Source organism: Pseudomonas sp. CC11G (assembly GCF_056174845.1).
This window is the reverse complement of the sequence record NZ_JBWBZC010000014.1, coordinates 114186-171510: the sequence shown is the minus strand read 5'-3', so window position 1 is coordinate 171510 and position 57325 is coordinate 114186. Positions and strand designations below refer to the sequence as shown.

The following is a 57325-nucleotide window of genomic DNA, read 5'->3' as shown; positions in this document are numbered from 1 at the left end:
GCAAGCAAAATGGCGAAGGTGGATGGTGTGCGCTCAGGCCATGCCTGTTCCCGCATCTGGCTCTCCTTATTCCCTTAATGGCAACGGCTGGCGCCGTGCGATGCATGGGGTTGAGAGGAAGCGTCGGGGTTGAAAGTTCAAGTTTCTGCTGTGGGGGCAGGGAGTTGCAGAACTGCCCGGGCGAGGCAATTGCGGTTACAAATGCGCCTGAACCGATCTGCCGAGGCTCAGTCAGCAGCTAAACACACCAATAAAAACCGCAGAGGATAGGGCCATGACCCATTGGGTAATCAGCTACAGCATTGACCAAGGAACCTCGACCCTCGACGTCGAGCAGGCCGACCAACCCACCCATGAGCAGGCCGTGGATTACGTACTGGCCTGGGCCAAACAGAACCTGGAAAAGGCGAGTTCGGCGACCCGCAGGAGCCCGCTAACGAGCCGCCCATGCAGTTGCTAAAACACTATGGCATCACCATCACGGGCATCATCGCCAAAGAGTAATCACCCCGCGCTATGCGTGCGGATCAACTCCAGCGCCTGGTCAACCGTCAGCGGTTGGCGCAGGCGCTCAGCGAGAAGGGCGGCAATGGATTCCTGCTGGCACGCCACCACGCCCTCGACCAACCCACTGCTGCACAGCAACGCGACAAAGTGCAGATTCACCAGGTCGCCTTCAATCAGCGTTTCATCCCAGTCGCTGGCATGCCCCAGATAGTCGAAGCGCTTGCCGAAATGCTGGGTCCAGAAGAACGGCACGCCTTCATAGGCCACCTCGGTGCCGAGCATATTTTGCGCCGCTACCCGTGCATGTTGCTGCGCTACGCGCCAGTGCTCGATACGCAGATGTTCATCGGACAGGGGAAACCGTGCGATATCGCCGGCTGCCCATAAGCCCGGAGCGGCGCGCATATGTTGGTCCACGGCCAGGGCGCCGTCTTCACACAGGCGTAGCCCGTGCAGCAAATCGGTCGCCGGGCTTACGCCGACGCCCAGCAGCACCAGGTCGGCGGCAATCCGCTCACCACACGCCAGACGAACCGCCTGCACTTGCTGGTCGTCCACCGCGTGGCCGCTTTCGAAACTGACCGCCTCTTCGCCGACGCGAAATACCACGCCGTTGCTTTCATGCAGCAGGCGAATCGCGCGGCCAATCTCCAGACCGAATTGCCTCGCGAACGGCACTTCATGGCGGGCGATCACCGTCACACTCAGGCCCCGCTTGCGTAACGAGCTGGCGGCTTCAAGACCAATGAAACTGTCGCCAATAATCACCGCCCGGTCGCCCGGCATCGTGGCTTGCAAGATATTCGCGGCATGCGCGCGTGAGCGCAGAACGTGCACGTTGTGCAACTGCGCACCGGGCACATCGAGGGTTTTCGGTTCGGCGCCAGTGGCCAGCAGCGCCGAGTCGTAGCGGTACTGGCGGCCATCGCTCAGCTCGATTTCGCGCCGCTTGGCGTCCACCCGTTTGACCTGGCCGTGAACCCGTTCAATGCGCTGCGCGTGGTAATACGCGTCGTCCTTTAGCTCGGGGATTTGCGCGGGCGGCATCTCGCCGGCGATGACGAATTTGCTCAGTACGGTACGGTCGTAGCCGGGCGCCTCTTCCCGGTCGATCAATAGCACGCGGCCGGCAAACCCATGCTCACGCAATGCCGAAGCCGCTGCCGTGCCTGCCGCGCCGGCACCGACGATGGCGAACAGGCGACTGTCTGTTTCGCTACCACCTGCCGAGTGGGGGGCTTGTGGTTGATCGTCCACATACACCTGGCCATCGCGAAGGGTAACCGGGTAACGCTGCAAATCCTCCAGTGCTGGCGGTTCGCATACGTGGCCGTCGTCGAGGCGAAAAGTTGCCTTGTGCCACGGACACACCAAGCGGCCGTTGCACAACGCCCCTTCGGCTAGCGGGGCGCCAGCGTGGGGGCATTCGCCTTGATAGGCGTGTACCGCATCGCCCACTCGCAGCAACACAAGGGTTCGTTCGCCAACGGTTGCCTGAGTCATTTGCCCTTCATGCAAATCTGCCAGGCAGGCCACGTAGTGCAGGGCCATTGCAGGTTCTCCCCTAACAGCGGTTTACGGTTTTTCGTAAGGTGGGTATTCGTCGCTCGGTGCACGCCGTTCGGGCCGTGGGTCCGGGGCATCGTCGGGAATGCGTGGCGCGTGTGGCGGGTCGATCTGCGGGTCAGACAAGTCGGGGGAATCGGGGTCGAAGCCGAACTCGGGGTCGATTTTCTTACTGCTTTTTTCAGTCGTCATGACGTTCTCCGGCGGGCTTATTCGCTGTGCTTAGCCTTCAGTTGCTTGGCCATTTCCAGATGGTGTTCCAGGGTAGGCAGCGTTTTTTTCGCAAAGGCTTTCAGCTCGGGGTTGTCCGAAGACTCCGCTTCTTTTTTGAACAGCTCGACGGTCTTTTCATGGGCCACAACCTGATTGTTGGCGTAAGCCTTGTCGAACGACTCATCACGCTCTTCCAGAATCAACTTCTTGGCCTTGGCGACGAGCGTGGCTTCGTCGGGCACCTCGAGGTTGAGTTTTTTCGCCAGGGCCGCGAGTTCGGCGTTGGCTTTGCTGTGGTCGGCCTGCATGTGGGTGGCGAAATCGCGCACGTCCGTGCTGGTACTTTTTTCCAGGGCCAGTTTGGCGCTTTCCACTTCGTTGATACCGCCTTGGGCGGCGTCATCGACAAAGGCATTGGAGTCGGCAGCAACGGCGCTGGCCAAGGCACTGAAACTCAGCACACACGCCAAGCCGAATTGTTTGAGCGGGGAGGTAGTCATGGGCAGTCTCCACTGTGGGGCGAACGGAATGTCGCTATGCAGTGGAGAGGAGCGGGGTGCGAAAGGTTTAGATAATTTGCCGAGTGGTAGGGCGGGCGCATCGGCCTGGTTTTTACCCCGTGCCCTCAGGCCCGTTTAAGGCCTTCGCTGGCGATTTCCTGGCGCGCGGCCTGCAGCAGCGTCGCGTCGACATTCAAACGATGAATCACGTTCAGCAACTGTTGCTTGAGCAGTTGATCATTGCTGGCTTCGGCGGCGCGCATCACGGCGATGGCGGCGGTTTCATTGTTGGCGGCGACCTGGTCGAGGGTCTTGCACAGGTGACGAGTGGTGCGACTCACAAGGGGTAACTCCTGAATTCGAGGCTGCACTGTAAAACGGGGATATTGCCGTTTCATGGCTGCGTTACTGACCTTCGGTTACAGGATTTGGTTGCAACAAAAGTGCGTCACTGCCGCGCCTGGCGGTTACTGCACCACGTCGTCCAGGCCGGCATAGCTCGACAACAACACTTCGCCCAGCAGCGGATGCGGTGCTTCCACGCGTTCTTTGAGTTTGTCGGCAAAGCTCATGGCCGAGCCCTGATCGGAGAACGCGATGGCCATGGAGCCGGTCTTGACCAGCCAGGTTTCGCGGCTGCCGCTCATCTCTTTTTGCACTGCAATTTCCATCGTCGTCTCCTGTAACGGGGCCTTGAGTGGGCCAAAAAAAATGCCAACGCGAGGTCGGCAAGTCATCGAGCACGCACACACATTGCGTGGTTGTAGGGTGGACGCGTTTTGTGACGACTTGATGATGGACGATCGCCGCCACCACATTGCCCTGCCGAACAAGCGAGCTACGCTGTAGCGGACCTCGAGGTATCTGCGCCGCTGGCGTCTGGAGTGAGGGCTGTAACCATCCAGTACATCCATGTCCGCTACAGGGAAAGTTATGCAATGAAACGAGTGAACGCCTTTACCAAAGCTGCTGCCATCGCGTCGTTATTCGCCGCCATTTCCGTTGTTCATGCTGAAGAAGTGCCGATTTCCGGCGAAGTGATCGCCGATGAACTGACCGCCACCGTGGTGTCGGTGGATGCCGCCAAGCACCAGGTGGTGCTCAAGGATGCCGATGGCAAGGAAGCTCAAATTCAGCTGACCGAACAGGCGAAAAACCTCGACAAACTCAAGGCTGGTGACACGGTGCATGCCGTGGTAACCCGTTCTGTGGTCGCAGTGCTTGATACCGATGTCGACAAAGCCACCTCGCTCAAAGAGAAAGCCGGCGTGGCCCGTCCAACCGAAGCCAACCCGAACCCGGGCGGCGCGGCATTTCGGCAGGTCAGCGTGCGGCTAAAAATCACTGCTATCGACCTGAAAAAACACGAAGTCACCTTGATCGGCCCGGCTGGCAACAGCAAGACGGTTGCCGTGGAAAAGCCTGATCTGCAAGAACGGATGAAAAACCTCAAAGTTGGCCAGACCGTGGCCATCACCTACACCGATACCCTCGATATCACCACTCAGCACTGAGTGACCGTGGGGTGTGCTCTGCGCAGGCATGGCACGCCCTCCACCTTCCCTAAACGCCAGCATGTGGAATTCCCCTACAGCTATAGGCGGGATTTCGCATTAAGCCGCTGCCTGTGTCCGTCATTTAATTCCGTCCTGTAACACGCACCAGCGATCCGTTGCTTACGGCTTTCGCCCCTGCGTTGTGGTTCTGCACCTCTACTGGACGCCTCTTATGATTATTCGAAGACTTAATCTCGCCGCGCGCTCGGCGCTGTGTTTTGGCCTGTTTTGTGTGGTGACGGCCGGGCTGGGTGGGGCGACGTTGCACATCGCTGCCAGCGGCCAGGCGCAGGGTGCCTACCAACACCTGTTCATCTGGGTTGTCGGCGCCAATGTTTTTGCGCTGCTGCTCTGCATTGCCATCGCCTGGGTATACACCCGCAGCGTCTTGCTGCCAGTGCGGCAGGCTCTGCAGATTGCCGAACGGATAGCCGCTAATGACCTGAGCCAAGCCGTCGTGGTCGAGGGCCAGGATGAGCTGGCGCGATTGCTCACCGCCCTGGCTGTGATGCAAGCCAACCTCTGTGAGGCGCTGGGCAAAATCAGTGACTCGTCCACGCAATTGGCCGCCACCTCGGAACAGATGCACCTTATTACCGAAGAAACCTCCAGAGGCATCGAAACCCAGGCTAACGAAGTGGAGATGGCTGCCACAGCGGTCACCGAAATGAGCGCCGCAATTGAGGAAGTGGCTCGCAATGCGGCCAGTGCGTTGAATGTGGCCGGCCACTCCAGTGACGCGGCCACCCATGGCTGTGAGCGGGTGGATGAGACCCTGGAGGCCATCGGTGAAATGGTGGGCCGGGTTCAGGAAACCTCCACCAGCGTGGAACAGTTGGCGACCGTAGCCACCGATGTCAGCACGCTACTCGCCGTGATTCGCTCGGTGGCTGAACAAACCAATCTGCTCGCGCTAAACGCGGCCATTGAGGCGGCCCGCGCTGGCGATGCCGGTCGTGGTTTTGCTGTGGTGGCCGACGAAGTCCGAGCCCTGGCCCGTCGCACCCAGGATGCCACGCAAGATATCGAACAGATGATGTCGGGTATTCAGGGGCGTACAGGCGCCGCCTTGCAGGCGATGGCGCAAACCCGCGAGCAGGCGCTGCATACCCAGCATCTTTCGCGGGTGGCGGGTCAGGCGCTGGGGCAGATCAGTGAGGCCATCGGGCAAATCAACGAGCGCAGCCTGCAGATTGCCACTGCCGCCGAACAGCAAGCGCAGGTGGCGCATGAGGTGGATCGGGGGTTAACCAATATTCGGGATCTGGCCATCCATTCCACAGTGGGCGCGCAGCAAACCACCATTGCCAGTGGCGAGCTGTCGTACCTGGCGGTCGACCTGAGCCATCTGGTCAAACGCTTCAAGTTCTAAGCCTTCCAGAAACAAAAAATCCGCCGTAGCCCGAGGGGGTACGGCGGATTTTTTGTTTACGCGTAGCGGTTACATACCGTTGGCGAAACCCGGGTTGGTCATGTCGATCAACTCACGCACCGGCTGCAGCGCCTGGGCGTACTTGGCCAGGATATCCAGGGTGTAGTCGATACGGGCGCGTAGGCGCTGGTCGTCTTCGCTGGCCGCTTCCGGGCCATTGAGCACGCCGTTGCAGTGACGCACCAGAATATGTTCCGGCAGGTAGTTCACGCGGCAGTTCTTGTAGCTGGAAGCGCGCATTTCGCTAATAACATACGGGCCGCCAACGGCTGCCGAAACGCCCACCAGCAGGCCTGGCTTATGCGCCAGTTCGGCCTTGCTGGTGAAGATAAAGAAGTTCTTGATGGCCGGGCACGCCATGCCGTTCCACTCCGGCACGATCACGATGACCGCATCGGCGGCTTTCAATTGTTCGGCGTATTGCGCCCAGGGGCCGGTGTCTTCGGCGGGCCAAAGGGGCAGGGGGCCGGCGCCCAGGTCGATCACGCTGCTGGTGGCGGCGCTGGTCAGGTTCAGGTCGATCAAACGTTGCTGAAGAAAATGGGCAACCTTGGCCGACTGGCTGTTGTTACGGCTGGAGCCGGCGACGATGGCGTAGTTGAGCATCTGCAAATCCTTGGCGGTGAAAAGAGGCGGAATAGACAGCGCGCAGGCTAGCGAGTGGCGGCGTGCGGGGCAAGCGCCGGACCGCCAGACAGTAGGATGGGTAGAGCGCAGCGAAACCCATCGTTACGCGGATAGATGGGTTTCGCTGCGCTCGCCTAGGCGGCCCCACCCATCCACGAGTGCGGCTTCAGGTCAAACCTTGAACTGATCCATCAACGCCTGCTGATGGTTAGCCAACCGATTCAGCGACTGACTCACCTGCGCCGACTCATCCGCCTGCGCTGAAATCGATTCCGTCACGTCACGAATCGAGGCCACGTTGCGGTTGATCTCTTCGGCCACCGAACTCTGTTCTTCCGCCGCACTGGCAATCTGCAGGTTCATATCGGTAATCACCCCTACGGCATTGCTGATCCGTTGCAACGCACTCACCGCCAACTCCACCTGCTGCACGCTGGCCTGCGCCTGGCGATGGCTGCTGCCCATGCTGCTGACCACTTCACGGGTGCCGTTCTGCAGGCCTTCAATTACCTGGCGGATTTCCTCCACCGAGTCTTGCGTGCGCTTGGCCAGGTTGCGCACTTCATCGGCTACCACGGCAAAGCCGCGGCCGGCTTCACCGGCACGTGCCGCTTCAATGGCGGCGTTCAGGGCCAGCAAGTTGGTTTGCTCGGCAATCGAGCGGATCACTTCCAGCACCGAACCAATCTGCTGGCTGGAACTGGCCAGGCCTTCCACTTCTTCCATGGCCACGTTCATTTCATTGGCCAGCAGTTCGATGGCGCTGGTGGTCTGGCCGATCACGCTCAAACCCTCCTGAGTGGCATCGTCGGCACTGCGCGCGGCGTCGGCAGCCGAGGCGGCGTTATGGGCGACGTCCTGGGCGGTGGCGCTCATTTCCTGGAAGGCGGTCGCCACCTGGTCGACTTCGCGGTACTGCTGCTGCATGCCGGAGCTGGTTTCGCGGGCAATGGCCGAAGACTGGTCGGCGGTGCCGCGAGCGTCCTGCACCGAGTTTTTTACGTCGGCAATAATCGGCTGCAGCTTGTCGAGGAAGCGGTTGAACCAGCCAGCCAGTTCGCCCAATTCGTCGCGCTTGGAATATTCCAGGCGGCGAGTCAGGTCGCCCTCGCCAGTGGCGATGTTCTGCAACATGGCGGCCACGCCGAGAATCGGCCGGGTTACGCCGCGCGCGGTGAGCCACATCAGCAGCAGGCCAAGCACCACGGCCGCCAAGCCGCCGATAAGGGAAAATACGCTGTCACTGGTACGGCGGCTGTCGAGTTCGGCTTCGAGTTTTTTCGCCGGTACGGTCAGGACTTTTTCCGGCACGTCGATCAGTACGCTCCACGGCTTGGATTCGGGAATCGGCAGCAGCGGTTCCAGCACTTGCAGCATGTCGCCTTCGTGCAGCACCTGCGGTTGGGCGCTGGCGGTCAGGCGCGCCAGGTCGTTGCCATGCTCACCAAACCCGGCACTCAGCGGCTTGCCCAGCACGGACGGATCGCGGCTATGGCCGGCGAACAGGCCCAGCGGGCTGATGATGCTGACGTGGCCCTGGCCGTCGTACAGCTCTTTATTGGCCTTGTTGCTGATCTCTTGCAGGCTCGACAGGCTGATGTCCACGCCGACCACACCGACCACCTTGCCATCCACTTCCACCGGGAAGGCAATGCTGGTCATCAGGGTTTCACTTTGTCGACTTCATCGATATACGGGTCGAGCACGCAGGTTTTCTTGCCGTTGAGCGGGCAGGTGAGCCAGGAGTTGTACGGGGTGCCGTTGCTCATCACGGTGGTGTCGTTGAGCAACTCTTCCTTCATGGCCTCGGGTTCCAGCTCGCCGCTGCTTGACTGCGACCAGTACAGGGCAAATCGGCCAATGTCGTTACTGCCCAGGGCGTCCTGGCCAACAAACTGTGCGTCCTGGCCGTCGAGGCCGTCGGGTAGAAACACCACATACAAGCCGAGCAGGTTCGGGTTGCCTTGTAACGCGCTGTGCATTTGTTCTGAAAGGTCAGTGCGCACGGCGGTAGGGTCAAGGCTGTGCGCCTTGGCCTGGCCCAGCAGCATTTTCACCTGACGGGTAAAGCCGTTGCCGTACTGGTAGGCATCCATGAAGTAGCGCTGAATGCGCAGCGACTGGGTTTCCCCACGGGCCGCCATACGTTTTTGCGCCGCTTCTTCGAGCATCGCGGTGCTGGAGGCCTTGACGACATCGGCAGTGCTTTGGGACTGGTACAGCGAGGTCCCGACCAGCAACGTAACGATGATCAACAGGCATAGGCCGGCAAGCAGCGTGATTTTCCACTGAATTGAAAGGCGACTGAGCATGGGTACTTCCTATGAAGACGTCGGAACGCAGGACTCATATCGGCACACATCGGCGCTTTCTTGATGCGCGATGGTTGTGCGTGGTGCACCGATACCTGCTTGCACATAAGGTTTTGCGGGCCTGGTCGTGGCCCACCGAATTGGCAGGCAAGAATTATGCACACGGGCGGTTGAAATATTGAACGGATATTTATTGGGCTTGCTGAGGATTTTTATTGGCAGCGAAAACGCCATTTCCCTCGGGGTAATTTAAAAAATCAGCTGAGTACGTCGCTATGGTCTGAACTGAGTTAACGATGTCGCCTACAGCCACAACAATAAGCGCCGATACAACAGGACTGCCGTTGCCTGACGGTGCGCTGTTTAAGGAGTGATCATGCGTTTAAAAACCAAAGTCATGCTGCTGGCCCTGGTGCCGGTGTTGCTGTTTGCCCTGGTGCTCAGCGGCGCAGCCACGCAAGTGTTGCTCAGCCTGGCCGACGGCGAGGTGAAGGAAACCCGTGAACGCTTGATTGACGAGCGGCAAAAGGAACTGCAGAACTACATGCAGATTGCCCTCGGCTCCGTGCAAAGCCTGTATGACGGCGCCGCCCAAGGCGATATGACCAGCCGCGCACAGGCCATCGTCATTCTCTCGAAAATCAAATACGGCAAAGATGGCTACTTCTTCGGCCATGACGCCAATATCGTTCGCCTGTTTCGTGGCGACAGCCCGGTAGACGTCGGCAAAGTGCTCGCCGACCGCAAAGACCCCAACGGCGTGTACGTAAACCGCGAGCTATACAACGTCGGCAAGAGCGGCACCGGCTACCTGCGTTACGCCTCGCCGCTGCCCACCAACGACAAGGTGTTGGTGCCTAAGCTCGCCTACAACGTCTACCTGCCCAAATGGGACATGTCGCTGGGCACCGCCATCAACCTCGACGGTATTGAAGAAGACGTGGCCAAGGTGCAGGAAGAGATCGCCTCGCGCATCAGCACCATCGTCACCAGCATCGTGGTGATTGCCTTGGTGCTACTGGTGATTTTCGGCATTGCCGGTCTGGCGCTGGGTAACGCGTTTCTGCGGCCGTTGCAGCAGATCAAACAGAACCTCGATGACATTGCCGCCGGTGAGGGCGACCTGACCCGCCGCCTGCCGGTCAACAGCAAGGATGAACTCGGCGAGCTGGCCGGCTCGTTCAACGCCTTCGTGGCCAAGATTCACGGTCTGGTGCGGCAAATTGTGGAAATGACCGGCCAACTCACCAGCCTGGTGAGCGAAGTGTCGGCGCAAACCCAGCGCGCCGATCAGGCGATGGCCAGCCAACGCCATGAAACTGATCAGGTGGCCACGGCCATCAATGAAATGTCGGCGGCGGCCCATCAAGTGGCGCAAAGCGCCCAGGGCGCGGCGTCGGCGGCGCAGAAAACCGATCAGGAAGGCCAGGCGGCGAAAAAGGTGGTGGACGGCAGCATTACCCGTATTCATGCGTTGGTCGGCGATATCCGCACCAGCGGCACCTCGCTCGATAGCCTGCAGCAAGACGTGCAGTCGATTGTCAGCGTGCTCGGCGTGATTCGCTCCATTGCCGAACAGACCAACCTTCTTGCCCTGAACGCCGCCATTGAAGCCGCGCGGGCCGGTGAAGCCGGGCGCGGGTTTGCGGTGGTGGCGGATGAAGTACGGGCCTTGGCCAGCCGCACCCAGCAAAGCACCCAGGAAATTCAGGGCATGATCGACCGCCTGCAAAAAGGCACCGAAGACGCCGTGACCGCCATGCGCCGCTCCAGCGAAGCCGGCGATGTCACCAGCCAGCAAGCCAACCAGGCCGGCGCCTCGCTGGATGCGATTGCCGAGCTGATCGCCACCATCAACGCCATGAACGCGCAAATCGCCAGTGCCGCCGAAGAGCAAACCGCCGTGGCCGAAGAGATCAACCGCAGCGTGCACCAGATTGCCGGCGCGGTAGACCGCGTGGCGGATGAAACCCAGCAGAGCGCGCAGTCGGCCAGGAGCCTGGCAGATCTAGGCAATCGCCTGGGTACGTTGGTGCGGCAGTTCCGGATTTAACCCTTTCCCGTGCAGTAAAAATGGCGCCCAAACCCTGACGGTTGGGCGCCGTTAAAACAAAACTGCAACTCTTTTTTCCCCTGGCCGGTCCCATTTTTGTGAGGCAAACACAAGGGGGCCTTTGCCATGTTCCGCGACTTTGAAACCTGCATCGCCTGGACCGACGCGATGAAAGAAGGGCATAGCTATGTGGGCCTGATCGAGTACCAGCCCAAGCGCATCGGCGCCGAGGTGCGGGTTCTGTGGGTGATCGTGCCGGGCTGCGTCTGTGAAAGCGAAGCTGAAACCGCCGCCGACAACATGCTGCGCGAGATCCGCGACATCAATCAGCTGGACCGCGTGACCTACAGCGATGGGGTGATGTTGTAGGGCGAATATCCGTGCAACGGATATCCGCCGTTGCCCATTCCATGCAAGGAGACTCGCCATGCCAAGAGCCATCTGGAAAGGCGCCATCAGTTTCGGCCTGGTGCATATCCCGGTCGCGCTGACGTCAGCAACCGCCAGTCAAGGCGTGGACTTCGACTGGCTGGATAAACGCAGCATGGACCCCGTGGGTTACAAGCGCATCAACAAGGTCACCGGCAAGGAGATCGAGAAGGAAAATATCGTCAAGGGTGTGGAGTATGAGAAGGGCCGCTACGTGGTGCTCAGCGAAGAAGAAATTCGCGAAGCGCACCCGGCCTCAACCCAGACCATCGATATTTTTTCGTTCGTCGACAGCGCACAAATTCCCCTGCAAAACATCGACACGCCGTATTACCTGAGCCCGGATAAACGGGGCGAGAAGGTATATGCCTTGCTGCGCGAAACCCTGGCCAGCACCCAGAAAGTGGCGCTTGCGCTGGTGGTGTTGCACACCCGTCAGCACCTGGCGGCCGTGATGCCCATCGACGACGCCATGGTGCTGGTGATGCTCCGTTGGCCCAGTGAAGTGCGCGGCCTGGACAGCCTTGAGCTACCGGCTGGGGTCAGTAACGCCAAGCTAGCCAAAGGCGAGTTGGACATGGCCAAGCGACTGGTCAAAGACATGAGCGGTGACTGGTCACCGGACGATTACCAGGACAGTTTTACCGACAAGATCATGCAGCTGGTTGAGCAGAAGGCTCAGCAAGGCAAGATTGCCGCGGTGGAGAAAGTACCGGGCGAAGAAGGGCGGCGCAGCGCCGATGTCATCGACCTGACCGAGCTGCTTAAACGCAGCCTCGGCGGCAAGCCGGCTACCGCCGCGAAAAAAACCAAAGCGGCGCCAGCCAAGGCCGCGCCGAGCAGGACCGCCAAACCGGCAGCCAAAAAAACCACCAAAACCAGCAATGCGAGTTAAGGCGCCGAGGGCTTGGCCATGAGTGAATACAACCGCAAACGCAACTTCAGCATCACCTCGGAACCGCCCGAAGACACGGCGCGCAAGTCGCGCAAAGTCCGGGCGCTTTGCGGTTTGTGATTCAGAAACACGACGCCAGCCACCTGCACTACGACTTTCGCCTGGAGCTCGATGGCACGCTGAAAAGCTGGGCAATCCCTAAAGGCCCGAGCCTGGATCCTGCCGACAAACGCCTGGCTGTACACGTGGAAGACCACCCGCTGGGTTATGCCACGTTCGAGGGCAGCATTCCCAAAGGCCAATATGGCGCCGGCGATGTGATCGTCTGGGACCAGGGCGTGTGGCAACCCCACGGCAACCCGCAAGAGACGTACAAGAGCGGCAAACTCAAATTCACCCTGGTCGGCGAAAAACTTAGCGGCGACTGGACTCTGGTGCGCACCCGCCTCAAAGGCAGCGGCGACAAGGAGCAGTGGCTGCTGATCAAGGAACGCGACGACGTAGCGCGCCCGGCCAGCGAGTACAGCGTAGTGGATGAGTTGCCGCAAAGCGTACTGAGCGGCAATCAGGTGGGCACCGCGAAAAAAGCCAAAGCCAAACCCAAGACCAGCACCCGCAAAGTGAGCAAGGCGGACACCGAGGCGGCCAACCATCCCCACGGGGAAATCCCCGACGCGTTCAAACCGCAATTGGCCACGCTGGTAACACAACCGCCGGCCGGTGACTGGATCTACGAAATCAAATTCGACGGCTACCGCATGTTGGCCCGCGTGCAAGGTGGCGAAGTACGGCTGTTCAGCCGCAACGGCAACGACTGGACGGCGCGCCTGCCCAAACAGGCAGAGGCCATCAAGGCGTTGAAGCTGGGCGACTCCTGGCTGGATGGCGAAGTGGTGGTGCTGAACGACGAAGGCCTGCCAGATTTTCAGGCGCTGCAGAATGCCTTCGACGAGGACAACAGCCAGCCGATCTTGTACTACCTGTTCGACGCGCCGTTTCTTAACGGCCAGGACCTGCGCCAGGAGCCCTTGGAAGCCCGTCGCGACGCACTGCAAAAGGCGCTGAAGCAAAAACGCAGCGCCCTGCGGTTCTCCAAAGATTTTGTCGCCGACCATCAGGACATCGTGCAGAGCGCCTGTTCCATGCGCCTGGAAGGCGTGATCGGCAAACGCGCCGGCAGCCCGTATGTGTCGCGGCGCAGTGATGACTGGATCAAGCTCAAATGCCGCCTGCGCCAGGAGTTTGTGTCATCGGCTATACCGAACCCAAAGGCAGCCGCAGCGGATTTGGTGCGTTGCTGTTGGGCGTGTTTGAAGACAGCAAGCTACGCTATGCCGGACGCGTGGGAACTGGGTTTGATGAGCAGCGGTTGCAGCACTTGCTCAAGCAGATGACCCCGCTCAAACGTGACGACTCACCATTGGCCAAACCGCTGAGTGCGGCGCTGGCCCGTGGGGTGCAGTGGCTGAAACCGAGCCTGGTGGCGGAAGTGGAGTTCGCCGAATGACCCGCGAGGGCGTAGTACGCCAAGCCTCGTTTATTGCCGAACGCACCGACAAACCGGCCAAGCAGATCAATCGCGAGCAAGCCGTATCGCCCCTGCCGCCAAACCCACCAAGGGCAAAAAGAACGCAGCGAGCAACGGAAGGCAAACCATGGACGAGGTTTCGGTCAGTCACCCTGAACGGGTGATCGACGCCCAGAGCGGTACCCAGAAAATCGAATTGGCGCAGTTCTACCACGACATCGGCAAATGGATTCTGCGCACCTGCAGGGCCGCCCGGTGTCCTTGCTGCGCGCACCAGATGGGGTGGAGGGCGAGCAGTTTTTCCAGAAACACGCCCAGCACCTGGCCATTCCCCATATCACCCACCTCGACAAGAGCGTCGATCCCAATCACGCCCAGCTGATGCAGATCGACAGCCTGCCGGCGTTGATTGGCGCGGTGCAGATGGTTGCATCGAGCTGCACACCTGGGGCGCGAGCAGCGCCTCGGTCGACAAGCCCGACCGGGTGATTTTCGACCTCGACCCGGACCCGGCGTTGCCGTGGCGCAGCATGGTTGAGGCCACCAACCTGACCCTGGCTGTGCTGGATGAACTGGGCCTGGATGCCTGGCTGAAAACCAGCGGCGGCAAGGCATGCATATCGTGGTGCCACTGGCCAAAAGCGCCGGCTGGGACACCGTGAAAGGCTTTGCCAAAGCGCTGGCCACCTTTATGACCCAGCAGATTCCTGAGCGCTTCACCGACAAGATGGGGCCGCAGAATCGGGTCGGCAAAATATTTGTCGACTACCTGCGCAACCAGCGCGGGGCCAGCACCGCCTGTGCTTATTCGGTGCGGGCGCGGCCGGGGTTGGGCGTGTCTACGCCCATTCGCCGCGACGAGTTGGGAGAGTTGAAAGGCGCGGCGCAATGGACTCTCGACAATCTGCGCGAGCGCCTGGACGGCCTCAAGCAAGACCCGTGGCACGACTACCACAATCGCCAGCGCATCACTCGGGCTCACTGGAAAAAGCTGGGTGCTGAGCCGGTGTGATAGCCGCCCAAACCTCCGTCGTCCCAGCGCAGGCTGGGACCCAGACTCGCCCGGCATACACTTCCCTCCTGCAAGACTCTGGATCCCAGCTTTCGCTGGGATGACGGTGGGGGGACTAATTTCGGAGAAAATAATGAGCGAAGAGCAAACCCTCCCAGCCCAACACCAAACCGAGCAACCGGGCAGCGAAACCCAGATGCAGCCGCAGCCTGAAAGCATCAACGAGTATTACCAGGCCGCACGCAAACTCGAAGGTTGGTCGCCATCGTCACCGGCGGCGACAGCGGCATCGGCCGCGCGGTGGCGCTGCACTTTGCCCGCGAAGGGGCGAATGTGGCGATTGTGTATCTCGACGAACACGAGGAGCAGCCAATACCCGCGACCAGATCCACGCCCTCGGCCGCGGCTGCCTGCTATTTGCCGGCGACGCCGCCGACAAAAGCTTCTCTGCCAGGGCGTAGTCGACAACTGCCTGGCCGAATGGAAACGCCTCGATGTGCTAGTCAACAACGCCGCGAGCAACACCCGCAAGACAACCTCGAAGACATCAGCGAAGAGCAGTGGGAGCAAACGTTCCGCACCAATATCTTCGCCATGTTCCAGCTAACAAAGCCGTGCTGCCGCACCTGAACGCCGGCGCGAGCATCATCAACACCACGTCCATCACGGCCTATAAAGGCAATCCGACCCTGCTGGACTATTCCTCCACCAAGGGCGCGATCACTTCGTTTACCCGCTCACTGGCGCTCAACCTGGCCAAGCGCGGCATTCGCGTGAATGCTGTCGCGCCTGGGCCGATCTGGACCCCACTGATTCCCTCGACCTCACCGCCGAAAAAGTTGCCCAGTTCGGTAGCGAAACGCCGATGGGCCGGCCCGGCCAGCCGTCGGAAGTGGCACCGGCGTATGTCTACCTGGCCAGCGCGGACTCAAGTTATGTAAGCGGGCAGTGATTCATGTGAATGGCGGGACGGTGGTGAACGGCTGAGGGCATGGCGTATTCTGCGCCGACCTGGCACAGAGACGTTCCCATGAGCACTGACTACCAACCCCTGAACTGCGACCTGTACGACTACCTCGAAATGGCTTGTCTGTACGAATACCGCCTGCTGATCGAAATGGTCGAAGGCGGGCAGTTCGAAGCCCGCGCGCTGAATACCCGCACCAATGCGCAGAAGGAAGAGTTTCTGTTGGTGCTGGTGGATGACGAGAAGGTGGAGCTGCGCATTGACCGGTTGCGGGCGATTACGCCGCTGAACGAAAAGGCCAAGTTTGGGCGGGTGGAGTTGGCGGGGAACTCGTGCGCCCCTTGAATTCTATCGAGGCTGGTCCGGCGCTCCGGTTAGCCGCGATGCTTTAAGCGATATTTTTCAGGCGTGCCAAATCTTTCACGGCGGCGCGCCGAAGAGCCGGCGGTATTCGCGGCTGAATTGCGACGGGCTTTCATAGCCCACCCGGTAACCCGCTGCAGCCACTTCCAATCCCTCACTCATCATCAGCCGCTGCGCTTCCTGCAGGCGCAGTTGTTTCTGGTATTGCAGCGGGCTCATGGCGGTAACGGCTTTGAAACGGTGGTGCAGGGCGGACACGCTCAGGTTGGCGACGCGCGCCAGTTCTTCGATGCGCAGGGGTTTGTCGAAGTTGGCGTTCAGCCATTCGATGGCGCGAGTAATGCGGTGCGATTGGCTGTCGCACAGGGCGATTTCGATCAATTGCTGTCCTTGCTGGCTACGCAGCAGGCGGTAGAATTTCCCGCAGCGCCAGCGGCGCGAGCATGGGAATGTCCCGCGGTGTCGAGCAGGCGGGTCAGGCGGTAAACGGTGTGTCGAGCAGTGACGTATCTATCCGATCCAGGTACATGCCGCGACTGGCCGGGCGAGCTGGCAATCCGACCGGGCCGGCGTCGCTGATATGCGGGTGATTTCTGCCGGGTCCAGATCCAGACGCAGGCACAGGTAGGGTTTGTCGGGGCTGGCTTCGGTGACTTGGCCGGTGACCGGCAGGTGACGGACACCACCAGTAATTCAAGCGCGTCGTAAATAAAGCTTTCACCGCCCAGGTGCACCTCTTTGCGGCCCTGGAATGATGCACAGCGCGGTTTGTGCACGCCACGCGATATGGGCGTGGGCTGTCGAAGCGGATCAGGCTGAGCGGCCCACTCGGTCTGCAAGGCGCCCTCTGAGGGTGCGAAGCGCTCAATCAACATGGCCAGTTCGTTTTGCCGTTGTTGTACTTCGATTTCCATAAAGCTCCGCAAGGACACCGACCACGATGGTGCGCACATGCTATGACACGCGCGCGGCAGATTGCCAGAGCGCACTGCGCTTGTGCAGGATTAGGCAAGCATAGGGCAGATCAGGTAAATGCGCCGTAAGCCAGCCCGGCATGCTGGGCGCCAGGCTTTGCAGGGAAGGGCGATGGTGCAGGATTAGCAAAAGGAAAGCAGGAAACGGATAACCGGCGGGCGCCTCGCTGAGTAATCGGAAACCGTGGTAATCGGGCCAACGCCGCACGGCCCGCCGCCACGTTTCTTATTTCTGACTTTCAGGAGAACGACTCATGTCTGAGCAAGTCAGCACGCTGGTCTTTATCAAAGCCAACGAAGGCCCTCGAGTCTGCACCGAACTCGAAAACCGTCTGCAGCACTGGTCAGTCAATCGTTGGGTGAACCCGGTTGCCTGGCGTATTCCCTGCAACGCTCCCTGACCGATCAACACCTGTGGCTACTGCAGGCACCTGGCAGTCGCCCGACGCGTTGAATGCCTACCTGTGCCAGCCGCCGCTGCAGATGCTGGGCGGGGTTTTGAGTGAACGTCTGGTGGTGGTCGAGATGGACTTGCACACCTTTAGCGGCGCCGTGGCTCAGGTTGGTGCCGTTACTTCCAGTCCTTGCGCAAGCGTTTGCCTGATAGCGCGGTGGGCGTTCGAGCTCGCTGTCCACTTCCACGATCATGGCGATCATCGCCCGCGCTGCTGCCGACAACCGATAACCGGCACGGCTGACAATCCCGCAACGGGCTTGCAGGCTTTCGATATCGGTTGGCAGGTTGCGCCAGTACAAAGGCACCAGTTCGCCGCGTTGCAACTCCAGACCGAAGGCTTCTTCGGTGCCAATGCCGATGGCATCGGTACGCCGCACAATGTCCACCAGCGCAGGAATATGCTCGCAGGTCACGCTGGGTCGAAGTCTGTGCGGCCGCTGAGGTTGGCGAGGAATTTGCGCGCCAACGCGGGGATTTTCGGTGTGGCGATGGGGTAGTCGAACATATCGTTGGTCGACAGGCTGTCCTTGGCCAGCAGCGGGTGCCCCGGTCGGCAGAAAAAACATGCCGCGCCGTGGAGTAATGGCCTGGGTCTGGAAATTCGGGTCGGCTTCGAAATGGCTGATGTCGGCGATAAAGAATTCGATCTCATCGCGAGCCAGGCTGCGCCCGAGTTTCTCCCAGTTATCCACTTCAAAACTCAGGCTCACCCGTGGGTGCTGCTGTAAAAGCGCGCCACGGCGTTGGGCACCAACCGCACCGCCGGGGCCGGGCCGCAGCCAAAACGGAGGTCGCCGGCGTCCAGTTTGGTCATCTGGTCGATTTCACTGCTCAGGTTCGCCGCGCCTTGCACCAGGCGCAGCGCGTGTTGCAGCACCACCTGACCTTCGGGCGTGGGGCGCAAATCCTTGTTGCCGCGGTCTACAGGGCGCAGCCAAATTCTTGCTCCAACCCCTGAATACTGCGGCTGAACGCCGGTTGGGTAATGCCGATGGCATCGGCCGCGCGTACGAAACTGCGGTGTTCTAACAGGGCAATGAAGTAGCGCAGTTGTCGAAGATCCATATGCTTTCCTGGCATTGAAAAAATAAGTCGAAGGCATTTGCCGCTCTATGGGTGACGGTTTTAAATGCAGGCTCTTATTCCGTCAACACAGCATGTTTATATTAGTTAGAACTTAAACGAATATGAATATGGCGACGTGCACCAGGGGAGCCGTAATGGTTAAGCGACGCAGCAACCAGCTTTTCCAAAATCAGTACCAACGCCGAGCGCATCAGCGCATGTGTTGTCACGCCTAAACAAAAGGCAGCCGTAGGCCCAGCGCCGCACGGACTCGCAACTTAACCCAGACCGTTTTTTTCGAGCACCGCGATTACGTGGTGGGGGATCGTTTTGCCCGCGAAATCTGCCCGCGGCTCAACGAGCGAATAAGGATTCAACAAACCATGCGTTCGACCATCAACCCGTTCAAACCGCGCTTGGCGCGACCCCTCGATGTGCGCCGATTGGCCACGCCGGAATATGCCCTGACCCTGATTCTGGCCCTGAGCAGCGCCGGCCAGTGGAGCAGCGCCTGGGCGGCAGAGGAAACCTCGGCCGATACCTCGACAACGCAAGAAGACCAAGCCGCAGCCGATGCCAAAGCAGATACCAAACTGCAGAAAGTGGTCGTTACCGCCCGCCGCCGTGAGGAAGACGCCCAGGACGTGCCAACGCCCATCACCACCCTGAGCGGCACCACCCTGGAAACCCAGCGCATCTACAAAGTGCAGGACCTTCAGCAAGTGTTGCCCAGCGTAAACGTGGCCTTTATTCATGCCCGTCAATCCAGCGTGGCGGTGCGTGGCATCGGCAACAACCCGGCCAGTGACGGCCTGGAAGGCAGCGCTGGTATTTACCTGGATAACGTTTATCTGGGCCGTCCGGGGATGGCTGTATTCGACATGCTCGATATCGAGCAGATCGAGCTGCTGCGCGGTCCGCAAGGCACCTTGTTTGGCAAGAACACCACCGCTGGTGTGCTGAATATCAGCACCAAGAAGCCGACCTTTACGCCGGAGCGCACTGTGGAAGTGTCGGGCGGGGAGAACGGTTACTTCCAGGGTAAAGGCACCGTATCCGGGCCGTTGACGGAAACGTTGGCCGGACGTGTATCGGCCTACCGCACCCGCGACGATGGCTACACCAAGAACATCTATAACGGCGACGACCTTAACGGCGGTGAGCGCCAGGGCGTGCGTGGGCAGCTGCTGTTCCAGCCTAACGAAGACTTCAATCTGCGTTGGATCAACGACTACAACGAGGAAGATTCCACTCAAGGCACCATGGTGGTGTACGGCGCCCCGGCGCTTTACCGCCAGCGTGCGGCTCTGGTAGGCGCTTCGCCGGTCTACGACAGCAGCCGCAACGACGTGAATATCAACAGTCGCCAGAATGTCAGCGTGCACCAGGGCGGCAGTTCGGTGGAGGCCAACTGGAACCTGAATGGCGGTTACACCCTGACCTCGGTGAGCGCCTACCGCTATTGGCACTTCACCCCGGCCAACGACGAAACCCTCAATGTTTCGGCGATCAACAACACCGGCGTGGAAGTCCATGACCGTCAGTTCTCCCAGGAGTTTCGCCTGGCATCGCCTACCGGTGGCTTCTTCGACTACGTCGTGGGCGCCTATGTATTCAATGCCAATCTGGGCAACAAGACGTTTACCGACTATGGCCCGGAGGCGGACCGGTTCCTGCTGCCGGCCGCACAGAACGGCTTCAACTCGCTCGACGGCGTTTACAGCAAAGCCAACGGCAAGGTGGTGACCGACAGTTACGCGTTGTTTGGCCAGGGCACCTTCCACCTGACAGATCGTCTGGACTTCACCGCTGGCCTGCGTGGCACCTATGAAGAGAAGCAAGCCAAGGTCGAGCGTTTCGCCCCTGAAGGCGGCGAAACACCAATCGGGCCGGGCGCGACCATTCGTAATCGCCAGTTGGGTGCCTATGACTCGGGCGACCTGAGCCTGCATAACTCGTCGCCGTCCGGCCTGTTGAGCCTGAGCTACAAATTCAGCGACGACGTGTTGGGCTACGCCAGTTTGTCCCACGGGGAAAAATCCGGCGGGGTAAACCTGGCAGTGGCAAGTGCACCAACGGCAGGCGCCGATTCATTGCTGGTCGGCCCGGAGCGCGCCAACGACGCCGAGTTGGGTTTCAAAAGCACGCTGCTGGATCGTCGTCTGTTGCTCAACGCCAATATCTTCTGGACCGGCATCCACGGCTATCAGGCCACCACGCTTTATCAGCCAGCAGGCACGACCAGCCTGGTGCAAGTACTGGCTAACGCCGGCAGCGTGCGCAGCCGCGGCCTGGAATTTGAAGCGACAGCGCTGGTTATCCGTGGCCTGACAGTCAACGTCAACGGCTCGTACAACGACGTGACCTACCTGTCGTTCGAAAACGCGCCATGCCCTGGCGAGGTTTCCACTGTGGCCGGTGCTCCGGCCACGTGCGACCTCACTGGCGAGCGCGTGGTCGGCGCTTCGAAATGGATCGGCAATATCAACAGCGAATACAAGTGGCAGCAGGGCGGTGGTATCGAACCGTACGTCAACGCGAGCTACTCGTACCGCTCCGAAGCCGAAGGCACGCTGGATAACTCCGACCTTTCCAAAATTGACGGCTACGGCCTGGTCAACCTCTCCACCGGTATCCGTACCGACCTGGGTGACGGCCAGCTCGACGCGTCGCTGTGGCTGAAAAACGCCACCAACCAAGAGTATTACCTGAGCGCTTTTGCCTACCTCAACGGCGCTTACACCGCGTCGGTGGGTCAGCCGCGCACAGCCGGTGTGACCCTGCGTTACGACTTCTAACCCGAGCCTGAACCTGAGCAAACAAGAGGAAATAATCATGAGCAATGCAGCACTCGCTACCCCGCACAGCAGCGCCGTACAACTTGATATCCGTCGCGTTGCCGGCCGCATCGGCGCCGAAATTCGCGGGATCACACTCTCCGCCGACCTAGACGCCGACACTGTCGCCGCTATCCAGCAGGCATTGGTTGAACACAAGGTGATCTTCTTCCGTGGCCAGACGCATCTGGATGACGTCCGCCAGGAAGCCTTCGCCAAACTGCTCGGCGAACCGGTAGCGCACCCCACCGTTCCGGTAGTCGACGGCACCCACTTCCTGCTCGAACTGGACTCGGCCAAAGGCGCCCGTGCCAGCTCCTGGCACACCGATGTGACCTTCGTCGACGCCTACCCGAAAGCCTCGATTTTGCGTTCGGTGGTGGTGCCGGAATACGGCGGCGACACCGTGTGGGCCAACACGGCGACTGCCTATGAAAACCTGCCGAGTGAGCTGAAAGAGCTGGCCGACAAACTCTGGGCCGTGCACAGCAACGAATATGACTACGCCGCGGTTAAACCCAACGCCAACGTCGAGGCACTGGAGCACTACCGCAAGGTATTCGCCTCTACCGTTTACGAAACTGAACATCCGGTCGTGCGTGTGCACCCGGTCAGCGGCGAGCGCAGCCTGTTGCTGGGTCACTTCGTCAAACGCATCAAAGGCTACTCGGTGGCCGACTCGGCCCACCTGTTCAACTTGCTGCAAAGCCACGTGATCCGCCTGGAAAACACCGTGCGCTGGACCTGGCAAGTGGGCGACGTGGCCATCTGGGATAACCGCTCCACCCAGCACTACGCCGTGGACGACTACGCCGACCAGTCGCGCATCGTGCGCCGCGTAACCCTGCACGGCGAAGTGCCGTACGGCGTACACGGCCAGCGCAGCCAAACCATCAAAAAAGCCTGAAGCCGTAAACCGAAAGCATGAGCAGCCCGCCGCCAACGGCGGGCCCCTTGATCTGGAGATTATTTGTATGAGCCAACCTGCCACCGCCCTGCGCCAAGACGAGCCGCAATTCGCCATCGTGCCCCTTCAAGACGAGGCATTGGGCGCCATTGTTTACGGCCTCGACGCGCGCCAACCGCTAAGCGCTGATCAAGTGCTGGCCCTGAAACAGGCACTGCGCGACCACCACATTCTGATCTTCAAGAATCAGCAACTGGATGACCGTCAGTACCAGGACTTCACCAGCTACTTCGGCTCGGTATTCCAGCCGCACCCGGATTTCCCCGTGCTGTCGTCCAATGCTGACGGCAAGGCGCCGACCATTGTGCGCGTGGCCAATACCGAAGGCGGCGAGCTGGGCAACTTCGCCTTGCCGGCCCACAGCGACCACCAGTGGACGCCGACGCCATCGGCCGGCTCCTTGCTCTACGCCTTGCAAGTGCCAAGCAAAGGCGGGGAGACCAGCTGGACTAACCTGGCCCTGGCTTACGAAACGCTGCCGGAAGAAACCAAAGCAGAAATCGAAGGCCTGCGCCTGATCAACTACAACCCGTTTGTGCGTATCAAAGCCGGTGGTTATGGCGGCAATTTTGTTACCTACCGCACGCCGGATATCGAGGCGATTCAAGGCACCGAACACCCGTTGGTGCGCATTCACCCGGAAAGCGGAAAACGCCTGCTGTTCCTCAGCGTACACACCGAAGTGGAAATTCCGGGCTACGACCCGGAGAAGGGCAAGGAGCTGATCGGCCGTCTGCGCGAGCACCTGCAGAAACCCGAGCTCTACTACACACATACATGGCAGGTGGGCGATATCGTTTACTGGGACAACCAGGCGACCCTGCATGCGCGCAATGCGTTTGATCCCAAGGAAATCCGCAACCTCAAGCGCATCAGCTTGGCGGGGAGTCGGCCGTTCTGAGATATCTCAGCGTCATTCCCGCGCAGGCGGGAATCCAGAGATTAGAAGAGGGCTCCGCTCTCCCTCAAATTCTGGGTCCCCGCCTACGCGGGGACGACCGGGACTGCCTAGACGATTTAGTTCTGAGCCTAAACGAAATAATTATTTAGGCCGTTCTTGAGCCGCGGCATAGAGTAGCCATCCCGCCTGATTCAGCCGTATGCCCAGGGATTGCCATGACTAAACAGCTAAACGCCGGCCTCGACCAGTTGACCCCAACGCCCACCGAAGCCGTCAGCCAACCCGTGAATTGGCAACTGGAACAGATCGTGGGCGAACTGCACGCCGTGCGCGCCGAGTGGCGCGCCAGCAACGGCCGCTCCCGCGAACTGGTCGGCCGCGAATTGCCGTCACGCCAAGCCATGGCGACCATTCTCGATGGCCTGATCGGCGCGCTGTTTCCCATGCGCCTGGGGCCAAGCAACCTGCGTCAGGAAAGCGAAGATTTCTACGTTGGCCATACCCTCGACAACGCACTGAATTGCTTGCTCGCTCAAGTGCGTCTGGAATTGGCCTACGCCGCCCGCCAGCGCGGCGAAGAAGCGGCTACCGAAGCCACTGCTGTCGCCATTGTGCGCGACTTTGCCAGCGCTTTGCCGGCCATGCGCCGCCTACTCGATACCGACGTGATTGCCGCCTATCAGGGCGACCCGGCAGCCCGCAGCGTGGACGAAGTGCTGCTGTGCTATCCCGGTATTCTGGCTGTGATTCACCATCGCCTGGCCCACCATTTGTACCGCGCTGGTTTGCCGCTATTGGCGCGTATCAGCGCGGAACTGGCGCACTCGGCCACTGGCATCGACATCCACCCCGGCGCGCAGATCGGCCATAGCTTCTTTATCGATCACGGCACTGGTGTGGTAATCGGCGAAACCGCGATCATCGGCAACCATGTGCGTATCTATCAGGCGGTCACCCTCGGCGCCAAACGCTTTACCGCCGACGAAACCGGCCAACTGCACAAAGGCCAACCGCGTCACCCGATAGTGGAAGACGACGTGGTGATTTACGCCGGCGCGACCATTCTGGGGCGTATCACCCTGGGCAAAGGTTCGACCATCGGCGGTAATGTGTGGCTGACCCGCAGTGTGGCGGCGGGCAGTAACGTGAGCCAAGCAACGGCGCAAAGCCAATGCCCGGGTGAGGCGTAAGGCGGATATACGCCGATTTACCCGATAGCGTATCGGCGGATATCGCCTCTGGTGATATTCGCCCTACATGGCTTCCACAATCCTGCCCAACATCTCCATCGCCCGCTCACTCGGCTCACCCCACGGATGCCCATGGTTCAATCGTGAGCAGTTTCCAAAGCGCCGCGTCGCCGAGAAGATCGGCCCTGGTGCCAGGCTGATGCCCTGGGCCAACGCCAGCTGAAACAGCTGCAGCGAGTCCACCTGCTGGGGAAATTCAAACCACAGAGAAGTAGCCGCCACTGGGCCGCGTTACTCGCGTTTCCGCCGGGAAGTGGCGGGCGGCGGAGGCGAGCATGGCGCTTTGTTGCATCTCTAGGGTGTGGCGCAATTTGCGTAGATGGCGGTCGTAGCCGCCGTGCTGCAGATAGTCGGCAATCGCCGCCTGCGCGGGCACGGACGGGGAAATGGTGGTCATCAGTTTTAGCCGGCTGATCTTTTCCGCATACCGCCCGCCAGCCACCCAACCGACCCGGTAACCCGGCGCCAAGCTTTTGGAAAACGAGCCGCAGTGCATCACCAACCCGTCACGGTCAAAACTCTTCACCGGCTTAGGCGGCTGCGTGCCGTAGTACAACTCGGCATACACGTCGTCTTCAATCAGCGGCACCTGGTGTTGATGCAGCAGTTCATACAGGGCGCGTTTTTTGTCGTCGCTCATGCTCGCGCCCAGCGGGTTTTGCAGGCTACTCATAAACCAGCAGGCCTTGATCGGCAGCTGGGCGAGGCTGCCTGCGAGGGTTTGTAGGTCGATGCCTTCACGCGGGTGCACGGGAATTTCCACGGCCTTGAGTTTCAGCCGTTCCAGTACCTGCAACGTGGCGTAAAACGCCGGCGCTTCAATGGCCACCAAGTCCCCCGGCTGCGTCACGGTTTGCAGGCACAGGTTGAGCGCTTCCATGGCGCCGTTAGTGATGACCAGCTCTTCCAGCGGCAGCATCACGCCGCTGACCATATAGCGCAGGGCAATCTGCCGGCGCAGGTCCGGGTTGCCGGCGGTCATATCGGCGATCACGGCATGGGGCGATAGCTGACGCAGACTTTGCGCCATCGAGCGCGCCAGACGGGCGAGGGGATAGAGGTGGGGGCTGGGGAAAGCGGAACCGAAGGGCACGGTGTCGGGGTCTTTCAGAGAACCCAACACCGAGAACACCAGCTCGCTTACATCCACATCTGTGGTGTGCGCCGGGCGCGGATTGATCTGCGCGTCGGGCAATGGCTGCTTGGCATGTTCACGCACGAAGTAGCCCGAACGGGCCCGGGCTTGAATAAGGCCACGGTCTTCCAGCAGGTAATAAGCCTGGAATACCGTGGACGGGCTCACGCCATAGGTGCGGCTGGCATGGCGCACCGAGGGCACTTTTTCCCCGGCAGCCAGCACGCCAGTGCGGATCAGTTCGGCAATTTCATCGGCGAATTTTTCGTAGCGTTTCATCTTGTCCTGCAAGACCACGGGCGAATGCGCAGGAAGGTACTCTACGGAAAGCGGCGCAGTCATGCGATGGACCTCAGCGATTCAACGGGGCAACAAACGTACTCACACCAGCCACCCGATTCTGCGGCGATCCCACTTCATGCACTTCGAAGTGCACCTTCTGCGAGGTGCTGGTAACCCGCGGTGCGGTCAGCACCACACTCAACGGCACATCGGTGATCTCGCCCGGCGCCAGCTGCACGCGGGTGTTGCCGCGCAGCTCAAATGGCCCATCGCCGGTCATTGCCAACTCGTACGTGCGGCTCTGCTGGGTTTTATTGATCACCTTGAAGCTGTAGATATTCTCGATCTGCCCGGCACTGTTTTCGCGGAACAGACCACGGTCGCGGGTGATATCCAAAGAGAGCAGCGGCCGTGCATCCAGGGCCCAGACAAAGGCGCCGATCATCAATACCAACACGGCGGCATAGCTCACCAGCCGAGGGCGGAAGTAGTGGGTTTTGCCACCGGCCAATGCGCTTTCCGAGCGGTAGCCCACCAGGCCACGGGCGTAGCCCATCTTGTCCATCACCGAGTCGCAGGCATCGATGCAGGCGCCGCAGCTAATGCAGTCCAGCTGCAAACCGTCGCGGATATCGATACCGGTCGGGCACACCTGCACGCACATCGTGCAGTCAATGCAATCACCCAGGCCGACGCTTTGCGGCGCCACATCCTTGCGCCGTGGACCACGGCTTTCGCCACGGGCGGCGTCGTAGCTGACCAGCAGGGTGTCCTTGTCGAACATCACGCTTTGAAAGCGCGAGTACGGGCACATATGCAGGCAGACTTTTTCCCGCAGCCAGCCGGCGTTCAGGTAGGTGGCGGCGGTGAACAGAAACAGCCAGGTGGCACTGCCGCTGTCGAGATTGAAAGTGAGCAGTTCACTGACCAATTGGCGTACCGGCACGAAGTAGCCAATAAAGCCGATGGCAGTCACCAGGCTGACGGTCAACCACAGGCCATGCTTGGCCGAGCGGCGCAGTACCTTGTTGGTCGACCAGGGTGCGGCATCCAGTTTGATGCGCTGGCCGCGATCGCCCTCAGTGACTTTTTCCACCCACATAAACACCCAGGTCCACACGCTTTGCGGACAGGTGTAACCGCACCACACGCGGCCGGCGAACACGGTGATGGCGAACAGGCCAAAGGCGGCGATGATCAGCAGCGCCGACAGCAGAATAAAATCCTGCGGCCAGAAGGTGGCGCCGAAAATGTAGAAGCGCTGCCCGGAGAGGTCCCAGAGCACTGCTTGGCGGTCTCCCCAGTTCAGCCAGGCTGTACCGAAGAAAATCGCAAACAAAAGCCCTGCACCGTACAGGCGCAGGTTGCGGAACAGGCCGGTAAAGGCACGGGTATGAATTGGCCCGCCGGCTTGCGCCGGAGTCAGGCGCAGCGGTTGGCGCGGATCAATGGTTTCGATGATCTTCGCGGGAATACGGTCAGTCATGGCATGGCCCCATCAGGCTCTTTATCAGGCGGGGCCATGATCGCGGGGCAACTGATCCGATAACAGACTCAGGTTGTGCGGAAAAAAGCGGATCAGATGTCATCCGCTGATCCGAAATTCTGGGTCCCAGCCTGCGCTGGGACGACGGTGATTGTCGCAAAGACCTCCGTCATTCCAGCGCAGGCTGGAATCCAGACTCTTGAATCTGATCCGTTTTTTATTAACCAATCTGCCGCTGTTTTATCTGGACTACGCACCGGCATAGTCCCCCTCACTAACCGAGGGCGCCCCCATGTATCAATACGACGAGTACGACCACGCGCTGGTGCGCGAGCGGGTTGAGCAGTTTCGCGATCAGGTGCAGCGCCGCCTCAGTGGTGAACTCAGCGAAGACGAGTTTCTGCCACTGCGCCTGCAAAACGGCCTGTATATGCAAAAGCACGCGTACATGCTGCGCGTGGCCATCCCCTACGGCACGCTGAGCGCAGAACAACTGCGGTGCCTGGCCTCGATTGCCCGTGACTACGACCGCGACTACGGCCACTTCACCACCCGGCAAAATATTCAGTTCAACTGGATCAATCTGGAGCAGGTGCCGGATATTCTCGCGCGCCTGGCCGAGGTGCAGATGCACGCCATCCAGACCTCCGGCAACTGCGTGCGCAATATCACTACCGAGGCCTTCGCCGGCGTGGCAGCCGATGAATTATTGGACCCACGGCCACTGGCCGAAATCCTCCGACAGTGGTCCACGGTCAATCCGGAGTTTTTGTTTCTGCCACGCAAATTCAAGATTGCCCTGTGCTCGGCAGTCGAAGATCGGGCGGCGATTCAGATGCACGATATTGGCCTGTATCTGTACCGCGACAAGGCGGGGCAGATGCTGCTGCGGGTGATGGTCGGCGGCGGGCTAGGGCGCACGCCGATCCTGTCGCAACAAATTCGCGACGGTTTGCCGTGGCAGCACGTGCTGTCGTATGTCGAGGCTATTTTGCGGGTGTACAACCGCCATGGTCGGCGCGACAACAAGTACAAGGCACGCATCAAGATTCTGGTCAAAGCCCTGGGCATCGAGGCTTTCGCCGCCGAGGTCGAGCGCGAATGGTTGCACCTGAAAGACGGCCCGGCGGAGCTTACCGACAGCGAATACCAGCGTGTGGCCAGCGCGTTTGTGCCGCCTGCTTATGCGCCGTTGCCACTGATTGATCTGGATTTCGGCAGCCATCTGACGCAAAGCGTGGCCTTTGAAAAGTGGGTCGAGCGCAACGTCAAAGCCCATAAGGTTCCGGGGTATGCGAGCGTGGTGCTGTCGACCAAACCGGGCGCTGCTATGCCGCCAGGCGATGTCACCTCGGCGCAGATGGACGCGGTGGCCGACTGGGCAGAGCGCTTTGGCTTTGGCGAAATCCGTATCGCCCATGAGCAAAATATCGTGCTGCCGGATGTGCGCAAACGTGACCTCTACGCGCTATGGGAGGCCGCGTGTGAACAGGGCCTGGGCACCGCCAATATCGGCCTGCTCAGCGATATCATCGCGTGCCCTGGCGGCGACTATTGCTCGCTGGCCAATGCCAAATCCATCCCCATCGCCCAAGGCATCCAGGCGCATTTTGATGACCTGGATTACCTGCACGATATCGGCGAACTCAGCCTCAATATCTCCGGCTGCATGAACGCTTGCGGCCATCACCACATCGGCAATATCGGCATCCTCGGCGTCGATAAGAACGGCAGCGAGTGGTACCAGATCACCCTCGGCGGGGCTCAGGGCCAACAGGCAGCGCTGGGCAAAGTGATCGGCCCCTCGTTTGCTGCCGAACAGGTGCCGCAGGTGATCGAACGCATCGTGCAGACCTTTACGGACTACCGGGAAAACCAGGAACGGTTTGTCGACACGGTGCAACGCATCGGCTTGGAGCCCTTCAAGGAGCGGGTGTACCGCGCGGAGGAGGTGGCATGAGCAATCTGATCCGGTTGGTAGACGGGCTTCCCGTTATTGAACAGGACGATCCGGCGCTGCGCATCGTGCCCCTGGCGCAATGGCAAGCCGGAGAAGGGTTGTTGCTGGGGCCGGACGATGATGTGGAAAGCCTGCAACCTCTGCTGGCCGATGTGGCGATGATCGCCATCGACTTTCCCAGCTTTCGGGATGGGCGAGGTTATAGCCAGGCGTATCTGTTGCGCCGCCGGTTGGGTTGGCAGGGGGAATTGCGCGCGGTGGGCGATGTGTTGCGCGACCAGCTTAGCCATATGCGCCAGTGCGGCTTTGACAGTTTTGCGGTGCGGGCCGACAAGTCGGTGGAGGATGCGCTGAAGGGGTTGGCGGGGATGAGTGTGTTGTATGGGCGGTCGGCGATTGAGCCGCGGCCGTTGTTTAGGCGGCGTACTTCGTAGAAGCGACTTAGAGAATTTGCAGGCGCCAGTGAACCTTTGCCCCAAAACCGCAATCTCTGTCGGGATGGATTTCAAAGGAGGTATCTATGTTTTTGCGCTCGTTCAGCCTGGCGTTGATGGTTGCCCTTAGCGGCCCGTATTGGCCGACAATGAAGACAGCCCGCTTAACGCCGACCGTGGTCAGGCGCGGCCGGTCATCGTGATCGCCAACAGTTCGGCCGACCCGGCCTTGGTGAAACTGCTGGAGGCACTGAAGGATCCAGCCAATCAGGCGGCCTTTAAAGAACGCAATATGGTGCTCTACACCGTGGTGAACACCATCGGTAAGCGCGACGGCAAAGACCTCGACCCGCAAAGCACCATGGCCCTGATTCGCTCATTGAAGCTGGGCGCCAGTGCGCAGGCCAAGGTGATTTTGCTGGGCAAGGATGGCGAGAAGAAGCTTGAACATGCCGGGCCGATTGAGCCGCAGCAGTTGTTCAGCGCGGTCGATCAACTGCCTGCGAGCGAAAAGGAGTTGAGAGTAAACGGCGGCCGACCCCGCGAAACCCGCTCCGGCGCCGTTGAATGATTAGTTACGCCGCGCAAAACTCGTAACCACACACCACCGCTGCCAACACCAGGTAGCGGCCCGCTTTGGCGACCGTCACCAATAGCAAAAACCGCCACAACGGCTCGCGCATCACCCCGGCGACCAACGTCAGCGGGTCGCCCACCACCGGCAACCAACTCAATAGCAGGGTCCAGCTTCCAAAGCGCTGGTACCACTGCTGTGCCCCGCGCCATCTGTTTAGGGCTAACGGGAAACCAGCGACGCTCGCGAAAACGCTCGATTCCCCGCCCCAAGCACCAGTTCACCACGAAACCCAATACATTGCCGGCGATAGCCGCCGCGAGTAGCCCTAGGGTTGAGTAATCACCTGCCAACAGCAAACCCACCAGCACGGCTTCCGATTGCAGCGGCAGCAGGGTGGCGGCGAGGAAGGCGATGGTGAAGACGCTGAGGTAGGCGGTGAGCATGAGTAGCTTATGAAGATGGAGAGCCGGCGACTTTAGCGTAAGTGCGTGAATTCTGGGTCCGCGCCTGCGCGGGGACGACGGAGATTTCGACGCCATCACCGTCATTCCAGCGCAGGCTGGAATCCAGAGTCTTGTGTGAAACGCGGTGCCAAACAAACCCAGCAAAACCCTGAACTTTTGCTCTACCAGGGGCTCGGAACTGTACGCCCCTGTTTTGCGCAGGGACAACGAATCCAGACACGCCGCCACCCAGTTCACCGGGCGGCGGCGGTTTGCAGTGAAGGAGCCCGATTCGATGTCGCATGCTCGCCCCTTGGCCCCCCTCAATCAGGTTGCCGAACGCCAGACCTCCAGCTTGCCAATCGACGAAGCCCTGCAATTGCCGCGTATAGCCATCGAGGCAGTAATGCCTGTGGTCGAAGGCGGGCGTTTTCCGGCTAAAAGTGTCGTCGGCTCCATTGTTTCCGTGAGTGCGGTGATCTTACCGACGGCCACGACAAGCTCGATGGCGCCGTGTTGTGGCGCGCCGAACTCGAAGAAAAGTGGCACCGCGTACCGCTGACAGACCTTGGCAACGACCTCTGGCAAGGCGAGTTCACCCTCGACCAACCCGGCCGTTACCATTTCGCTGTGCAGGCCTGGTGGGACGGCTACGCCACCTTTACCTACGAGCTTCTGAAGAAGTTTTCTGCCGGGGTGCCCATCACCTGGAGCTGCAAGAAGGCGAGCAACTGCTGCGCAACGCCGCCGAACACGCCGGCCCCGAGCACGCCGAACTGATGGCCGAGCGCCTGCGTGCGCTGCAAGACACCCAGTCAGTGGAAGAACGCGTGACGTTCTTTCTGGCCGCGGAAACCACCGAGGCCATGCGGCTTACCGAAGCCACCCGCACCGAATCAACAGCCCGGCATACCCGCTCGATGTGGAGCGCAAGCTGGCCGAGTTTGCCAGTTGGTACGAGCTGTTCCCGCGTTCGGCCACCGACGATGAAGACCGCCACGGCACCTTCCGCGATGTGATCGAACGCCTGCCGTATGTGCGCGATATGGGCTTTGATGTGCTGTATTTCCCGCCGATTCACCCCATCGGCCGCGCCCACCGCAAGGGTCGCAACAATTCCCTGCAAGCCCGCGCCAATGACCCCGGTAGCCCCTACGCCATCGGCAGCAAAGACGGCGGCCACGACGCCATCCACCCGAAGCTCGGCACGTTTGAAGACTTCCGCGCCTTGGTGCGGGCCGCCAAAGAACATGGTCTGGAAATCGCCCTGGACTTCGCCATCCAGTGCTCGCCAGATCACCCTTGGCTTGAGGAACACCCTGGTTGGTTCAGCTGGCGCCCGGACGGCAGCATCCGCCATGCGGAAAACCCGCCGAAAAATACGAAGACATCGTTAACGTCGACTTTTACGCCCAAGACGCAATGCCTGGTCTCTGGCTGGCTCTGCGCGACGTGGTCAAGGGCTGGGTGGAGCAGGGCGTCACACTGTTTCGCGTCGATAACCCGCACACCAAACCGCTGCCGTTCTGGGAGTGGTTGATCGCCGATATTCGCGCCGTGCACCCAGAAGTGATCTTCCTCGCCGAAGCCTTTACCCGCCCGGCGATGATGGCGCGGCTGGGCAAGGTCGGTTTTAGCCAGAGCTACACCTATTTCACTTGGCGCAACATCAAGGCCGAGTTGGAAACCTACCTCACCGAACTGAACACCGCGCCGTGGCGAGATTGCTACCGGCCGAACTTCTTCGTGAATACGCCCGATATCACCCGGCCTTTTTGCACAACAACGGCCGTGCCGGTTTTCTGATTCGAACTGCGTTGGCCACCATGGGCTCCGGCCTTTGGGGAATGTATTCGGCTTTGAAATTTGCGAGGCGGCACCGGTGCCGGGCAAAGAGGAATACCTGGACTCGGAGAAGTACCAGATTCGCCCGCGCAATTATCAGCAGCCCGGCAATATCGTCAGCGAAATCGCCCAGCTCAACCGCATTCGCCGGCAAAACCCGGCATTGCAATCCCACCTGGGGCTGGAGATTTACACCTGCTACAACGACAACATTCTGCTGTTCGGCAAACGCACGGCTGACCTCAGCAATTTTGTGCTGGTGGCCGTAAGCCTCGACCCACACAACGCCCAGGAAGCCCATTTTGAACTGCCACTTTGGGAGTTCGGGCTGCCTGACGATGCCAGCCTGCACGGTGAGGACCTGATGACCGGGCACACCTGGACCTGGCACGGCAAAACCCAATGGATGCGCATTGAACCGTGGCACAGCCGTTCGGTATCTGGCGCGTGCGCGTAACCAGCTAAGGGGGACGCGATGAGCGACCAAGCGAAAACAGCGAATACCGAAAAGAAACCCACCACCGAACGTCGCAAAAACGCCGGCCTGCCGCCTTTATCGAAGACCCGCTCTGGTACAAGGACGCGGTGATCTATCAGGTGCACGTGAAGTCGTACTTCGACTCCAACAACGACGGCATCGGCGACTTTCCGGGGCTGATTTCCAAGCTCGATTACATCGCCGACCTGGGCGTCAACACCATCTGGCTGCTGCCGTTCTACCCGTCGCCACGCCGCGACGATGGCTATGACATTGCCGAGTACCGCGATGTGCACCCCGACTACGGCGGCATGGCCGATGCCAAACGCTTTATTGCCGAGGCCCATAGCCGCGGCATTCGGGTGATCACTGAACTGGTGATCAACCACACCTCCGACCAGCACCCGTGGTTTCAGAAAGCCCGGCGCGCCAAACCGGCTCCAAGGCGCGGGATTTTACGTGTGGTCCGATAGCGACCAAAAATTCCCGGAAACCCGGATCATTTTCCTCGACACCGAAAGTCCAACTGGACCTGGGACCCGGTCGCCGGTCAGTACTTCTGGCATCGGTTTTACTCGCACCAGCCGGATCTAAACTTCGACAACCCGCAGGTGCTTAAAGAAGTGCTGAGCGTGATGCGCTTCTGGCTCGACCTTGGCGTTGATGGCCTGCGCCTGGACGCCATTCCGTACCTCATCGAGCGCGAAGGCACCAACAACGAAAACCTGGCTGAAACCCATGTGGTGCTGAAGAAAATCCGCGCCGAGCTGGACGCCACCTACCCGGACCGCATGCTGTTGGCCGAGGCCAACCAATGGCCGGAAGACACCCAGCTGTATTTTGGCGGCGAAGACGGTGGCCCCGGCGATGAATGCCATATGGCTTTCCACTTCCCGCTGATGCCGCGCATGTACATGGCAATCGCCCAGGAAGACCGTTTTCCGATCACCGATATCCTGCGCCAGACCCCGGAAATTCCGGATAACTGCCAGTGGGCGATTTTCCTGCGCAACCACGATGAGCTGACGCTGGAAATGGTCACCGACCACGAACGCGATTATCTGTGGAATTACTACGCAGCCGATCGCCGGGCGCGGATCAACCTCGGTATTCGCCGCCGGTTGGCGCCGTTGGTAGAACGCGATCGCCGGCGTATCGAACTGCTCAACAGCATGCTGCTCTCCATGCCCGGCACGCCGACGCTGTACTACGGCGATGAGATCGGCATGGGCGACAACATTTTCCTCGGCGACCGCGATGGCGTGCGCACGCCGATGCAGTGGTCCATCGACCGTAACGGCGGTTTCTCCCGCGCCGACCCTGCCAGCCTGGTATTGCCGCCGATTCAAGACCCGCTCTACGGCTTTCAAAGCATCAACGTGGAAACCCAGCAGCGCGACGCCCATTCGTTGCTGAACTGGACGCGGCGCATGCTCGCCATCCGCAAACAACAGAAAGCCTTTGGCCGCGGCACCTTGAAAATGCTCGCGCCCTCCAACCGCCGTATCCTCGCTTACTTGCGCGAATACACCGGCGTAGACGGCAAACACGAAGTCATTTGTGCGTGGCCAATATGTCGCGGGCGGCCCAGGCCGCCGAGCTGGAGCTGTCTGCCTATAACGGCATGGTGCCGGTGGAGATGGTGGGCGGTACGTCGTTCCCGCCGATTGGCCAACTCAACTACTTGCTGACTCTGCCGCCCTACGGTTTCTACTGGTTCCTGCTCGCCGAAGAAGCTCAGATGCCCGCCTGGCACGTGCCGCCGGTAGACCGCATGCCCGAGCTGCCGACGCTGGTGATCAAACGTGACCTCACCGAGCTGATGCAATCGCGTTGCAGCCTGACGTTGAGCCGTGAATCGCTGCCGGCTTATCTGCCCAAACGCCGTTGGTTCTCGTCGCTGGACGACGGTGCCGCCGCCGAATACAAGCTGCTGTACGCCGTGCCGTTTGGCGCGCGCAGCGTGCTCAGCGAAGTGGAAGTGCGCAACGGCAATCAGGTTGAGCATTACCAATTACCGCTCAGTTATGTGGCGGAAAATGCCGCCGGCAGCAGCGTGCCACAGCAACTGGCCCTCGCTCGTCTGCGCCGTGGCCGGGAAGTTGGGTTGCTCACCGATGCCTTTACTTTGGGCGAATTCAGCCAGCAGGTGGTGCGTTACCTGCGCGAAGGCCAGGTGCTGAATTCGGCCGGGTGCGAGCTGCAGTTTTTGCCGACGCCGCAGTTGCATGAGCTACCGGATAACCCCGAGGAAGAGATCAATCTGGTCTCGGCGGAGCAGTCAAACAGCTCGGCGCTGATTGGCGAAAGCATGGTGCTGAAACTGGTGCGCCGGGTGATGCCCGGCATTCACCCGGAAACCGAAATGGGCGGGTATCTCACCGCCCAGGGCTTTGCCAATATCCCGCAGTTGCTCGGCGAAGTACGCCGCGTAGATGCCCAGGGCGTGCCGCATACCTTGATGGTGTTGCAGCGTTTCCTGAGCAACCAGGGCGATGCCTGGCAGTGGACGCAAAACACTCTGGAACGGGCTATACGCGATCAGTTGTCGAACCCTGCGGTAGCCACCGCCGACGGTGCGATTGCCCCCGCCAGCCTGGAGCTGGCGACGTTCGCCCGGCAATTGGGGCGCCGCCTGGGCGAGATGCATCGGGTACTGGCTCAGCCGAGCGAGAACCCGGACTTTGGCGCCATCACCAGCACGCAACACGATGTGGACGAATGGGCCAGTAGCGTCAGCTCTCAGCTGCAGGAGGCGTTGGATCAGGTCGCCAATAGCCCGAGTGCCGACGCTGCAAGCGCGCAATGGTTGGCGGCGCATGGCAAGCAACTGCTCGCTGCGTAAACAAACTGGCGCAACTGTGCCTGGGCGGTCTGCGTATTCGGGTGCATGGCGACTTGCACCTGGGCCAGGTGCTGGTGGTGCAGGGCGATGCGTACCTGATCGACTTCGAGGGCGAGCCGACTCGCAGTCTGCAAGAGCGCCGTACCCGCCACAGCCCGATGAAGGATGTGGCCGGCATGATCCGCTCGTTCGACTACGCCGCCGCCATGGCCATTCGCAATACGCACAGCACCGACGCCTCCCGTGAAGCCGATGCCGTGCGTCGTGAAGTGGCGGGCCAATATCGCAGTCAGGCGCGTACCGCGTTCCAGGAAGCCTATCGCCTGGCCGCCGCCGACTTGCCCCATGCCTGGCACGAACGCGACGGTGAAGTGGCCGCCCTGGCGCTGTTCAGTCTGGAAAAAGCCGCCTACGAAATTCTGTATGAAGCCCGCTACCGCCCCGACTGGCTGAATGTGCCGGTGCAGGGCCTGGTGGAGCTGGGCCAACACTTGCTTGGGAGCAGTGCACGATGATCGATTTGAATGTGCCGGCTCCGCTCAACGCAGAAATGCCGGATGCCAATGTACAGGCGCTGGTCCGCGCCGAGCACAGCGACCCGTTTGCCTTCCTCGGCCCGCACCGGGACGAGCAGGGACCAATTGTGCGTGCCTATCTGCCGGGCGCGTTGGGTGTCGATCTGATCGATGCCAACAGCGGCGAAAACCTCGGTGAAATGACGCTTGGCGAAGTGCCGGGGATGTTCACCATCCGCCCTCCGGAGCTGCGCCCCTATCGCCTGCGAATTCGCTGGGGTGAGGGCGAGCAGGAAATTGAAGACCCGTATGCATTTGGTCCGCAATTAGGCGAGATGGATATCTACCTGTTCGGTGAAGGCAACCACCGCGAGCTGGGCAAAGCCTTTGGCGCGCAGCTGGTTGAAGTAGACGGCGTTCGCGGCGTGCGGTTTGCCGTGTGGGCGCCTAACGCGCGGCGGGTGTCGGTAGTCGGCCATTTCAATGGTTGGGATGGCCGCCGCCACGTAATGCGCGGGCGGCATCCGTCGGGCGTGTGGGAGATTTTTATCCCGCGCCTGCAACCCGGCGAAGTCTACAAATACGAGATTCTCGGCAGCCACGGCGTATTGCCCCTGAAGGCCGACCCCATTGCGTTGGCGACTGAGCTGCCGCCAGCCACTGGTTCGGTGGTGGCTCAGCCGTTGGAATTCACCTGGAACGACCAGCAATGGCTGGAGAATCGCCAGCACGCCCAGGCGCATAACCAGCCGCTGTCGATCTACGAAATGCATGTTGGCTCCTGGCGTCATCACGAAGACGGGCGAGTGCTGCATTGGTCCGAACTGGCTGACCAGCTAATCCCCTATATGCACGAGATGGGTTTTACCCACGTCGAGCTAATGCCGATCATGGAGCACCCGTTTGGTGGCTCGTGGGGCTATCAACTGCTGTCGCAATTTGCCCCGAGTTCGCGCTACGGCAGCCCGGCGGATTTCGCCGCGTTTGTCGACGCCTGCCATGTCGCCGGTATCGGCGTGATTCTCGACTGGGTTCCGGCGCATTTTCCCACCGACAGCCACGGCCTGGCCCGCTTCGACGGCACCGCGCTGTATGAATACGCGCACCCGTTCGAGGGCTTTCATCAGGACTGGGACACCTTTATCTACAACCTCGGCCGCAACGAAGTGCACGGCTATATGCTGGCCTCGGCGCTGCACTGGTTGCGCCAATACCATATCGATGGCTTGAGGGTAGATGCCGTGGCCTCGATGCTTTACCGGGACTACTCACGCAAAGATGGCGAGTGGATACCCAACCGCCACGGTGGCCGGGAAAACCTCGAAGCCATCGACTTTCTCCGCCATCTAAACGACGTGGTGCACACCGAAGTACCGGGCGCGCTGGTGATTGCCGAAGAGTCCACTGCGTGGCCGGGCGTAAGCCACGACACCCAGGGCGGCGGTCTGGGCTTTGCCTATAAATGGAACATGGGCTGGATGCACGACAGCCTGAAATACATCGCCGAAGACCCGCTCAACCGCCAACACCACCACGACAAATTGACCTTCGGTTTGCTCTACGCCTTTACCGAGCAATTTATCCTGCCGATCTCCCACGACGAGGTGGTGCACGGCAAACGCTCACTGCTCGACAAAATGCCCGGCGATCGCTGGCAAAAATTCGCCAACCTGCGGCTGTACCTGAGCTTTATGTGGAGCCATCCGGGGAAAAAGCTGCTGTTTATGGGCTGCGAATTTGGCCAATGGCGCGAATGGAGCCACGACCATGAACTGGACTGGTACCTGCTGCGCTACGGCGAACACCAAGGCACGCAGAACCTGGTGAAAACCCTCAACCACCTGTACCGCGAGCATCCCGCGCTGCACCAACGTGACGGCAAGCCCGAAGGCTTCCAATGGCTGATCGGTGATGACGCGACCAATAGCGTCTACGCCTTTCTACGTCATGGCGACGACGGCGCGCCGGTACTGGTCGTACACAACTTCACGCCGGTGCCGCGCGAAGGCTATCGCATCGGCGTGCCGCAGGCGGGGGAGTGGCAGGTGCTGCTTAACAGCGATGATGAAGTGTTTGCCGGCTCGAACGCGGGAACGCGTGGTGGGCTGCATACCGACAACGTGGAAAGCCATGGGGAAGGACAATCGCTGGCGTTGAATTTGCCGCCGTTGGGGACGTTGATACTTAAGCCCTGACATGGCCATAAACTCAGCGAGCGGGTAGAACACCATTCTCTATAAAGTATTCAAGGGCTTTATCACCGCCTTCAGCGGCGCTTTTTACGTCCGCAGCCGTTAGTTTTTTCCTGTTTTTTTTGGGTTCTACTGCAATACGAACAGCATTGCCTGGCTTAGTGGTTTGCTTCATCTGTGGTCTCGCATTGTTGTTGCCCTAAAAGCATCGAGGCTGAAGCCTCTCCCACAAGGGCCGCAAATTTAATGTGGGAGAGGCCGGGCGGCGTTACGATCAGCCTCGAGTTTTTGATCTTGCTTTGGCTATCAGCTAGGAAGCGACCGCACTCGCTTGAAGGCGCGAACGCCGCACCACAATCGCCCCAATCACCAACCCCACTGTGGCCGCAATGGCCGAGGCAAGTAGCACGCCCAGCTTCGCAGCACTCAGCAAGCCGGCATCGGTAAAGGCCAGCGAGGCGATAAAGATCGACATGGTAAAACCAATCCCCGCCAGGCAACCGACCAGCCCCAACCAGGCCCAGGTAATGCCGGCCGGCAAGGTGCACCAACCTAGACGCACCAGCAGCCAGGTGCTGAACATCACGCCAATCGGCTTGCCCACCACGAGAGCGAACAGCACCCCGAACATCACGGTCAGTGAACCCGAGTCGCCAAGATCAACACCACCCAGACTTACGCCGGCATTGGCCAGTGCAAACAGCGGCATCACGCCGTAAGCCACCCACGGGTGCAGTGATGCCTGCACACGAATTACCGGAGGCAGCAGTTCACGTTGGGCGGTGCGCAGCTGGTTTACCGGGCGCAGCAAATGATGGGCATCGCCATTGGCGCGCTCGGCTACGGCGTTCACCGCACGCATGGCTCTGTCCAATGGGCGCTCAGTGTCGGGGCGGGAAAACACCGGGGTCATCAGGCCCAGCACCACGCCGGCCAAGGTCGGGTGAGCGCCAGTTTTCAGCAGGCCAAACCATAACAACGCGCCAGGCAGCACATAGGCGTACGCCGAGCCGATGCCGATCTGCTGAAATATCAGCACTAACACAATGCCGGCGCCGGCAATCAGAAAGCCGATCGGCTCCAGGCCACCGGAGTAGAAGAGGGCGATGATCAGGACGGCGGCGATGTCATCGATGATCGCCAGGGCCAGCAAAAACACCCGCACTGATGGCGGAATGGATTTGCCCAGCAAGGCCAGCACGCCCATGGCAAACGCGATATCGGTAGCGGTCGGTACGGCCCAGCCGGCACGCAGGCTCGGGTCGCCATTGATGGCCAGGTAAAACAGCGCCGGCACGGCAACGCCACCCAGGGCCGCCGCCATCGGCAAGGTCGCGAGCTTTAGGGTGGCCAGGGCGCCTTCGTGAATTTCGCGGCGAATTTCCAGGCCCACCACCAGGAAAAACACGGTCATCAAACCGTCGTTGATCCAGAAGTGCAGCGACTGGGAAATCTGAAACTCGCCCAAACCAATGCTCAAGGGCAAATGCCACAAGTGGTGGTAACTGTCGGCGGCGGGGGAGTTGGCCCAGATCAGGGCAATGGCAGCGGCCAGCATCAAGACGATGCCGCTGACGGCTTCAATATGCAGAAAGTGTTCGAGGGCGCTAAAGGCTTTGTCTGCTACACGACGCGCAGCAGGAAGGTCCTTGGGGGTAAGGATTCGGTTCATGGTCGCTCACTTGTATCGACTGTGTGGCGGCCCGACCAACACAAAAAACCTGCCCGATTGCTGACTGCAATCGCGACACCCGGGGGCAACCTTACACGGCGAGAACTGCCATGGCCAGCCGAACCTACCCAATCAGGGTATGGTCCCCCCCGGCGTTTCCCTCAATAGTGCAGCCATCGCTCATCCAGGGCAGATGACACTCACAAGGTGAAATGACTATGGGTAAGGTGTTTGCTTTTGTCGTTCGCTGTTCGCTTTTTCTTTCGCTCACCGCGCCAGCATTTGCCGCGCAAGAAGAGGGCGCCAATACACTGCGGCTCTACAACTGGGCCGATTACATTGGCGAAAACACCCTCGCTGATTTCGAAAAAGCCACTGGCATCAAGGTGATTTACGACACTTTCGACGCCTACGAAACCGTACAAGCCAAACTCCTCACCGGCCGCTCCGGCTACGACCTGGTGGTACTCAACGCCTCCCTCGTACCGCCAATGATCGCCGCCAAAGTGTTCCAGCCGCTGGATAAAAAGCAGCTGCCAAGCCTGGGCAACCTTGACCAGGAAGTGATCAAGAACCTGCAAGGCTACGACCCGCAGCTGGTGTACTCGGCACCCTATACCTGGGGCAGCAACGGCGTTACCTATAACGTCGACAAGATCAAGGAGCGCATGCCCGACGCACCCATTGGCTCGCTGGCGATGATGTTCGACCCCAAAGTGGTGTCGCGCTTCGCCGATTGCGGCGTGACCATCATGGACGCCCCCACCGAAGTCATCCCCCTGGCCCTGCAATACCTTGGCCGCGACCCACGCAGCGCGGCGCCGGAAGATTTGAAAGCGGTGCAAGACCTGCTGATGAAAGTGCGCCCCTATATCCGCAAATTCGATTCGGTGAACTACCTCACCAGCCTGCCGAACGGCGATGTGTGCATGGCCATGACCTGGTCCGGCGACTACGCCACTGCCCAGGCCCGGGCTGAAGAAGCGGGGCTGAAGATCAACCTGGCGTACTTCATTCCCACGGAAGGCTCGCTGATCTGGTTCGACAACATGTACATCCCGGCCGATGCGCCGCACGCCGCCAACGCCCACAAGTTCCTCGAGTACTTGCTGCAGCCGCAGGTGATGGCTGACGTCTCCAACTACATCCACTACGCCAACAGCAACGCCAAGGCCACGCCCTTGCTCAATGCCGATGTGCGTGACAACAAGGCGATCTACCCCGACGCCGAAACGCTCAAGCGTCTGTTCCCGCAGAAAACCCACGATGCGAAGGAAAGCCGGGCCATCACGCGGGTGTGGAACACGATCAAGACCGGCATGTAATGCCGTAGCAATGCCCCGTTAATACTCCGAATAATTTGTTGTGCAGGTAATGGTTATGGCGACTCCAACTCAGGCTTTTTTTGATGGCTTTGCGGATGCGGCACTGGTCCAGGCGGACAAGGCGCACTACATGCACGGTTACCACGTGTTTGATGAACACCGCGAGCAAGGCTCCCTGAATATCGTTGCCGGCGAGGGCGCTTACATTTACGACACCGCAGGCAACCGCTTCCTCGATGCGGTGGGTGGCATGTGGTGCACCAACATTGGCCTGGGCCGCGAAGAAATGGCCCTGGCCATCGCCGATCAGGTGCGCAAGCTGGCCTACGCCAACCCGTTCTGCGACATGGCCAACAACGTCGCCATCGACCTGTGTAAAAAGCTCGCCGAGCTGGCGCCGGGCGATCTCGATCATGTGTTTCTCACCACCGGCGGCTCCACGGCCGTAGACACCGCCTACCGCCTGATCCAGTACTACCAGAACTGCCGCGGAAAGCCGGAGAAGAAGCACGTGATTGCGCGGTACAACGCCTATCACGGCTCCACCACCCTGTGCATGCAGATCGGCAACAAGGCCGCCGACCGGGTGCCCGAGTTCGATTACACCAACGACCGCATCCACCATATCTCCAACCCCAACCCGTACCGCGCACCGGCCGGGATGAACGAGGCGCAGTTTGTCGACTACCTGATCGCCGAGTTCGAAGACAAGATTCTCAGCATCGGCGCCGATAACGTCGCGGCCTTCTTTGCCGAGCCGATCATGGGCTCCGGCGGCGTGATCATTCCGCCCGAGGGCTACCTGAAACGGATGTGGGAGGTGTGCCAGACCTACGACATTCTGTTTGTGGCCGACGAAGTGGTGACCTCCTTTGGCCGCCTGGGCACCTTCTTCGCCAGCGAGGCGTTGTTTGGCGTGCAGCCCGACATCATCACCACAGCCAAAGGCCTGACCTCGGCGTACTTGCCGCTGGGCGCGTGCATTTTCTCTGACCGCATCTGGAAAGTGATCGACGAGCCCGGCAAAGGCCGCTGCTTTACCCACGGCTTTACCTACAGCGGCCACCCGGTGTGCTGCACCGCAGCACTGAAAAACATCGAAATCATCGAGCGGGAAAACCTGCTGGCCCATGTGAACGATGTGGGCTCTTACCTGGAAGAGCGCCTGGCCACCCTGCGCGACTTGCCGCTGGTGGGCGATGTGCGCTGCAAAAAGCTGATGGCCTGCGTCGAGTTCGTGGCTGATAAGCGCAGCAAGGCGCTGTTCCCGGAAGCGCTGAACATCGGTGAGAAAATCCACACCCGCGCACAGGCCAAAGGGTTGCTGGTACGGCCGATGGTGCACCTGAACGTGATGTCGCCGCCGCTGATCATCACCCGGGCCCAGGTCGACCAGATTGTCGAAACCTTGCGCGAGTGCATTCTGGAAGTGGCCGATGAGCTGACGGTCAGCGGCCAATACGCGGGGCATTGAAGATGAGTGTATCCATGGCTTTACGGCACTCCGAGCGCCTGCATAGACTGCGGGCCATGAATAACGCCGATGATTCCCTGGTTTCGCTGCCGCTGAGCGCCTTGCGCCAGTGGCACGCCGAACTGCAACAGGCCTTGACCCACGTCGACGGCCTGGAGGCACTGACGCATCTGGCCAATGCCCTGGGCCATCTGGTGCCGGTGCAGTCGTTGATGATCAGCGTGGAGCGCAAAGACCAGCCGCCGCAACTGCTGTTCCAGCAGGGCATTCCCGAGCGTTACCGCGACTGGATGATCAACCGCTATTTCTCCGGTGGTTACCTGCTCGACCCGTTCTGCCTGGCCGTGGAAGGCGGCCTGGCCGAGGGGTTCTATCACCTGACGGAAATCGCCCCGGACGATTTCTTCTCCAGCGAGTACTACAAGAACTACTACCTGGAAATCGGTTGCGCGGAAGACAGCTACTACATCGTCAACCTCGACAGCCGCAGCAAAATCTCCGTCAGTCTGTTCCAAGGCATGGGCGCGCAAAACCTGGCCCCCGAGCAGCTCAACTTGCTGCGCGCCATGCAGCCGATGGTGCGCGAAGTGCTGGCTCAGTTCGGCCGTCACTGGCTGCAACAGAACGGCGCCAGTGATAGCGCCGCCGAGCAGGACCACGCGCTTCTAAGCCAGCGTATTCAGGTGGCATTCAACAACTTCGGCTGCGACCTGCTCACCGAACGTGAACGGGAAGTGGCGCATATGGTGCTGCGTGGCCACTCGGTGAAATCTGCGGCTTACGAGCTGGCGATTTCCCCCGAGACCGTGCGCATGCACCGCAAAAACCTGTACCTGAAGCTCTCGGTCAACTCGCAAGCGGAGTTGTTCGCCCAGTTTATCGACTGGTTACGCCAGGGCTGACGCCCGCCACGCCACGCTCTCCCTACAAGACTAAAAAACTTTCGAGGCCGCCTATGACCACGCAGCTCGCTGTGCTTTGCCAAAAAGAAGCCGGCATTGCCCGCCTGACCCTTAATCGCGTTGAACAGCGCAACGCATTGGATATTCCCACCCTGCAATTCTTGCTGGAGCAGTTGGAAGAGCTGAACCAGGATCCCGACGTGCGTGTGGTGGTGCTAACCGGCAATGGCCGTAGCTTTTGTGCCGGCGCGGAACTGGCCGAATGGGCCGCCGCCGAAGCCCGTGGCGACCTGGAAACCTACGGCTGGACCGAAGCCGCGCACCGCCTGATGGCGCGCCTGTACAGCCTGGAAAAACCCACCATTGCCGCCATCAACGGCACCGCCGTCGGCGCCGGCATGGACCTGGCGCTGTGCTGCGACCTCCGCATTGCCGCACAGTCGGCACGTTTCAAGGCCGGCTACACCAGCATGGCGTACTCGCCGGACGCCGGCGCCAGTTGGCATTTGCCGCGTTTGATCGGCGCCGAGCAGGCCAAGCGTTTTCTGTTCCTCGACGAGCTTTGGAGCGCCGAGCGGGCGCTGGCTGCCGGCCTGGTCGGGGAGCTGTGTGCCGATGAGCAACTGTCGACTGTGGCCGCCGAACTGGCCCAGCGTTTGGCCAATGGGCCGACCTTTGCCTTCGCGCAAACCAAACAACTGATTCGTGACGGCGAAAAACGCGACTTGCCCCAGCACCTGCACGCCGAACTGGCGGCCGGGCTACTGTGTGGCCGCAGTGAAGACGGCAATGAAGCCCTGCGCGCCAGCGTGGAAAAGCGCGCGCCGCATTTTGTCGGCCGCTAACCCAATAACGTCGTGAGCCAGGTGCAGCTATGAATTTCCAACTGACGCAAGAACAAGAAATGCTGGTGGAGTCGGTACGCAGCTTTGTCGCCAAAGAACTGCTGCCCCACGAAGAAGCGGTAGACCGCGCGGATGAAGTGTCGCCAGAACTGGCCGCTGAAATTCGCGGCAAAGCCATCGCTGCCGGTTTTTACGCCTTCAACATGCCGGAAGAGGTGGGCGGTGGTGGGCTGGACTATCTGTCCCAGGCACTGATCGAGCGCGAGCTGTCCAAAGTTTCCTGGGCAGTGCATGTGTTTGTCGCGCGGCCCTCGAAAATCCTCATGGCCTGCAAAGGCCAGCAGATTCAGGACTACCTGCTACCGAGCGTGCAAGGCGAAAAAGTCGACTGCTTTGCCCTGACCGAACCGGGCGCCGGCTCCGATGCCAACGCCATCAAAACCCGCGCCGTGCGTGACGGCGACGATTTTATTCTGAACGGCAGCAAGCACTTTATCAGCCACGCCGGGCACGCCGATTTCGCCATCGTATTTGCCGTCACCGACAGCTACGAACACAACGGCCGCAAGCGCAACGCCGTCACCTCGTTTTTGGTCGACCGCGATACACCCGGCATGACCATTCGCCGCGGCCCCAAGTGCGTGAGCAACCGCGGTTACCACACCTTTGAGATGTTCTTTGACGACTGCCGCGTGCCAGCCAGCAAGGTGCTGGGCGAGGTCGACAAAGGCTGGGAAGTGGCCAATGCCTGGCTGACTGCTGGCCGCGTCATGGTCGCTGCCAACTGCGTGGGCCAGGCCCAGCGTGCATTGGATGTGTCGCTGCAATGGGCCGCCGATCGCAAACAATTCGGCCAGCCCATCGGCAGCTACCAGGGCGTGTCGTTCAAGCTCGCCGATATGGCCACGCAAATCCGCGCGGCTGAACTGCTTACCCTGCACACCGCCTGGAAAATGGACCAGGGCAGCATGACTGATGGCGAGGCCGGCATGGCCAAGCTGTTTGCCAGTGAAGTGCTGGGCAAAGTGGCCGACGAAGCCGTGCAGATTTTCGGCGGCATGGGGTTGATGGACGAAGGCCCGGTGGAACGCATCTGGCGTAACGCGCGGATCGAGCGGATCTGGGAAGGCACCTCGGAAATCCAGCGCCACATCATTTCCCGCGAACTGCTGCGGCCGCTGTTGCGTTAAGGGAGCGTCGTAATGAGCCTGCGTAACAACCTCAAACGTTTACTGGCCCCACAGCACTTGGCCTTTGTCGGCGGGCGCAGCATGGCCCGTGCGCTTAAGCGCTGTGCTGATGGCGGTTACCAGGGCCAGATGTGGCTGGTGAACCCGCAACACGCCGAGTTGGATGGCGTGCCGTGTGTGGCCAGCGTCGCGGATCTGCCGTGTGGCCCGGATGCCGTATTTATCGCCACCAACCGCGAACTGACCCTCGACTGCGTGGCACAACTGGCCGTCAAAGGCGCCGGCGGAGCCATTTGCTATGCGTCTGGCTTTGCCGAAACCGGCGAGGAGGGCGCGCGCCTGCAGGAGCAACTGCTACGCGCTGCTGGCGATATGGCGTTGCTGGGCCCTAATTGCTACGGCCTGCTGGACTATCTGCATAGCGCCGCGCTGTGGCCGGTTGCCCATGGCGGCAAGACGGTCGAGAAGGGCGTGGCGGTGCTGACTCAAAGTGGCAACTTCGCCTACAACCTGTCCATGAGCGACCGCTCGCTGCCCATCGCGTATATGGCATCGGTCGGCAATCAGGCGCAGATCGGCGTGGCCGAACTGATGGATGTGCTGCTCGATGAGCCACGGGTAACCGCCATCGGCTTGCACCTTGAAGGCTTGAAAAACGTACCGGGCTTTGCCGCCGCCGCGCACAAGGCGCTGCTCAAAGGCATTCCGATTGTTGCCCTGAAAACTGGTGTGTCGCAGCTCGGTGCGCAGTTGGCGTTGAGCCACACCAGTTCGCTGGCTGGCTCCGATGCGCTGTACGACAGCCTGTTCGAACGCCTGGGCGTGATTCGCGTCAGCGGCCCGGTAAGTTTTGTCGAAACCTTGAAAGCGGCGGCCTGCGGCAACCTGCCGGCGGGTAATCGGCTGATCGCCTTGGCCTGTTCCGGCGGCGATGCGGGGTTGCTTGCCGACTACAGCGAGCGCAACGGCCTGCAATTGCCGTCATTAAATCAGGGGCAGCGCGACGAGCTCGCTCAGGTGCTGCCCAGCTACGCCAATCTGGTCAACCCGCTGGACTTCACCACCGCCATCTGGGGCGACGGTGCAGCCTTGCAACAGATGCTCGATAGCGCCTTGCGTACCGAAGCCGACGCCGCGGTTCTGGTGCTCGACTACCCCAGCGAAGCCACGGGTGAGCGCAAGGAATGTGATCTTCTATTACAGCTCTATAGCGAGGCGTTGGTGCGTCACGGCAAGGTGGGTTTTGTGACCTCGGCGTTTCCTGAATTGCTGCCGACTAGCGCGCGGGAACGCCTGCACGCCGAAGGTATCGCTGCCCTACAAGGCGTTGAAGACGGCTTGGCCGCCTGGGGAAAAATCGCTCACTACCAACAACAGCGAGCAACGTTGTTGGCCCGTGGCGAATCGGCGTTGCTGCCACTGTGCCCGCAAGCGCTGGCAGGCGAGGGCGTGGTGCTGGATGAATGGCAATCCAAACAGGCGTTGCGCGCCTTCGGCCTGACCGTGCCGGCCGGCGAACTGAGTACGCCGGAACGCACTTTGGCCGCCGCCCAGCGCGTGGGTTATCCGCTGGTACTCAAAGCGGTCAGCAACCAACTGCCGCATAAAACCGAGGCCGGTGCAGTGGCGCTTAACCTCGCGACGCCGCAGGCCTTGCAGGTCGCTCTGGAAGAAATGCGCGGGCGTATCGCTGCCTATGCGCCGCACATTCCATTCGATCAGGTGCTGCTCGAACCGATGGCCAAAGCGCCGCTCGCCGAGCTGATCGTGGGTATCAAACGGGAAAACGGCTTTGCCCTGGCGTTGGTCATTGGCGCCGGCGGCATCTTGGTGGAGCTGCTGAAAGACAGCCGCAGCCTGTTGCTACCGACCACCGATGCCGCTATCCGGGCCGCCTTGCTGAGCCTGCGCAGCGTGGGCTTGCTGCAAGGGTTTCGGGGGCGTCCGGCGACGGATATGGACGCGCTGGTGGCGGCCATCCGTGCCGTCGCCGACTACGCCTGCGAAAACGCCGGGCAGCTGTTGGAACTGGACGTAAACCCGCTGCTGGTCGGCGCCGACGCCACCATCGCCGTCGATGCCTTGATTCGCCTGGAGCAACAACCTTGAACGTATTGATCGTGCACGCCCACCCCGAAGCCCATTCCTTTACCGCCGCGCTGGCCAGTCAGGCGCGGCAAAGCCTGGAGGCGCAGGGGCACACGGTGCAGACCAGCGACCTCTACGCCATGCAATGGAATCCTGTCGCCAGCGACGCCGACTTCAAGGGGCGGGAGAACCCGGACTACCTCGTCTACGCCTTGGAGCAGCGAATGGGGGTGAAGAACGGCAGTCTGGCCGCCGATATCCAGCAGGAACTGGACAAGCTTTTGTGGGCAGACCTGCTGATTCTCAACTTCCCGCTGTACTGGTTTTCCGTGCCGGCCATGCTCAAGGGCTGGATCGACCGGGTGCTGGTTAGCGGCGTTTGCTATGGCGGCAAACGCTTCTACGACCAGGGTGGGCTAAGCGGCAAGAAAGCGTTGGTCAGCCTGACCCTCGGTGGCCGCGAACATATGTTCGGCGACGGCGCCATTCACGGGCCGCTGGAAGACATGCTGCGGCCGCTGCTGCGCGGCACGCTGGCTTACGTCGGGTTCGAGGTGCTCGCGCCGTTTGTGGCGTGGCATGTGCCGTATATCAGCGATGAGGCGCGGGGCGAGTTTTTGAGCAGTTACGCCGAGCGTTTGCGGCATCTGGAGGACGAGCAACCGATGGTGTTTCCACGACTGAACCAGTTCGACGACGCCTTGAGACCACTCACTGGCGCGCCCGCCTAGCCCAACTTGCCAATATCAAGGCCGGCACTACGCTGATCTAGCCGCAGACGCGGCTGGGGCATCCCGTCAATGCAGTCAAGGGTGCGAAACGGGTTGCTGTTTCAAGGAGGACGCTATGCCTCGTTCAATCGTGATTGTTCATGGCTGGAGCGACGAAGGTAAGTCATTCACCAAGCTGGCCAAGCAAATAACCACCTGGTTTGGCGCGCCGCCCATTGAGATAAAAATCGCTGACTGGATTTCCCTGCAAGACGACGTGACATATTCCGACCTGGCCGTGGCCATGGAGCGCGCCTGGATTGCCAGCGGTTTGTCCAAGAAAGCGCATAGTGTGGATATCGTCACCCACAGCACCGGCGCCTTGGTGGTGCGTGAGTGGATGACGCGTTATTACACCAGCGACACCACGCCCATTCAGCGCTTTGTGATGCTGGCTCCCGCCAACTTCGGCTCGCCGCTGGCCCATAAAGGCCGTTCGTTTATTGGCCGGGTGCTCAAGGGCTGGAACCGCTTTGTGGGCCAAACCGGCACTCAAATTCTCAAAGGCCTGGAGCTGGGTTCGCCCTACACCATGGAACTGGCCAAGCGCGATCTGTTTGGAACCAGCACCTGGTACGGCAGCGGCAAAGTTCTGGCGACGGTGTTGGTCGGTAACGTGGGGTATGACGGCGTCGAGGCCATCGCCAACGAAGATGGCAGCGACGGCACCGTGCGCATCAGCACCGCCAACCTTAACGCCTCACGCTTGACCCTGGCGCTGGACCAGCATTCTCAGGCCAAGCCCGGTTGGAAGCTGGAACGGGCCAATGGTGTGATCGCATTCGGCATCGTCGACCAGGAAAACCACAGCACCGTGGCGTTAAAGGATAAGGGCCCGAAAAACCCCAACACCCTGACACTTATTCAGGCGGCCTTGAATGTAACCGACGCCGACTTCGTGCCGGCCGGTGGCACGTTCCCCTGGCAAAGCAAGATCGACCAGATCAGCCCGTTTATTGCTGCTCAATCGCCGCGCTATCAGAACCTGGCCACCTATGTGACCGACGACCTGCAAAACGATGTGCGGGACTATTTTTTCCAGCTCTATCGTCAGATCAACTCCGATAGAAAGTTCGAACAAGAGCTGTACGAGAAGGTAATTACCACGGTTCATCCCTACGAAGACAACGGCGCTTACCGCTCCATCTACCTGTCGATTTCCGCGCTTGACCAGGTACTGGAAAAGTATGGGCTGCAGTTTCTGTATCTCAGCCTTTCTGCCCAGCCCTTGTTTCACCCGCCCAAGCAGCCCGTGGGCTACGGCAGCGTGCTTCCCAGTTCAACGGATGGCCTGGCGATTGCGGCGGCGGACATCAAAAACTTCTTTGTCGCCCACACCACGCTGCTGGTGGAGATTGTGCTGGATCGGCAGATTGATGACTCGACCTTCAAACTTTGACTGAAGCTTTAACCGGCTTGGCCATCTCCGAGGTGCCGGCCCAGCCCAGCGCCTCGTACACCGGTTTGCCCACCTGGGTGGCGTGCAGAATCGCAAAGCTGATGCCGCGTTGAGCAAACTCGGCTTCGGCCAACTGCATCAAACTCGAGGCCAAGCCGCGACGGCGATAATCGTGTTCAACAAACACATTCAGCACGTAACCGCGCAAATCCTGGGTGGGATGGGCGGGGTGGGGCGGCCACTCGATGCTCATCAGGCCAATGGCGGCGGCGGGCTGGTCACCGTCCAGCACGAGAAAACCGTAGTAACGGCCATCGGCCAACCGTGGCACCAGCCAAGGGCGAAAATGTTCGGTCATTACCCGCAGTTGCTCAGGGTCGCCGCCGGCTTCCAGAAACATGGCTTCGCGGTGCGTGCAGATGAGTTCGAGGTCGCCTGGGCCTAAGCGCCGCAGCTGTAACGGGCCGAACTCGATGTTGCCTGGAATGTCGTTCATTTCGCGCCCTGGCAGGTGATGTTTGCCGATGCTAGGGCGCTGCTGTCATCTATGGAAGAGTCAGATCACGCCTAAATAGGCCATACAGCCGCCGGCAGTTACCAGGCGAGCATGCCTGGCTCGACGGTGGGCGGGCTGGCCAGGCGTTGCTGCTCTTTAGCCACGTTCACCTGCATGGCCATTCGGGAAATTTCCACCAGGTTCTGCTTAAGCGCATAGGTGCCGCGTGTTTGCATCCAGGCGAGAATTTCTGCCAGGTGCCAGATGGACGCCGAACCTTCGTGAATGGGTGGCGGAAACGTAGCAGCATTGGCCAGCATCAGCTTGCGCATATTCTGACGGGTCATGCCCATCAGTTCGGCGGCATCGGTAAGGCCGACCAGATCCGGGGTTGCTTCGATCAGGGTGGCGGTTGGCAGAGCCTGGCGTACATCGGCCAGGGCGCTTTTAATCGCCTCTTCCGCGCAATTGGCCTCGCGGGTGAACTCCAGCGCGATACGGCCCGGCTGGCCGATACCGATGAGTGCATCATCGCAGCCCGCTTCGCCGAGGCGACCTATTAGCGCGTCCATATCCTGCTCGTCAGGCGGCAGTTGGTATTTGAGGGTAAAGATGTAGTCCATGGTCGTTACTCCGCTTCAGGCCGATTGCCCTTGGCTTTTCTGCCAGTCCAGGTGCGTGCTGCAGTTGTTGACCACGCGCCTTATGGCATTGGCTAAATTCCCCGGGTTTTTCGGGGTGCTCCAGATACTGCTGATACAAAATTCGCCACATCGACAGTCCCGGTCGTTGTAGGGGCAGTACATTTTTCCCCAACAGTGACCGCCGCCTGCCTCCACGCGCCAGCCCTGTGACTCGACGTACTTCAGGGCTTTTTCAACTTCCTTTTTGAGTGTGGGGAACGAGTCATCCGATGAACTCCAGTCTGCAAAGAGATTTGACGGTTGTCAACTGACAACCGTGTTTGCGTGTCGAACGGTGTGTCGACGCTGCGGCTGATTTTGCATCCGGAATTTCGAAGAGCAGAGGGAAGCGGCGTCGTGGGTCGCGCAACGCCACCCGGTGGATAGTCGCTACGTTGCGGTTCTTTTGCGAAGCGAAACCCCGGCTTACGGCGCTTGCACGTCGTAACGGCCGCGCGGTGGGTTGCAGCAGAAAGAGTTTTGAAGGATTGCTCTGACAATCACTTGGGAGAAGCGCGTGCATCGCATCGCGCAACTCCGATGTGAGAGCGCGCTAAAGGCCCGGCAACAGTTTTTCGAAAAACACGCGGTTGAATCCGCTCTCGGTGCGGCGTTCTACTTCCTGGTAACCCAGGCGGGGATAGATGGCCAGGTTGTCGGTCATTTTTTCATGGGTATACAGGCGTACGGCGTGCAGTCCACGTTGCAGGGCGGTGTGTTCACACAACTGAATCAGCGCCTTGCCGACGCCACGGCCAGCGGCCTGCGGTAGCACGGCAACACTCTCCAACAACATGCAGCCGTCTTCAGCGTAAAAAACGATAAAACCTTGCAGCTCACCGTCATCTCCCACGCTGATGTACATATGGCCAGCAACGATCAGCGCGGAAAAATTCTCGTCCATGGGCGCGGGGCGCCTGCCGATGTCCGCCACATAACGCTCGTAGGCATTTTCGGCGCATTGGCGTATGGCCGGCTCGTCAGCGGGTTGGGCGAGTCTGATCACGGTGTGTTCATTGGAATGCCGGACGATATACGGAGCTTGCCAGCCGAGGCTCTCCTAAACTACTGTACGAATAATCAGTAGCTGTATGAATAGTCAGTAGTCAGGTGCCCTTATGCAACTTATCGCCAAGCTGGGCATTCTCGCCGATGCCGCCAAATACGACGCCTCGTGCGCCAGTAGCGGCGCGCCCAAGCGCAGTTCCAAGGGCCAGGACGGGATGGGCGCCACCAATGGCATGGGCATCTGCCACAGCTACACGCCAGACGGCCGCTGCGTTTCATTGCTCAAGGTGTTGCTGACCAACTTTTGCCTGTACGACTGCCAGTACTGCGTAAACCGACGCTCAAGCAATGTACCCAGAGCGCGATTTACGCCAGAGGAAGTGGTGCGCCTGACGCTCGACTTTTACCGGCGCAACTGCATCAGCGGCTTGTTTTGAGCTCCGGCATCATTCGCTCGGCCGACTACACCATGGAGCAACTGATTCGCGTGGCGCGGTTGCTGCGCGAAGAACACGAATTTCGTGGCTACATTCACCTCAAGACCATTCCCGATGCCGATCCGTTACTGATCGAAGAAGCCGGCCGCCTGGCCGATCGCCTGAGCGTGAATATCGAGCTGCCCACCGACGAGAGCCTGCAACTGCTGGCCCCGGAAAAGAAGGCGAGCACCATCCGCCTCGCCATGGGCACGATTCATCAAGGCCAATTGGCGGTAGCCGGGGAGCGCAATGCACCGCGCTTTACGCCAGCCGGGCAGAGCACCCAATTGATTGTCGGCGCCGACAGCACGGACGATCACACCATCCTTGCCAACGCCCAGTCGCTTTATAAGGGTTACGCCCTCAAGCGCGTGTACTACTCGGCGTTCAGTCCCATCCCCGACAGCCCCAGCAGCGTGCCACTCGCCGCGCCGCCGTTATTGCGTGAGCACCGGTTGTATCAAGCCGACTTTCTCATGCGTGGTTACGGCTATTCGGCCGGTGAATTGCTGCGCGAGGCCGGCAACCTTGCCTTGGACATCGACCCCAAGCTCGCCTGGGCATTGGCCAATCGCGAGGTGTTTCCGCTAGACGTAAACCGGGCCGAGCCTGCGCTGCTGGCGCGCATTCCGGGCATCGGTTTGCGCAGCGTGCAACGTCTGGTGGCGCTGCGCCGCGAGCGGCGAATTCGCTACGACGACCTGATCAACCTGCGCTGCGTGCTCGATAAAGCCCGGCCTTTTATCGTGACCAGCGACTATCGCCCGCCGGAAGCCGAAGTACGCAGCGGCCTGCTACGTGCCCGTTTGCGCGAACCTCAGGCACCGCAACAAATGGGGTTGTGGGCATGATCGCACTCGACTGCGAGAACGACTTCACCACCTGGCGCGAACAAGCACGCACGCTGCTCAGCCACAACATCGACCCCGCCGACGTGGTGTGGGCCCAAGGCCTGATGCACGACCTGCTCGCCTTACCGACCCCGCTGCCGACTGGCCGTGGCACCTTCCGGGCCCGCATCCCCGCCGCCTTGCTGGCGCAGCTCGAACAAGCGGGCCGCTACCGTGGCGACCAGCGATGGAGCCTGCTGTACGAAGTGCTCTGGCGAGTCGCCCATGGTGACCGTACCGCGATGCTGGCCGGTGATCGCCTGGGCAGTGAACTGCAACGGCGGATCAAACAGGTCAGCCGCGAAGCCCATCACCTGCACGCCTTTGTGCGTTTTATTCCGCTGCCTCCCGCCGTGGCCGAACCGTTGCAATTGGACCTGGTGGCGTTTCACGAGCCTGCTCACGACATCCTGCACAGCGCCAGCGAACATTTTGCCGAGCGCCTGGGCCGCCAGCGTTGGCTGATCGCCACGCCGGAAGACGGCATCCGCTATGACGGCCAGACGTTTGACTACCGCAAGCAATGCCCCGAGCAATGGCAACAATGGGCGCAACAGGCCGACGACCCGGACGGCGAACTGTGGCCGACGTATTACCGTCACACGTTCAATCCGGCCCGCGTAAACCCCGACGCCTTGACCCAACATATGCCCGGCCGTTTCTGGCGCAACTTGCCAGAGGGGCCTTTGATTCCGCAGTTGGTCGGGCAAGCGCGCCAAGGTAAACAGCGCGATGGGCAGGCGTTGGAAGTGGGTCGGCAAGGTGGCAAACGTATTACCACCGCCGCCGAGCGGCATTGAGCTTACGCCAGCGCTTTGAGCACCTGCCGGGCCGCCTCGAAGTCGGCGGTATCAAACCCTTCTGAAAAAGAAGCCAACACCTCGCTTAACGCCTGGCGCGCTTCGCTGTGCTCCCCGCGAGCACCCCATAGCCGGGCAAGACTGGTGGTAATGCGCAGCTCCCAGGCTTTCATCTGGTGTTGTCGGGCGATGCTCAGCGCCCGCTGCAAAAGTGGTTCGGCGCCGCTATCGCCATTGGTTACGAGCAGCTCTGCCTGGCAACGCAACAGCTCGGGTAGCGCCGATTGGTCATCCGCTTGCTCGGCATGGGCGATGGCAGGTTCGATCAGATGTAGCGCCTCAGTCGGACGCCCCCGTTGTGCCAGTACCGTACATAGCGCCGACGTATATGGCGCCAGATACGACGCATAACGCACGCGCCCAAGGCGTTCCAGAGCCGGGCTGATGATGCGGTCGTACGCACTCAAATCGCCTTGCCAGAGTTGATACAGGCCGCTCCAGAATTCCCCACCCCAGAACTGTCCGGCACCAATCGAATGAGCGCCCAATTGATGCCAGTTACGCGCTTCGAGCAAACGCTGGCTTGGCGGCGCCAGGGCGCACACGCCACCGGTGAGCAAGGCAATCGGGCAGGTGCTCATGGTCAGTACGTGCCAGCGGCTGGCCAGGTGGCCGGTGGCTAACGCCTGATGCTCCGCCTCCTGCAAGGCCTTGCTGGCCTGATGGGCGAAACCTTGCAGCCACAAGGTGTAGGCCAAGGCGCACAGGGCCACGGCTTTCTGGTCGTAGGCGTAACGCAGCAAATGCCGCTGGCGAAGGTCCTCGGGGTAGTGGCGCAACACCGCTTCCAATCCACTGCGCGCGCCCTGCAGATCGCCCAGGCAAAGTTGGGAGAGGGCGACCATACGCCTGGCCACCCATTCATCACCGGTACCGCGCTGCTGTAGCGCATGGGCCAGAAACGTTTTGGCGATCTCCAGATTCTGCCGGTAGGGACCGTTCAGGTAGCCATGCGCCCACAGCCCCCAGATGGCAAGCGCTTGATGGTCGTGGTCGCCCAGGCGTAGGGCGATATCCAGGGTCTGCAGAAACGTTTCGCGGGTATCGCTGGCGGCACCGGTATACAACAAGGCCTTGCCGCGCACTGCCTGCAACTTCATCACCTTGCGCTCGAACAGCCCCTGGCTGGGCACCCGCGCCAGGGCGCGATCGACGCTGACCAGGCACTCGGCAATTTGCGACCGGTGCAACCAGAAGCCCAAAGCGGCGAGGGTCAGGTCGATACCGAGCACGGTGTCCTGTTGTTCATCCAGGGTCCAGCGCAAGGCTTCGCGCAGGTCTTCTTGCAAGGCTTCGCACAACGCGCTGCGCGGCGAGGCACCCAGTTCCCAGAGTGGCGCTGCAGACGAAAACACTTCCAGCAGGTACAGCGCATGCAGCCGGCGCGAGCGGATGAGCTCGCCATCGTCGCGGAGTTTCTCGTTGGCGTAGCGGCGGGTGACTTCCAGCAGTCGGTATTTCACGCTGCTGGGGTCGTGCTGCAGGGCGAGCAATGATTTCGACACCAGGCTGGCAATGCTTTTCACCACGGCCTCGGCGTTCAACTCGGCACAAATTCCGACCGCCAATGCACCTTCCAGCCCAAAAGCGCCAACGAATACCCAAGGCGGTTCAGCAGAGTGCGGTCGTTGTCGCCCAGCAAGTTGAAGCTCCAATCCAGCGTGGCGCGAAGCGTTTGTTGGCGAGGCAGGGCAGAGCGGTTACCGCCAGCGAGCAACTCCAACTGATTTTCCAAACGCTCGACCACCACTCGCAAACCCAGGCTGGTGACGCGCGCGGCAGCCAGCTCAATCGCGAGGGGAATGCCATCCAGCCGGCGGCAGATTCGCGCTTTGAGTTCCAGCGCATTGGGCACCGCGTGTTGCTCGGACTGCCCATGCTCCAGGCGCGCCTCGAACAACTGCACCGCACTGGCCTCACGCATGGCGTGCGGGCTCGCATCGGCCGCCGGCACCTCCAACGAAGCCACACGAAACAGATATTCGCCCTCGATGCGCAACGCCTCGCGGCTGGTGGCGACGATATGCAGGCCGCGGTTGTACACCAGCAAGGTTTCCACAGCGTTGGCCGCTGCCTCGATCAGGTGCTCACAGTTATCCAGCACCAACAGAATTCGGCTGCCCACCAGGCTTGCGGCAATCTGTTCCAGGCTGGCACTGCCGCTGGCGGGGGCCAGGCCCAAGGCGGCGGCAAGGGTGGCACCATAAACTCGGCGGTGGAGAGCGGCGCCAGGTCCGCCAGGCACACGCGGTCGGCAAAGCTGCTGCCCAGGTTACGGGCGCACTCCAGCGCCAAGCGTGTTTTACCAATGCCGCCGGGGCCGATCAGCGTCACCAGGCGCTGCTGGCTGACACTCAGTTCAAGATCAAGCAGGGCATCTTCGCGGCCTATCAGGCGGGACAAGCTGGCGGGAATAAACAGGTTGGCACCCGGCGTTGGCGCTTCGTTCTGGCTAACAAACTGATAGCCTCGACCCGACACTGTGCGGATCGAACCCCGTGCCAGGCCCAGCGCCTTGCGCAGCAGCGACACCTGCGCCTCCAGGTGTTTTCCTCGACGATCCGGCCAGGCCAGACAGCCTTCATCAGTTCATCTTTGCTGACCACCTGGCCATTGGCTTCGAGCAGGGTGAGCAGCACAT

46 protein-coding genes and 15 pseudogenes (2 of these 61 only partly in view) are annotated in these 57325 nt (G+C 60.6%); 35 read left to right on the top strand and 26 right to left on the bottom strand.

Features of this window, described 5'->3' with window-relative positions; translation table 11 throughout:
- Positions 1-56: pseudogene (locus tag AC0V2S_RS17860) on the bottom strand (efflux RND transporter periplasmic adaptor subunit); it reaches 1098 nt to the left of the window's first position.
- 218 nt (positions 57-274) lie between these two features.
- On the opposite strand from AC0V2S_RS17860, the gene AC0V2S_RS17855 reads away from it, so the two are divergent.
- The gene (locus AC0V2S_RS17855; RefSeq protein ID WP_475510894.1) at positions 275-460 is read left to right on the top strand and encodes a hypothetical protein; all 186 of its coding nucleotides are present in this window, start codon (positions 275-277) and stop codon (positions 458-460) included.
- 44 nt (positions 461-504) lie between these two features.
- On the opposite strand, the gene AC0V2S_RS17850 is transcribed toward AC0V2S_RS17855, so the two are convergent.
- The 5 genes from AC0V2S_RS17850 to AC0V2S_RS17830 all read right to left on the bottom strand — a co-directional run bounded on the left by AC0V2S_RS17850 (position 505) and on the right by AC0V2S_RS17830 (position 3457).
- Positions 505-2058, bottom strand: coding sequence for an FAD-dependent oxidoreductase (locus AC0V2S_RS17850; RefSeq protein WP_475510893.1), 1554 nt, complete (start codon positions 2056-2058; stop codon positions 505-507).
- A gap of 24 nt (positions 2059-2082) precedes the next feature.
- Positions 2083-2265 carry a DUF6021 family protein gene (locus AC0V2S_RS17845; RefSeq protein ID WP_475510892.1) on the bottom strand — a complete coding sequence of 61 codons (183 nt, stop codon included), beginning with the start codon at positions 2263-2265 and terminating at the stop codon, positions 2083-2085.
- 17 nt (positions 2266-2282) lie between these two features.
- Positions 2283-2786, bottom strand: coding sequence for a DUF4142 domain-containing protein (locus AC0V2S_RS17840; protein WP_475510891.1), 504 nt, complete (start codon positions 2784-2786; stop codon positions 2283-2285).
- Positions 2787-2911: 125 nt separating this feature from the next.
- Positions 2912-3127 (bottom strand): hypothetical protein, encoded by a 216-nt coding sequence (locus AC0V2S_RS17835; RefSeq protein WP_475510890.1) that lies wholly within the window; start codon positions 3125-3127, stop codon positions 2912-2914.
- A 126-nt stretch (positions 3128-3253) separates the two neighbouring features.
- Positions 3254-3457, bottom strand: coding sequence for a hypothetical protein (locus AC0V2S_RS17830; RefSeq protein WP_475510889.1), 204 nt, complete (start codon positions 3455-3457; stop codon positions 3254-3256).
- Between the two features lie 267 nt (positions 3458-3724).
- Here AC0V2S_RS17830 and AC0V2S_RS17825 point away from each other — a divergent pair, with 267 nt between their 5' ends.
- On the top strand, positions 3725-4300 hold the full coding sequence (locus AC0V2S_RS17825; RefSeq protein ID WP_475510888.1) for a hypothetical protein: 576 nt from the start codon (positions 3725-3727) through the stop codon (positions 4298-4300).
- 316 nt (positions 4301-4616) lie between these two features.
- A pseudogene (locus tag AC0V2S_RS17820) lies at positions 4617-5714 on the top strand (methyl-accepting chemotaxis protein); the annotation flags it as partial.
- A 69-nt stretch (positions 5715-5783) separates the two neighbouring features.
- On the opposite strand, the gene AC0V2S_RS17815 reads toward AC0V2S_RS17820, so the two are convergent.
- Together AC0V2S_RS17815 and AC0V2S_RS17810 are read right to left on the bottom strand one after the other, a co-directional pair.
- Positions 5784-6380, bottom strand: a complete 597-nt coding sequence (locus AC0V2S_RS17815) for an NADPH-dependent FMN reductase (RefSeq protein ID WP_475510887.1) — start codon at positions 6378-6380, stop codon at positions 5784-5786.
- Positions 6381-6572: 192 nt separating this feature from the next.
- Positions 6573-8713, bottom strand: a pseudogene (locus tag AC0V2S_RS17810) (methyl-accepting chemotaxis protein).
- A 376-nt stretch (positions 8714-9089) separates the two neighbouring features.
- Between AC0V2S_RS17810 and AC0V2S_RS17805 the strand changes: the two are divergent.
- The 10 genes and pseudogenes from AC0V2S_RS17805 to AC0V2S_RS17760 form a co-directional block, all read left to right on the top strand.
- A pseudogene (locus AC0V2S_RS17805) lies at positions 9090-9908 on the top strand (cache domain-containing protein); the annotation flags it as partial.
- Positions 9909-9944: 36 nt separating this feature from the next.
- Entirely contained in the window at positions 9945-10766 is an 822-nt protein-coding gene (locus AC0V2S_RS17800) for a methyl-accepting chemotaxis protein (protein ID WP_475510926.1), read from the top strand.
- A 126-nt stretch (positions 10767-10892) separates the two neighbouring features.
- The gene (locus AC0V2S_RS17795; protein ID WP_475510886.1) at positions 10893-11135 is read left to right on the top strand and encodes a hypothetical protein; all 243 of its coding nucleotides are present in this window, start codon (positions 10893-10895) and stop codon (positions 11133-11135) included.
- A 58-nt stretch (positions 11136-11193) separates the two neighbouring features.
- On the top strand, positions 11194-12090 hold the full coding sequence (ku, locus tag AC0V2S_RS17790) for a non-homologous end joining protein Ku (protein ID WP_475510885.1): 897 nt from the start codon (positions 11194-11196) through the stop codon (positions 12088-12090).
- 116 nt (positions 12091-12206) lie between these two features.
- Complete coding sequence (gene ligD, locus AC0V2S_RS17785; protein ID WP_475510884.1) at positions 12207-13484, top strand: non-homologous end-joining DNA ligase; 1278 nt, start codon at positions 12207-12209, stop codon at positions 13482-13484.
- A complete protein-coding gene (locus tag AC0V2S_RS17780; RefSeq protein ID WP_475510883.1) occupies positions 13397-13597 on the top strand; it encodes an ATP dependent DNA ligase in 201 nt (66 codons plus the stop codon). Before ligD (AC0V2S_RS17785) ends, AC0V2S_RS17780 begins: the two co-directional genes overlap by 88 nt.
- Positions 13598-13843: 246 nt before the next feature.
- Positions 13844-14630, top strand: a pseudogene (gene ligD / locus AC0V2S_RS17775) (non-homologous end-joining DNA ligase).
- A 255-nt stretch (positions 14631-14885) separates the two neighbouring features.
- Positions 14886-15260 carry an SDR family NAD(P)-dependent oxidoreductase gene (locus tag AC0V2S_RS17770; RefSeq protein ID WP_475510882.1) on the top strand — a complete coding sequence of 125 codons (375 nt, stop codon included), beginning with the start codon at positions 14886-14888 and terminating at the stop codon, positions 15258-15260.
- Positions 15191-15582 (top strand): annotated as a pseudogene (locus AC0V2S_RS17765) (SDR family oxidoreductase). Before AC0V2S_RS17770 ends, AC0V2S_RS17765 begins: the two are co-directional and overlap by 70 nt.
- A 78-nt stretch (positions 15583-15660) precedes the next feature.
- Positions 15661-15942, top strand: a complete 282-nt coding sequence (locus tag AC0V2S_RS17760; protein WP_475510881.1) for a Rho-binding antiterminator — start codon at positions 15661-15663, stop codon at positions 15940-15942.
- A 75-nt stretch (positions 15943-16017) separates the two neighbouring features.
- On the opposite strand, the gene AC0V2S_RS17755 is transcribed toward AC0V2S_RS17760, so the two are convergent.
- Both AC0V2S_RS17755 and AC0V2S_RS17750 read right to left on the bottom strand, forming a co-directional pair.
- Positions 16018-16341, bottom strand: coding sequence for a helix-turn-helix domain-containing protein (locus AC0V2S_RS17755; protein WP_475510880.1), 324 nt, complete (start codon positions 16339-16341; stop codon positions 16018-16020).
- Positions 16338-16874, bottom strand: coding sequence for an AraC family transcriptional regulator N-terminal domain-containing protein (locus AC0V2S_RS17750; RefSeq protein ID WP_475510879.1), 537 nt, complete (start codon positions 16872-16874; stop codon positions 16338-16340). Before AC0V2S_RS17750 ends, AC0V2S_RS17755 begins: the two co-directional genes overlap by 4 nt.
- A 314-nt stretch (positions 16875-17188) precedes the next feature.
- Here AC0V2S_RS17750 and AC0V2S_RS17745 point away from each other — a divergent pair, with 314 nt between their 5' ends.
- Complete coding sequence (locus tag AC0V2S_RS17745; protein ID WP_475510928.1) at positions 17189-17335, top strand: hypothetical protein; 147 nt, start codon at positions 17189-17191, stop codon at positions 17333-17335.
- Positions 17290-17388 (top strand): hypothetical protein, encoded by a 99-nt coding sequence (locus AC0V2S_RS17740; RefSeq protein ID WP_475510878.1) that lies wholly within the window; start codon positions 17290-17292, stop codon positions 17386-17388. The genes AC0V2S_RS17745 and AC0V2S_RS17740 overlap by 46 nt, the downstream gene beginning before the upstream one ends.
- Before the next feature lie 239 nt (positions 17389-17627).
- Here AC0V2S_RS17740 and AC0V2S_RS17735 read toward each other — a convergent pair.
- The 3 genes and pseudogenes from AC0V2S_RS17735 to AC0V2S_RS17725 form a co-directional block, all read right to left on the bottom strand.
- Positions 17628-18083 (bottom strand): annotated as a pseudogene (locus AC0V2S_RS17735) (LysR substrate-binding domain-containing protein); the annotation flags it as partial.
- A 14-nt stretch (positions 18084-18097) separates the two neighbouring features.
- Positions 18098-18295: a hypothetical protein gene (locus AC0V2S_RS17730; protein ID WP_475510877.1), complete on the bottom strand. Its 198-nt coding sequence runs from the start codon at positions 18293-18295 to the stop codon at positions 18098-18100.
- Between the two features lie 17 nt (positions 18296-18312).
- On the bottom strand, positions 18313-18456 hold the full coding sequence (locus AC0V2S_RS17725) for a LysR family transcriptional regulator (RefSeq protein ID WP_475510876.1): 144 nt from the start codon (positions 18454-18456) through the stop codon (positions 18313-18315).
- Positions 18457-18839: 383 nt separating this feature from the next.
- On the opposite strand from AC0V2S_RS17725, the gene AC0V2S_RS17720 reads away from it, so the two are divergent.
- The 4 genes from AC0V2S_RS17720 to epsC all read left to right on the top strand — a co-directional run bounded on the left by AC0V2S_RS17720 (position 18840) and on the right by epsC (position 24351).
- Positions 18840-21254 carry a TonB-dependent receptor gene (locus tag AC0V2S_RS17720; RefSeq protein ID WP_475510875.1) on the top strand — a complete coding sequence of 805 codons (2415 nt, stop codon included), beginning with the start codon at positions 18840-18842 and terminating at the stop codon, positions 21252-21254.
- A gap of 37 nt (positions 21255-21291) precedes the next feature.
- Positions 21292-22200, top strand: coding sequence for a TauD/TfdA dioxygenase family protein (locus tag AC0V2S_RS17715; protein ID WP_475510874.1), 909 nt, complete (start codon positions 21292-21294; stop codon positions 22198-22200).
- Positions 22201-22267: 67 nt separating this feature from the next.
- Positions 22268-23161 (top strand): TauD/TfdA dioxygenase family protein, encoded by an 894-nt coding sequence (locus tag AC0V2S_RS17710; RefSeq protein ID WP_475510873.1) that lies wholly within the window; start codon positions 22268-22270, stop codon positions 23159-23161.
- 215 nt (positions 23162-23376) lie between these two features.
- Positions 23377-24351: a serine O-acetyltransferase EpsC gene (gene epsC / locus AC0V2S_RS17705; protein WP_475510872.1), complete on the top strand. Its 975-nt coding sequence runs from the start codon at positions 23377-23379 to the stop codon at positions 24349-24351.
- 63 nt (positions 24352-24414) lie between these two features.
- On the opposite strand, the pseudogene mapR reads toward epsC, so the two are convergent.
- Positions 24415-25825, bottom strand: a pseudogene (gene mapR / locus AC0V2S_RS17700) (GntR family transcriptional regulator MpaR).
- Between the two features lie 73 nt (positions 25826-25898).
- Positions 25899-27314, bottom strand: a complete 1416-nt coding sequence (gene ccoG, locus AC0V2S_RS17695; protein WP_475510871.1) for a cytochrome c oxidase accessory protein CcoG — start codon at positions 27312-27314, stop codon at positions 25899-25901.
- 292 nt (positions 27315-27606) lie between these two features.
- Here ccoG and AC0V2S_RS17690 point away from each other — a divergent pair, with 292 nt between their 5' ends.
- The 3 genes and pseudogenes from AC0V2S_RS17690 to AC0V2S_RS17680 all read left to right on the top strand — a co-directional run.
- A complete protein-coding gene (locus AC0V2S_RS17690; protein WP_475510870.1) occupies positions 27607-29274 on the top strand; it encodes a nitrite/sulfite reductase in 1668 nt (555 codons plus the stop codon).
- Positions 29271-29708 (top strand): DUF934 domain-containing protein, encoded by a 438-nt coding sequence (locus AC0V2S_RS17685; RefSeq protein WP_475510869.1) that lies wholly within the window; start codon positions 29271-29273, stop codon positions 29706-29708. Before AC0V2S_RS17690 ends, AC0V2S_RS17685 begins: the two co-directional genes overlap by 4 nt.
- Positions 29709-29794: 86 nt before the next feature.
- A pseudogene (locus AC0V2S_RS17680) lies at positions 29795-30225 on the top strand (DUF4174 domain-containing protein); the annotation flags it as partial.
- A gap of 58 nt (positions 30226-30283) precedes the next feature.
- On the opposite strand, the pseudogene AC0V2S_RS17675 reads toward AC0V2S_RS17680, so the two are convergent.
- Positions 30284-30728 (bottom strand): annotated as a pseudogene (locus AC0V2S_RS17675) (YqaA family protein).
- 295 nt (positions 30729-31023) lie between these two features.
- Between AC0V2S_RS17675 and AC0V2S_RS17670 the strand changes: the two are divergent.
- The 3 genes and pseudogenes from AC0V2S_RS17670 (at position 31024) to glgB (ending at position 38606) form a co-directional block, all read left to right on the top strand.
- Positions 31024-33038, top strand: a pseudogene (locus AC0V2S_RS17670) (alpha-1,4-glucan--maltose-1-phosphate maltosyltransferase).
- A 90-nt stretch (positions 33039-33128) separates the two neighbouring features.
- Positions 33129-36411: pseudogene (gene treS, locus AC0V2S_RS17665) on the top strand (maltose alpha-D-glucosyltransferase).
- Positions 36408-38606, top strand: coding sequence for a 1,4-alpha-glucan branching protein GlgB (gene glgB, locus AC0V2S_RS17660; protein ID WP_475510868.1), 2199 nt, complete (start codon positions 36408-36410; stop codon positions 38604-38606). The pseudogene treS and the gene glgB overlap by 4 nt, the downstream one beginning before the upstream one ends.
- Positions 38607-38619: 13 nt before the next feature.
- On the opposite strand, the gene AC0V2S_RS17655 is transcribed toward glgB, so the two are convergent.
- Positions 38620-38778 carry a hypothetical protein gene (locus AC0V2S_RS17655; RefSeq protein ID WP_475510867.1) on the bottom strand — a complete coding sequence of 53 codons (159 nt, stop codon included), beginning with the start codon at positions 38776-38778 and terminating at the stop codon, positions 38620-38622.
- A 135-nt stretch (positions 38779-38913) separates the two neighbouring features.
- A complete protein-coding gene (gene nhaA / locus AC0V2S_RS17650) occupies positions 38914-40275 on the bottom strand; it encodes a Na+/H+ antiporter NhaA (RefSeq protein ID WP_475510866.1) in 1362 nt (453 codons plus the stop codon).
- 218 nt (positions 40276-40493) lie between these two features.
- Between nhaA and AC0V2S_RS17645 the strand changes: the two genes are divergently transcribed.
- The 8 genes from AC0V2S_RS17645 (at position 40494) to AC0V2S_RS17610 (ending at position 50268) form a co-directional block, all read left to right on the top strand.
- A complete protein-coding gene (locus tag AC0V2S_RS17645) occupies positions 40494-41600 on the top strand; it encodes a polyamine ABC transporter substrate-binding protein (protein ID WP_475510865.1) in 1107 nt (368 codons plus the stop codon).
- 55 nt (positions 41601-41655) lie between these two features.
- The gene (locus AC0V2S_RS17640) at positions 41656-43074 is read left to right on the top strand and encodes an aminotransferase (RefSeq protein WP_475510864.1); all 1419 of its coding nucleotides are present in this window, start codon (positions 41656-41658) and stop codon (positions 43072-43074) included.
- 56 nt (positions 43075-43130) lie between these two features.
- Complete coding sequence (locus tag AC0V2S_RS17635; protein ID WP_475510863.1) at positions 43131-43976, top strand: response regulator transcription factor; 846 nt, start codon at positions 43131-43133, stop codon at positions 43974-43976.
- 53 nt (positions 43977-44029) lie between these two features.
- Entirely contained in the window at positions 44030-44821 is a 792-nt protein-coding gene (locus AC0V2S_RS17630; RefSeq protein ID WP_475510862.1) for an enoyl-CoA hydratase/isomerase family protein, read from the top strand.
- A 29-nt stretch (positions 44822-44850) separates the two neighbouring features.
- Positions 44851-46011, top strand: a complete 1161-nt coding sequence (locus AC0V2S_RS17625; protein ID WP_475510861.1) for an acyl-CoA dehydrogenase family protein — start codon at positions 44851-44853, stop codon at positions 46009-46011.
- A 12-nt stretch (positions 46012-46023) separates the two neighbouring features.
- A complete protein-coding gene (locus AC0V2S_RS17620) occupies positions 46024-48120 on the top strand; it encodes an acetate--CoA ligase family protein (RefSeq protein WP_475510860.1) in 2097 nt (698 codons plus the stop codon).
- A complete protein-coding gene (locus AC0V2S_RS17615) occupies positions 48117-48830 on the top strand; it encodes an NAD(P)H-dependent oxidoreductase (protein ID WP_475510859.1) in 714 nt (237 codons plus the stop codon). The genes AC0V2S_RS17620 and AC0V2S_RS17615 overlap by 4 nt, the downstream gene beginning before the upstream one ends.
- 115 nt (positions 48831-48945) lie before the next feature.
- Positions 48946-50268, top strand: a complete 1323-nt coding sequence (locus tag AC0V2S_RS17610; RefSeq protein ID WP_475510858.1) for an esterase/lipase family protein — start codon at positions 48946-48948, stop codon at positions 50266-50268.
- On the opposite strand, the gene AC0V2S_RS17605 is transcribed toward AC0V2S_RS17610, so the two are convergent.
- From AC0V2S_RS17605 to AC0V2S_RS17590, 4 genes and pseudogenes are all read right to left on the bottom strand, one after another.
- Positions 50258-50764, bottom strand: a complete 507-nt coding sequence (locus AC0V2S_RS17605; protein WP_475510857.1) for a GNAT family N-acetyltransferase — start codon at positions 50762-50764, stop codon at positions 50258-50260. The two genes, AC0V2S_RS17610 and AC0V2S_RS17605, sit on opposite strands and share 11 nt — an antisense overlap.
- 98 nt (positions 50765-50862) lie before the next feature.
- A complete protein-coding gene (locus tag AC0V2S_RS17600) occupies positions 50863-51387 on the bottom strand; it encodes a helix-turn-helix transcriptional regulator (protein WP_475510856.1) in 525 nt (174 codons plus the stop codon).
- A gap of 15 nt (positions 51388-51402) precedes the next feature.
- Positions 51403-51674: pseudogene (locus tag AC0V2S_RS17595) on the bottom strand (hypothetical protein).
- Between the two features lie 326 nt (positions 51675-52000).
- Positions 52001-52453 carry a GNAT family N-acetyltransferase gene (locus AC0V2S_RS17590; protein ID WP_475510855.1) on the bottom strand — a complete coding sequence of 151 codons (453 nt, stop codon included), beginning with the start codon at positions 52451-52453 and terminating at the stop codon, positions 52001-52003.
- Between the two features lie 112 nt (positions 52454-52565).
- Here AC0V2S_RS17590 and AC0V2S_RS17585 point away from each other — a divergent pair.
- Positions 52566-53785: pseudogene (locus AC0V2S_RS17585) on the top strand (putative DNA modification/repair radical SAM protein).
- Entirely contained in the window at positions 53776-54624 is an 849-nt protein-coding gene (locus tag AC0V2S_RS17580; RefSeq protein ID WP_475510854.1) for a TIGR03915 family putative DNA repair protein, read from the top strand. The pseudogene AC0V2S_RS17585 and the gene AC0V2S_RS17580 overlap by 10 nt, the downstream one beginning before the upstream one ends.
- A gap of 2 nt (positions 54625-54626) precedes the next feature.
- Here AC0V2S_RS17580 and AC0V2S_RS17575 read toward each other — a convergent pair whose 3' ends face one another.
- From AC0V2S_RS17575 to AC0V2S_RS17560, 4 genes and pseudogenes are all read right to left on the bottom strand, one after another.
- The gene (locus AC0V2S_RS17575; RefSeq protein WP_475510853.1) at positions 54627-56252 is read right to left on the bottom strand and encodes a hypothetical protein; all 1626 of its coding nucleotides are present in this window, start codon (positions 56250-56252) and stop codon (positions 54627-54629) included.
- Positions 56225-56866 carry an ATP-binding protein gene (locus AC0V2S_RS17570; protein ID WP_475510852.1) on the bottom strand — a complete coding sequence of 214 codons (642 nt, stop codon included), beginning with the start codon at positions 56864-56866 and terminating at the stop codon, positions 56225-56227. The genes AC0V2S_RS17575 and AC0V2S_RS17570 overlap by 28 nt, the downstream gene beginning before the upstream one ends.
- Positions 56764-57216 carry a hypothetical protein gene (locus AC0V2S_RS17565; protein WP_475510927.1) on the bottom strand — a complete coding sequence of 151 codons (453 nt, stop codon included), beginning with the start codon at positions 57214-57216 and terminating at the stop codon, positions 56764-56766. Before AC0V2S_RS17565 ends, AC0V2S_RS17570 begins: the two co-directional genes overlap by 103 nt.
- A gap of 26 nt (positions 57217-57242) precedes the next feature.
- A pseudogene (locus tag AC0V2S_RS17560) lies at positions 57243-57325 on the bottom strand (winged helix-turn-helix domain-containing protein); its annotated part runs 127 nt beyond the window's last position; the annotation flags it as partial.

What these genes read in the sequence shown, in the direction of transcription:
- AC0V2S_RS17720 (WP_475510875.1), top strand. Translation starts at nt 18,840, where the DNA reads ATGCGTTCGACCATCAACCCGTTCAAACCGCGCTTGGCGCGACCCCTC.
- AC0V2S_RS17725 (WP_475510876.1), bottom strand. Translation starts at nt 18,456, where the DNA reads ATGGATCTTCGACAACTGCGCTACTTCATTGCCCTGTTAGAACACCGC.
- ccoG (WP_475510871.1), bottom strand. Translation starts at nt 27,314, where the DNA reads ATGACTGACCGTATTCCCGCGAAGATCATCGAAACCATTGATCCGCGC.
- AC0V2S_RS17850 (WP_475510893.1), bottom strand. Translation starts at nt 2,058, where the DNA reads ATGGCCCTGCACTACGTGGCCTGCCTGGCAGATTTGCATGAAGGGCAA.
- AC0V2S_RS17825 (WP_475510888.1), top strand. Translation starts at nt 3,725, where the DNA reads ATGAAACGAGTGAACGCCTTTACCAAAGCTGCTGCCATCGCGTCGTTA.
- AC0V2S_RS17795 (WP_475510886.1), top strand. Translation starts at nt 10,893, where the DNA reads ATGTTCCGCGACTTTGAAACCTGCATCGCCTGGACCGACGCGATGAAA.
- AC0V2S_RS17800 (WP_475510926.1), top strand. Translation starts at nt 9,945, where the DNA reads ATGACCGGCCAACTCACCAGCCTGGTGAGCGAAGTGTCGGCGCAAACC.
- AC0V2S_RS17845 (WP_475510892.1), bottom strand. Translation starts at nt 2,265, where the DNA reads ATGACGACTGAAAAAAGCAGTAAGAAAATCGACCCCGAGTTCGGCTTC.
- AC0V2S_RS17715 (WP_475510874.1), top strand. Translation starts at nt 21,292, where the DNA reads ATGAGCAATGCAGCACTCGCTACCCCGCACAGCAGCGCCGTACAACTT.
- AC0V2S_RS17620 (WP_475510860.1), top strand. Translation starts at nt 46,024, where the DNA reads ATGAGCCTGCGTAACAACCTCAAACGTTTACTGGCCCCACAGCACTTG.
- AC0V2S_RS17625 (WP_475510861.1), top strand. Translation starts at nt 44,851, where the DNA reads ATGAATTTCCAACTGACGCAAGAACAAGAAATGCTGGTGGAGTCGGTA.
- AC0V2S_RS17685 (WP_475510869.1), top strand. Translation starts at nt 29,271, where the DNA reads ATGAGCAATCTGATCCGGTTGGTAGACGGGCTTCCCGTTATTGAACAG.
- AC0V2S_RS17640 (WP_475510864.1), top strand. Translation starts at nt 41,656, where the DNA reads ATGGCGACTCCAACTCAGGCTTTTTTTGATGGCTTTGCGGATGCGGCA.
- AC0V2S_RS17840 (WP_475510891.1), bottom strand. Translation starts at nt 2,786, where the DNA reads ATGACTACCTCCCCGCTCAAACAATTCGGCTTGGCGTGTGTGCTGAGT.
- epsC (WP_475510872.1), top strand. Translation starts at nt 23,377, where the DNA reads ATGACTAAACAGCTAAACGCCGGCCTCGACCAGTTGACCCCAACGCCC.
- AC0V2S_RS17605 (WP_475510857.1), bottom strand. Translation starts at nt 50,764, where the DNA reads ATGAACGACATTCCAGGCAACATCGAGTTCGGCCCGTTACAGCTGCGG.
- AC0V2S_RS17760 (WP_475510881.1), top strand. Translation starts at nt 15,661, where the DNA reads ATGAGCACTGACTACCAACCCCTGAACTGCGACCTGTACGACTACCTC.
- AC0V2S_RS17750 (WP_475510879.1), bottom strand. Translation starts at nt 16,874, where the DNA reads ATGGAAATCGAAGTACAACAACGGCAAAACGAACTGGCCATGTTGATT.
- AC0V2S_RS17690 (WP_475510870.1), top strand. Translation starts at nt 27,607, where the DNA reads ATGTATCAATACGACGAGTACGACCACGCGCTGGTGCGCGAGCGGGTT.
- AC0V2S_RS17645 (WP_475510865.1), top strand. Translation starts at nt 40,494, where the DNA reads ATGGGTAAGGTGTTTGCTTTTGTCGTTCGCTGTTCGCTTTTTCTTTCG.
- AC0V2S_RS17655 (WP_475510867.1), bottom strand. Translation starts at nt 38,778, where the DNA reads ATGAAGCAAACCACTAAGCCAGGCAATGCTGTTCGTATTGCAGTAGAA.
- AC0V2S_RS17630 (WP_475510862.1), top strand. Translation starts at nt 44,030, where the DNA reads ATGACCACGCAGCTCGCTGTGCTTTGCCAAAAAGAAGCCGGCATTGCC.
- AC0V2S_RS17710 (WP_475510873.1), top strand. Translation starts at nt 22,268, where the DNA reads ATGAGCCAACCTGCCACCGCCCTGCGCCAAGACGAGCCGCAATTCGCC.
- AC0V2S_RS17745 (WP_475510928.1), top strand. Translation starts at nt 17,189, where the DNA reads ATGTCTGAGCAAGTCAGCACGCTGGTCTTTATCAAAGCCAACGAAGGC.
- ku (WP_475510885.1), top strand. Translation starts at nt 11,194, where the DNA reads ATGCCAAGAGCCATCTGGAAAGGCGCCATCAGTTTCGGCCTGGTGCAT.
- AC0V2S_RS17610 (WP_475510858.1), top strand. Translation starts at nt 48,946, where the DNA reads ATGCCTCGTTCAATCGTGATTGTTCATGGCTGGAGCGACGAAGGTAAG.
- AC0V2S_RS17600 (WP_475510856.1), bottom strand. Translation starts at nt 51,387, where the DNA reads ATGGACTACATCTTTACCCTCAAATACCAACTGCCGCCTGACGAGCAG.
- glgB (WP_475510868.1), top strand. Translation starts at nt 36,408, where the DNA reads ATGATCGATTTGAATGTGCCGGCTCCGCTCAACGCAGAAATGCCGGAT.
- AC0V2S_RS17855 (WP_475510894.1), top strand. Translation starts at nt 275, where the DNA reads ATGACCCATTGGGTAATCAGCTACAGCATTGACCAAGGAACCTCGACC.
- AC0V2S_RS17635 (WP_475510863.1), top strand. Translation starts at nt 43,131, where the DNA reads ATGAATAACGCCGATGATTCCCTGGTTTCGCTGCCGCTGAGCGCCTTG.
- nhaA (WP_475510866.1), bottom strand. Translation starts at nt 40,275, where the DNA reads ATGAACCGAATCCTTACCCCCAAGGACCTTCCTGCTGCGCGTCGTGTA.
- AC0V2S_RS17830 (WP_475510889.1), bottom strand. Translation starts at nt 3,457, where the DNA reads ATGGAAATTGCAGTGCAAAAAGAGATGAGCGGCAGCCGCGAAACCTGG.
- AC0V2S_RS17815 (WP_475510887.1), bottom strand. Translation starts at nt 6,380, where the DNA reads ATGCTCAACTACGCCATCGTCGCCGGCTCCAGCCGTAACAACAGCCAG.